49 protein-coding genes and 2 pseudogenes (2 of these 51 cut by a window edge) are annotated in these 56939 nt (G+C 73.1%); 27 read left to right on the top strand and 24 right to left on the bottom strand.

What is annotated here, in order from left to right:
• The 3 genes from treY to ACIRPX_RS22300 form a co-directional block, all read left to right on the top strand.
• A protein-coding gene (treY, locus tag ACIRPX_RS22310) for a malto-oligosyltrehalose synthase (RefSeq protein ID WP_404197222.1) crosses the window boundary here: on the top strand, nucleotides 1–1164 show its 3' end. It extends 1224 nt beyond the left edge of the window; 1164 of the gene's 2388 nt are visible here — the last part of the coding sequence; the start codon falls outside the window, past its left edge; it ends in the stop codon at nucleotides 1162–1164.
• On the top strand, nucleotides 1161–1358 hold the full coding sequence (locus ACIRPX_RS22305; protein WP_404197219.1) for a hypothetical protein: 198 nt from the start codon (nucleotides 1161–1163) through the stop codon (nucleotides 1356–1358). Before treY ends, ACIRPX_RS22305 begins: the two co-directional genes overlap by 4 nt.
• Nucleotides 1359–1459: 101 nt before the next feature.
• Nucleotides 1460–2710: a M14 family zinc carboxypeptidase gene (locus ACIRPX_RS22300; RefSeq protein WP_404197216.1), complete on the top strand. Its 1251-nt coding sequence runs from the start codon at nucleotides 1460–1462 to the stop codon at nucleotides 2708–2710.
• Nucleotides 2711–2753: 43 nt separating this feature from the next.
• On the opposite strand, the gene ACIRPX_RS22295 is transcribed toward ACIRPX_RS22300, so the two are convergent.
• From ACIRPX_RS22295 to ACIRPX_RS22285, 3 genes are all read right to left on the bottom strand, one after another.
• A complete protein-coding gene (locus ACIRPX_RS22295) occupies nucleotides 2754–3188 on the bottom strand; it encodes an SSI family serine proteinase inhibitor (RefSeq protein WP_404197214.1) in 435 nt (144 codons plus the stop codon).
• Entirely contained in the window at nucleotides 3185–4549 is a 1365-nt protein-coding gene (locus tag ACIRPX_RS22290) for a M14 family zinc carboxypeptidase (protein WP_404197211.1), read from the bottom strand. The genes ACIRPX_RS22295 and ACIRPX_RS22290 overlap by 4 nt, the downstream gene beginning before the upstream one ends.
• 160 nt (nucleotides 4550–4709) lie before the next feature.
• Nucleotides 4710–5261: an FHA domain-containing protein gene (locus ACIRPX_RS22285; protein ID WP_404197208.1), complete on the bottom strand. Its 552-nt coding sequence runs from the start codon at nucleotides 5259–5261 to the stop codon at nucleotides 4710–4712.
• 173 nt (nucleotides 5262–5434) lie between these two features.
• On the opposite strand from ACIRPX_RS22285, the gene treZ reads away from it, so the two are divergent.
• Nucleotides 5435–7180 carry a malto-oligosyltrehalose trehalohydrolase gene (treZ, locus tag ACIRPX_RS22280; RefSeq protein ID WP_404197206.1) on the top strand — a complete coding sequence of 582 codons (1746 nt, stop codon included), beginning with the start codon at nucleotides 5435–5437 and terminating at the stop codon, nucleotides 7178–7180.
• Nucleotides 7181–7214: 34 nt separating this feature from the next.
• On the opposite strand, the gene ACIRPX_RS22275 is transcribed toward treZ, so the two are convergent.
• The 10 genes and pseudogenes from ACIRPX_RS22275 to ACIRPX_RS22230 all read right to left on the bottom strand — a co-directional run bounded on the left by ACIRPX_RS22275 (nucleotide 7215) and on the right by ACIRPX_RS22230 (nucleotide 17367).
• Nucleotides 7215–8153, bottom strand: coding sequence for an aminoglycoside phosphotransferase family protein (locus ACIRPX_RS22275; RefSeq protein ID WP_404197204.1), 939 nt, complete (start codon nucleotides 8151–8153; stop codon nucleotides 7215–7217).
• 49 nt (nucleotides 8154–8202) lie between these two features.
• On the bottom strand, nucleotides 8203–9330 hold the full coding sequence (locus ACIRPX_RS22270; RefSeq protein WP_404197201.1) for an aminopeptidase P family protein: 1128 nt from the start codon (nucleotides 9328–9330) through the stop codon (nucleotides 8203–8205).
• 117 nt (nucleotides 9331–9447) lie between these two features.
• Nucleotides 9448–10066, bottom strand: a pseudogene (locus ACIRPX_RS22265) (LysE family translocator).
• A gap of 51 nt (nucleotides 10067–10117) precedes the next feature.
• On the bottom strand, nucleotides 10118–10708 hold the full coding sequence (locus tag ACIRPX_RS22260; RefSeq protein WP_404197199.1) for a PDZ domain-containing protein: 591 nt from the start codon (nucleotides 10706–10708) through the stop codon (nucleotides 10118–10120).
• A 74-nt stretch (nucleotides 10709–10782) separates the two neighbouring features.
• Nucleotides 10783–12936 (bottom strand): germacradienol/geosmin synthase Cyc2, encoded by a 2154-nt coding sequence (cyc2, locus tag ACIRPX_RS22255; protein ID WP_404197196.1) that lies wholly within the window; start codon nucleotides 12934–12936, stop codon nucleotides 10783–10785.
• Between the two features lie 134 nt (nucleotides 12937–13070).
• Nucleotides 13071–13823: an ABC transporter ATP-binding protein gene (locus tag ACIRPX_RS22250; protein ID WP_404197194.1), complete on the bottom strand. Its 753-nt coding sequence runs from the start codon at nucleotides 13821–13823 to the stop codon at nucleotides 13071–13073.
• Entirely contained in the window at nucleotides 13820–14659 is an 840-nt protein-coding gene (locus tag ACIRPX_RS22245; RefSeq protein ID WP_404197191.1) for an ABC transporter permease, read from the bottom strand. Before ACIRPX_RS22245 ends, ACIRPX_RS22250 begins: the two co-directional genes overlap by 4 nt.
• Complete coding sequence (locus tag ACIRPX_RS22240; RefSeq protein WP_404197188.1) at nucleotides 14656–15456, bottom strand: ABC transporter permease; 801 nt, start codon at nucleotides 15454–15456, stop codon at nucleotides 14656–14658. Before ACIRPX_RS22240 ends, ACIRPX_RS22245 begins: the two co-directional genes overlap by 4 nt.
• Before the next feature lie 16 nt (nucleotides 15457–15472).
• Nucleotides 15473–16447: an ABC transporter substrate-binding protein gene (locus tag ACIRPX_RS22235; protein WP_404197185.1), complete on the bottom strand. Its 975-nt coding sequence runs from the start codon at nucleotides 16445–16447 to the stop codon at nucleotides 15473–15475.
• A gap of 56 nt (nucleotides 16448–16503) precedes the next feature.
• Nucleotides 16504–17367 (bottom strand): TIGR03619 family F420-dependent LLM class oxidoreductase, encoded by an 864-nt coding sequence (locus ACIRPX_RS22230; protein WP_404197183.1) that lies wholly within the window; start codon nucleotides 17365–17367, stop codon nucleotides 16504–16506.
• A 126-nt stretch (nucleotides 17368–17493) separates the two neighbouring features.
• Between ACIRPX_RS22230 and ACIRPX_RS22225 the strand changes: the two genes are divergently transcribed.
• Nucleotides 17494–18756 carry a cytochrome P450 gene (locus ACIRPX_RS22225; RefSeq protein WP_404197180.1) on the top strand — a complete coding sequence of 421 codons (1263 nt, stop codon included), beginning with the start codon at nucleotides 17494–17496 and terminating at the stop codon, nucleotides 18754–18756.
• 26 nt (nucleotides 18757–18782) lie between these two features.
• Here the strand turns inward: ACIRPX_RS22225 and ACIRPX_RS22220 are convergent, their stop codons facing one another.
• Nucleotides 18783–19952, bottom strand: a complete 1170-nt coding sequence (locus ACIRPX_RS22220; RefSeq protein WP_404197177.1) for a damage-control phosphatase ARMT1 family protein — start codon at nucleotides 19950–19952, stop codon at nucleotides 18783–18785.
• 143 nt (nucleotides 19953–20095) lie between these two features.
• A complete protein-coding gene (locus ACIRPX_RS22215; protein ID WP_404197174.1) occupies nucleotides 20096–20743 on the bottom strand; it encodes a ScbR family autoregulator-binding transcription factor in 648 nt (215 codons plus the stop codon).
• Nucleotides 20744–21448: 705 nt separating this feature from the next.
• Here ACIRPX_RS22215 and ACIRPX_RS22210 point away from each other — a divergent pair.
• A complete protein-coding gene (locus ACIRPX_RS22210; protein ID WP_404197171.1) occupies nucleotides 21449–22393 on the top strand; it encodes a lytic polysaccharide monooxygenase in 945 nt (314 codons plus the stop codon).
• A gap of 18 nt (nucleotides 22394–22411) precedes the next feature.
• Here ACIRPX_RS22210 and ACIRPX_RS22205 read toward each other — a convergent pair whose 3' ends face one another.
• Nucleotides 22412–23065 carry a Tat pathway signal sequence domain protein gene (locus tag ACIRPX_RS22205; RefSeq protein ID WP_404197168.1) on the bottom strand — a complete coding sequence of 218 codons (654 nt, stop codon included), beginning with the start codon at nucleotides 23063–23065 and terminating at the stop codon, nucleotides 22412–22414.
• 668 nt (nucleotides 23066–23733) lie between these two features.
• On the opposite strand from ACIRPX_RS22205, the gene ACIRPX_RS22200 reads away from it, so the two are divergent.
• The 7 genes from ACIRPX_RS22200 (at nucleotide 23734) to ACIRPX_RS22170 (ending at nucleotide 30946) form a co-directional block, all read left to right on the top strand.
• Entirely contained in the window at nucleotides 23734–24405 is a 672-nt protein-coding gene (locus ACIRPX_RS22200) for a DUF6230 family protein (protein ID WP_404197165.1), read from the top strand.
• Nucleotides 24405–24893, top strand: a complete 489-nt coding sequence (locus ACIRPX_RS22195) for a DUF6114 domain-containing protein (RefSeq protein WP_404197162.1) — start codon at nucleotides 24405–24407, stop codon at nucleotides 24891–24893. Before ACIRPX_RS22200 ends, ACIRPX_RS22195 begins: the two co-directional genes overlap by 1 nt.
• Nucleotides 24894–25967: 1074 nt before the next feature.
• Complete coding sequence (locus ACIRPX_RS22190; RefSeq protein WP_404197160.1) at nucleotides 25968–26978, top strand: substrate-binding domain-containing protein; 1011 nt, start codon at nucleotides 25968–25970, stop codon at nucleotides 26976–26978.
• A gap of 177 nt (nucleotides 26979–27155) precedes the next feature.
• Nucleotides 27156–29543 (top strand): nitrate- and nitrite sensing domain-containing protein, encoded by a 2388-nt coding sequence (locus ACIRPX_RS22185; RefSeq protein ID WP_404197157.1) that lies wholly within the window; start codon nucleotides 27156–27158, stop codon nucleotides 29541–29543.
• A 15-nt stretch (nucleotides 29544–29558) separates the two neighbouring features.
• A complete protein-coding gene (locus ACIRPX_RS22180) occupies nucleotides 29559–29990 on the top strand; it encodes a roadblock/LC7 domain-containing protein (protein WP_404197154.1) in 432 nt (143 codons plus the stop codon).
• A 1-nt stretch (nucleotide 29991) separates the two neighbouring features.
• Complete coding sequence (locus ACIRPX_RS22175; RefSeq protein ID WP_404197151.1) at nucleotides 29992–30348, top strand: DUF742 domain-containing protein; 357 nt, start codon at nucleotides 29992–29994, stop codon at nucleotides 30346–30348.
• Complete coding sequence (locus tag ACIRPX_RS22170) at nucleotides 30335–30946, top strand: GTP-binding protein (RefSeq protein WP_404197148.1); 612 nt, start codon at nucleotides 30335–30337, stop codon at nucleotides 30944–30946. Before ACIRPX_RS22175 ends, ACIRPX_RS22170 begins: the two co-directional genes overlap by 14 nt.
• On the opposite strand, the gene ACIRPX_RS22165 is transcribed toward ACIRPX_RS22170, so the two are convergent.
• Together ACIRPX_RS22165 and ACIRPX_RS22160 are read right to left on the bottom strand one after the other, a co-directional pair.
• On the bottom strand, nucleotides 30927–32435 hold the full coding sequence (locus ACIRPX_RS22165) for a M81 family metallopeptidase (protein WP_404197145.1): 1509 nt from the start codon (nucleotides 32433–32435) through the stop codon (nucleotides 30927–30929). The genes ACIRPX_RS22170 and ACIRPX_RS22165 overlap by 20 nt on opposite strands.
• Before the next feature lie 16 nt (nucleotides 32436–32451).
• On the bottom strand, nucleotides 32452–33648 hold the full coding sequence (locus tag ACIRPX_RS22160) for an ROK family protein (RefSeq protein ID WP_404197142.1): 1197 nt from the start codon (nucleotides 33646–33648) through the stop codon (nucleotides 32452–32454).
• A 177-nt stretch (nucleotides 33649–33825) separates the two neighbouring features.
• Here ACIRPX_RS22160 and ACIRPX_RS22155 point away from each other — a divergent pair, with 177 nt between their 5' ends.
• The 6 genes from ACIRPX_RS22155 to ACIRPX_RS22130 all read left to right on the top strand — a co-directional run bounded on the left by ACIRPX_RS22155 (nucleotide 33826) and on the right by ACIRPX_RS22130 (nucleotide 41550).
• On the top strand, nucleotides 33826–35580 hold the full coding sequence (locus ACIRPX_RS22155) for a peptide ABC transporter substrate-binding protein (RefSeq protein ID WP_404197139.1): 1755 nt from the start codon (nucleotides 33826–33828) through the stop codon (nucleotides 35578–35580).
• Between the two features lie 3 nt (nucleotides 35581–35583).
• Nucleotides 35584–36543, top strand: coding sequence for an ABC transporter permease (locus ACIRPX_RS22150; RefSeq protein WP_404197136.1), 960 nt, complete (start codon nucleotides 35584–35586; stop codon nucleotides 36541–36543).
• Nucleotides 36540–37424, top strand: a complete 885-nt coding sequence (locus ACIRPX_RS22145) for an ABC transporter permease (protein WP_404197134.1) — start codon at nucleotides 36540–36542, stop codon at nucleotides 37422–37424. Before ACIRPX_RS22150 ends, ACIRPX_RS22145 begins: the two co-directional genes overlap by 4 nt.
• Nucleotides 37421–39070: a dipeptide ABC transporter ATP-binding protein gene (locus tag ACIRPX_RS22140; RefSeq protein WP_404197131.1), complete on the top strand. Its 1650-nt coding sequence runs from the start codon at nucleotides 37421–37423 to the stop codon at nucleotides 39068–39070. Before ACIRPX_RS22145 ends, ACIRPX_RS22140 begins: the two co-directional genes overlap by 4 nt.
• A complete protein-coding gene (locus ACIRPX_RS22135; protein WP_404197128.1) occupies nucleotides 39067–40014 on the top strand; it encodes an ROK family protein in 948 nt (315 codons plus the stop codon). Before ACIRPX_RS22140 ends, ACIRPX_RS22135 begins: the two co-directional genes overlap by 4 nt.
• A 132-nt stretch (nucleotides 40015–40146) precedes the next feature.
• Nucleotides 40147–41550: a glycoside hydrolase family 43 protein gene (locus tag ACIRPX_RS22130; protein WP_404197126.1), complete on the top strand. Its 1404-nt coding sequence runs from the start codon at nucleotides 40147–40149 to the stop codon at nucleotides 41548–41550.
• Between the two features lie 82 nt (nucleotides 41551–41632).
• On the opposite strand, the gene ACIRPX_RS22125 is transcribed toward ACIRPX_RS22130, so the two are convergent.
• Nucleotides 41633–42592, bottom strand: a complete 960-nt coding sequence (locus ACIRPX_RS22125; protein WP_404197123.1) for an ABC transporter substrate-binding protein — start codon at nucleotides 42590–42592, stop codon at nucleotides 41633–41635.
• Nucleotides 42593–42942: 350 nt separating this feature from the next.
• Between ACIRPX_RS22125 and ACIRPX_RS22120 the strand changes: the two genes are divergently transcribed.
• From ACIRPX_RS22120 to ACIRPX_RS22105, 4 genes are read left to right on the top strand one after another with little or no spacing between them, the layout of a single operon-like run.
• Nucleotides 42943–45789 (top strand): ATP-binding protein, encoded by a 2847-nt coding sequence (locus tag ACIRPX_RS22120; RefSeq protein ID WP_404197121.1) that lies wholly within the window; start codon nucleotides 42943–42945, stop codon nucleotides 45787–45789.
• Nucleotides 45786–46265 (top strand): roadblock/LC7 domain-containing protein, encoded by a 480-nt coding sequence (locus tag ACIRPX_RS22115; RefSeq protein ID WP_404197119.1) that lies wholly within the window; start codon nucleotides 45786–45788, stop codon nucleotides 46263–46265. Before ACIRPX_RS22120 ends, ACIRPX_RS22115 begins: the two co-directional genes overlap by 4 nt.
• Before the next feature lie 22 nt (nucleotides 46266–46287).
• Nucleotides 46288–46704, top strand: coding sequence for a DUF742 domain-containing protein (locus ACIRPX_RS22110; protein WP_404197116.1), 417 nt, complete (start codon nucleotides 46288–46290; stop codon nucleotides 46702–46704).
• Complete coding sequence (locus ACIRPX_RS22105) at nucleotides 46691–47293, top strand: GTP-binding protein (RefSeq protein ID WP_404197113.1); 603 nt, start codon at nucleotides 46691–46693, stop codon at nucleotides 47291–47293. The genes ACIRPX_RS22110 and ACIRPX_RS22105 overlap by 14 nt, the downstream gene beginning before the upstream one ends.
• A 72-nt stretch (nucleotides 47294–47365) precedes the next feature.
• On the opposite strand, the gene ACIRPX_RS22100 is transcribed toward ACIRPX_RS22105, so the two are convergent.
• From ACIRPX_RS22100 to ACIRPX_RS22090, 3 genes are read right to left on the bottom strand one after another with little or no spacing between them, the layout of a single operon-like run.
• The gene (locus ACIRPX_RS22100; RefSeq protein ID WP_404197110.1) at nucleotides 47366–48034 is read right to left on the bottom strand and encodes an ABC transporter permease; all 669 of its coding nucleotides are present in this window, start codon (nucleotides 48032–48034) and stop codon (nucleotides 47366–47368) included.
• The gene (locus ACIRPX_RS22095) at nucleotides 48031–48759 is read right to left on the bottom strand and encodes an ABC transporter permease (protein ID WP_404197107.1); all 729 of its coding nucleotides are present in this window, start codon (nucleotides 48757–48759) and stop codon (nucleotides 48031–48033) included. The genes ACIRPX_RS22100 and ACIRPX_RS22095 overlap by 4 nt, the downstream gene beginning before the upstream one ends.
• Entirely contained in the window at nucleotides 48756–49886 is a 1131-nt protein-coding gene (locus ACIRPX_RS22090; RefSeq protein ID WP_404197104.1) for an ABC transporter ATP-binding protein, read from the bottom strand. The genes ACIRPX_RS22095 and ACIRPX_RS22090 overlap by 4 nt, the downstream gene beginning before the upstream one ends.
• Before the next feature lie 339 nt (nucleotides 49887–50225).
• On the opposite strand from ACIRPX_RS22090, the gene ACIRPX_RS22085 reads away from it, so the two are divergent.
• Entirely contained in the window at nucleotides 50226–52268 is a 2043-nt protein-coding gene (locus ACIRPX_RS22085) for an ArnT family glycosyltransferase (RefSeq protein WP_404197102.1), read from the top strand.
• Between the two features lie 52 nt (nucleotides 52269–52320).
• Here the strand turns inward: ACIRPX_RS22085 and ACIRPX_RS22080 are convergent.
• Nucleotides 52321–52581 (bottom strand): annotated as a pseudogene (locus ACIRPX_RS22080) (FAD:protein FMN transferase); the annotation flags it as partial.
• A 48-nt stretch (nucleotides 52582–52629) separates the two neighbouring features.
• Between ACIRPX_RS22080 and ACIRPX_RS22075 the strand changes: the two are divergent.
• The 3 genes from ACIRPX_RS22075 to ACIRPX_RS22065 are packed head-to-tail and all read left to right on the top strand — an operon-like array spanning nucleotide 52630 to nucleotide 55858.
• Nucleotides 52630–53346 carry a response regulator transcription factor gene (locus ACIRPX_RS22075; protein ID WP_404197099.1) on the top strand — a complete coding sequence of 239 codons (717 nt, stop codon included), beginning with the start codon at nucleotides 52630–52632 and terminating at the stop codon, nucleotides 53344–53346.
• On the top strand, nucleotides 53343–54803 hold the full coding sequence (locus tag ACIRPX_RS22070) for a sensor histidine kinase (RefSeq protein ID WP_404197097.1): 1461 nt from the start codon (nucleotides 53343–53345) through the stop codon (nucleotides 54801–54803). Before ACIRPX_RS22075 ends, ACIRPX_RS22070 begins: the two co-directional genes overlap by 4 nt.
• Nucleotides 54804–54856: 53 nt before the next feature.
• Nucleotides 54857–55858 carry an NAD-dependent epimerase/dehydratase family protein gene (locus ACIRPX_RS22065; RefSeq protein WP_404197094.1) on the top strand — a complete coding sequence of 334 codons (1002 nt, stop codon included), beginning with the start codon at nucleotides 54857–54859 and terminating at the stop codon, nucleotides 55856–55858.
• Nucleotides 55859–55894: 36 nt separating this feature from the next.
• On the opposite strand, the gene ACIRPX_RS22060 is transcribed toward ACIRPX_RS22065, so the two are convergent.
• A protein-coding gene (locus ACIRPX_RS22060; protein ID WP_404197091.1) for a sensor histidine kinase crosses the window boundary here: on the bottom strand, nucleotides 55895–56939 show its 3' portion. The gene runs 68 nt beyond the window's last position; 1045 of the gene's 1113 nt are visible here — the last part of the coding sequence; its start codon lies off the right edge, out of view; its stop codon occupies nucleotides 55895–55897.

The following is a 56939-nucleotide window of genomic DNA, read 5'->3' as shown; positions in this document are numbered from 1 at the left end:
GCCCGGCTCGCCTTCGTCGTCCCGGAGGAGGGCGGCGCGGTCGACGTGGTGCGCGACCTGGTGCTGGGGCGGGCCGGTGACGGTCCCGGCCACGAGGAGTTCCGGACGCGGTTCGCGCAGACCGCGTCGGCGCTGCGCGCCAAGTCCGTGGAGGACACCGCGTTCTACCGCTACGTGCCGCTGCTGTCGGCGAACGAGGTGGGCGGGAATCCGGGGAGCCCGGCGGTCTCGCCCGAGGACTTCCACGGCTACTGCGCGCGCGTGCAGCGCGACTGGCCGGTGACGGGGACGGTCGTCTCGACCCACGACACCAAGCGCAGCGCCGACGTGCGGGCGGCCCTGGCGGTGCTCACCGAGTGCCCGCGGCGGTGGGCGGACGTCCTGGCCGAGGTGACGCGCGCGGGCGGGGGCGTGCCGGACGCGCAGCTCGCGTGGGCGGCCTGGCAGACGGTGTTCGGGCTCGGGACGGCGGCCGAGGAGCGGGTGCAGCAGGCCCTGCTGAAGCATGTGCGCGAGGCGGGGCTGCTGACGAGCTGGACGGAGCAGGAGCCCGCGTACGAGGAGGCGGTGGCCGCCTTCGTCGCGGCGGGGCCGTGCGGGCCCGCGGGCGAGCCCGTCATCGCCCTGCGGCGCGCGCTGGAGCCCCACGTCCGGGCGAACGTGCTGGGCACCGCCCTGGTCCAGCTGACGATGCCGGGCGTGCCGGACGTCTACCAGGGCACCGAGGGCGAGTCCCTGGCACTGGTGGACCCGGACAACCGGCGGCCCGTGAGCTTCCCGCCCCCGGACCCCGGCGACAAGAACGCGGTGACCTCGGCGGCGCTGCGGCTGCGCGCACGGCGGCCCGCCGCCTTCGGGGACGGGGCCACCCACACGCCGCTCGCCGCTCAGGGCCCGGCGGCGGCCCACTGTGTGGCGTTCGCGCGCTCGGGTGAGGTCGTCACGGCCGTGACGCGGCTGTCGCTGCGGCTGGCGGAGGCGGGCGGCTGGCAGGACACCCGGCTGCCGCTGCCGCCGGGGCGCTGGTCCGACGTGCTCGCTCCCGGGCGGGAGTTCACCGGGCACGCACGCGTGGAGGAGCTCTTCCGGCGGCTGCCGGTGGTGCTGCTGGAGCGGGTGGACGCGGAGCAGGCGCCCGGGCCCGGGCAGGCGGCACGCGCGTGACGGGTGGTCGCGGGGCGCCCCGCGCCGTCGCCGCGCGCCGCGGGGCCGCCGCGGCCACCGGCTCAGGGCCGCGCACGCTCCCGGGGCCCGGGCCGGACGGCCGGCGCGTCGTGCCGGGCGGCGACGCCCTGTTCGCGCCCGGGCTCGCGGCGTTCTTCCTGGTGCCCGGAGGTGGCGCGATCCACCGGCGGTGAATGCATCCGGGCGCCCCCTGGAGCCTCCCCCTCGGTGTCATTGACACGTCGCGGAGAGCGTGGGGTACTGCGGAAGGCGAAGCCGGGCGGAAGTGACGGGGGTGAGTCTCCTGCCTCAGCGGCGCTACCCCACCGTGACCCAACTCGTCGCGTGCGCAAGGTCGTTGGCCGTCCGCAGACCCAGCCTGTGCGCCCTGAGGGAGGTGGGGGCCTCCCGAGCGGGCAGGCCCCTGCACCTGCTGTCCGTGGGCCACGCCCGGCGGGCCGTGCTCGTCGTCTCCGGCGCCCACGCCAATGAGCCGACCGGCGCCTGCACGGTCCTCTCGCTCGCCGAACGGGTGCTGGCGGAGGAGGGGTTGCGCCGAGACACGTCCTGGCACTTCCTGCTCTGCGTGGACCCCGACGGAGCGAGCCTGCACGTCACCCCGGCGCCGCGCAGCCTCTACGACTACCACCTCGGGTTCTTCCGGCCGGCCGCCGAGGAGCAGCCCGAGTGGTCGCCGTCGGTGCTGCCGGCGCACCGCCTGCCGCCCGAGACGCGCGCGCTGACCCGGGTCATCGACGAGCTGCGCCCCTACCTGCAGGTCACCCTGCACGGAACCGATCTCGGCGGCAGCTGGGTGCAGCTGACCAAGGACATACCGGGCCTCGCCGAGCCGTTCGCCAAGTCCGCGGCGCAGCTGCACATCCCGGTGGAGACGGGCGCCTCGGACGCCGCGGGCTGGGCCGCGTCCGGGCCGGGGGTGCATGTGATGCCCGCCCCCGGTGCGGGCGCCGCGTACCCGAGCATGCCGGACGACGCGCGCCACAGCACCTGGTACGCCACGCACCGGTACGGCGGTCTCACGGCGGTGGTCGAGGTGCCGATGTGGGCGAGCGACCTGGTCGACGACCCGGCTCCGCATCCCGCGCCGGCCGCGGCGATACGGCGGGTGGCCCGCCGGCTGCTGCGGGACGCCGTCGAGGTGGACCGGGTGCTCGCGGAGGCACTGCCCCGTCTGGACGGCGCCGACGGGCCGCTGCTGCGGGCCGCCCGGTGGGTGCTGGACCTGGTTCCGGGCCTGGCCGCGGACTGGACGCACACGCCGCCCGCCGGCACCACGATGGCGTACGTCAGCAGTGTGGACGCGTTCGGCCGCCGGCTTCCGCTGCGCGCGGCGGCCATGCTGCTGCGGGTCCTGCGGGAGAACGGCGACCGGGCGGCACCGGGTCTGGAACGGCTCGTGGCGACCTGGAGCGCGGCCTTCGCGGAGCGCTTCCGGGCGCGCTGGGTGCCGCTGGAGCACCAGGTGGAGCACCAGGCCCGTACGGTCGTCACGGCGGCGCGGTACGCGCGCGGCCGCGCGGCGTGAGCACACCGCGCGGGCCCGCGCGACGGCCGCCGCGCCACCGGGGTCAGCCGTCGAGGGCGAAGACGGATCCGGTGCGCGCGCTCATGAAGCAGGCGCTGGAGAACGTCTGGGTGTAGTCGACCTTCCGGTTGCTCCACCGCCCGCGTGCGTGGACGGTCACCGGCGCGTAGACCATGGGGCAGTACGCGTCCTTCACCGGGATGCGGGAGATGTCGCCGCCGGCCGCCGCCAGCTCGCCGCACGCCTCGGCCGCGCGCGCGTGGCCCTCGGGCGGGTCGCACAGCAGCAGGGTGTCGCGGTCGCCGGCGGCGCGGGCGTCGCCCTTGGCCACCGTGAGGTAGAGCCAGTTGTCCGGCGGCAGGTGGTGGGAGACCGCCTGCGCCGGGGCCGCGCCCGCGAGCAGGAGCGCGGCCGCGAGCAGACCGCCCCGTACCGCTTTCGCCGTGGTGCCGGTCGCTAGTGTGGTGCTGGTCGTCATTCCCGGTGCATCGGCACGGTCGCCTGCGAACCCCAGCCCGGCTCACCCGAACGGGAGCACGCGGGCGCGTACCGCGCGGCGAGTTCGAACGCGGCGAGCACCACGCGCGACTGGTACTCCACCTGGCGCGCGACCGGGATCCAGCGCGCGCCGATGGCGTCGCGGTAGTCGGCGCACCACTCGTCGATGAGCCGGTCCAGGTCGCCCAGCACCCCGGCGGGGTCGCGGCCGGCGGCCGTCACCAGCTGGTGCAGCAGGCCCGCCGTGCGCAGCGCCAGGCGCCGCCCGGCGATGCGCAGGGCGGCCAGGTGGCCGCTGCTGAGCGGCGGCAGCGGGCGCGCGCCGGCGGCGACGTCGGGGTCCCACGTGTCGGCGAGGCCGGGGCAGACCAGTAAATAGTCGTCCACCGGGGCGAGCAGGGCGGCCGCGTCCGGCGTCCGCGCCAGGTGCGGCCGCAGCCGGGCCAGGAGCACCTCCAGAAGCCGTGTGTCGCGCCGCAGCGCGTGGCTGACGGTGCGCAGCACCGCGGCCCCGTCCGGGGGCGGTGAGCCGTCCTCCACGGCCGCCACGCCCCACATGGGCGCCTCGACGACCGCGGTCACCGTGCCGTGCCGGTAGGGGTGGAACCAGGTCGACTCGACGGCCGCCTCGGTGATGGCCGCGGCGAGGTCGCCGATGCGCGGCGGCGGGATGCGGTAGACGGCGGGGCCCAGGCTCGGCCAGTACAGCGTGTCGTAGGGGCCGAGTTCGCGCGGGATGCCGAGGCGGGCGGCGGCGCGGGCGACGCGCCCCGCGAGGCCCGGCAGGTCGTGGGTCAGCTCGACGAAGCCGCCGCCGACGTCGACGCCGTGCAGGGAGCACTGGAGGAAGGGCCGCAGTTCCTCGTGGAGGTCGAGCAGGGTGCGGGTCTCGGGCAGGGCGGCGCCGGCCGCGCCGTCGGGCAGCCACTCGGGCTGTTCGAGGAAGCCGGGCCTGAAGAAGTTCCGGAAGTACCGGCCGAGGCTGTAGGGGCCCTGCAGCCAGCCCTCGTTGCGGCGCAGGCCGTCGGGGTCCAGGGAGAGCAGCAGGTTCCAGGTGGCGTCGCAGCCCTCGGTGAACCGCGGGTCGGCCAGGGCGCGTTCGGCCAGCCGCAGCACGGTGCCGCCGCCGACGGGTTCGTTGGCGTGCGGGCCGGCGACGACGAGGGCCTGACGGCTGCCGTGACCGACGGAAAGCAGCCACATCGGGTTGCCCGCACGGGAGGTGCCGACGCGGCGCAGACGGGCGTCCGCGGGACGACGTGCGACGAGGGCTGCCGCCCGCGCGCCGAGTTCGTCGGCGGTCGGGTAGCGGAGGAGGGGCGGCAGGGCACACCTCCACAATGTGGCGCCGTCGTTTCACCTGATGTGCATGGCGTACGCACAGTCAGTCACGACTTGGGGGGTACGTCAACACCACGGAACGGAAACCGCCTTGGCCCATCGCAGCACGTCAACGTGATGTCATGCTCAGGCCAAAGCTCTTCCGGGCACTCGGTCGCATTCAGTCGCAGGCGAGCCGGAACGACATCCGTCCGAAGCCGACCTGATCACCTTCACGCACCACCGCGGCACCGATGACCCGTCGCCCGTTCACCGTCGTGCCGTTGGTCGAGCCGAGGTCGCGCAGCACCCACATGCCGCCCTGGCGGCGCAGTTCGGCGTGCACACGGGACACCGTTTCATGCGTGAGGCGCAGTCCGTTGGCCGGATCGCGACCGATGCGCAGCGGGTGGCCGTTGCCCGGGTGCGGCAGCAGCAGCTTGGGCAGGCGCTCGGCCTGCCACGCCCTGCGCAGCCGTACGGTGAAGCCGGAGACCGCCTCCACGCCGCCGAACACCAGGCGCGCGAGACGGTTCTCCCGGGGGAGGTCGGCGGTGAGCACGGCGAGTTCGTCGAAGCGGCGCGCGGCGAGCGCCAGCTCCATGCGGCGGATGAACGTGTCGTGCGACAGCCGCCCCATGGCGACGCCTTCGCGCAGCACCTTCAGCGCCTTGTCGCGCTCCGCGTCGGACAGCCGCGCGGGGTACGTGTGGAACTCGAAGGACGACGTCACGTTCGTGATTGTCGGTCAGTGAACTCCGGGTGTCCAGGAAACGGGAAAACGCCGGGCACGCCCGCGTGCCTGACGACACCCACCGCAAAACTCCGGATGCAAAAGCGGATTGATCTCGTTTGGAGCACCATGGACGGGCTACGTCACGGTGAGCAGACGAAGGGGAACCGTCCGTGCAGTTCGAGGTGTGGGCACCACAGGCCGAGCGCGTCACGCTCCGGTGCGACGACGACACGCGCGCGCTGGAGCGCGATCCCGGACGGGAGGGGTGGTGGCGGACGGAGGCCGAGGCACGCGACGGCTCGCGGTACGGCTACGCGCTGGACGACGGTCCCGTGCTGCCCGACCCGCGGTCGCGCCGGCAGCCGGACGGCCCCGACGGCCTGAGCGCCGTCGTCGACCACCAGCGCCACGTCTGGCGCGCCGAATGGGCCGGGCGCCCGCTGCCGGGCGCGGTCCTCTACGAGCTCCACGTCGGCACGTACACCCGCGAGGGCACCCTGGACGCGGCCGCCGAGCGGCTCGGCCATCTCGTCGAACTCGGCGTCACGCACGTCGAGTTGATGCCGCTGTGCCCCTTCCCGGGCCGGCACGGCTGGGGCTACGAGGGCGTCTCGCTGTGGGCGGTGCACGAGCCGTACGGCGGCCCCGAGGCGCTGAAACGGTTCGTCGACCGGGCGCACGAACTCGGCCTGGGCGTGGTCCTGGACGTCGTGCACAACCACCTCGGGCCCTCCGGCAACCACCTCCCCCGGTTCGGGCCGTACTTCACCGACACCCACCACACGCCGTGGGGTTCCGCCGTGAACCTCGACGCGCCGGGGTCGGACGAGGTGCGCGACTACCTGCGCGAGAGCGCCCTGTCGTGGCTGCGCGACTACCGGATCGACGGGCTGCGCCTGGACGCCGTGCACGCGCTGGCGGACACGCGCGCGTGCCACTTCCTGGAGGAGCTGTCGACGGCCGTGGACGCGCTCGCCGCCGAACTGGGCCGCCCGCTGTTCCTGATCGCCGAGTCCGACCTGAACGACCCGCGGCTGATCACCGCGCGCGAGGCGGGCGGCCTCGGTCTGCACGCGCAGTGGAACGACGACTTCCACCACGCCCTGCACACCGCGCTGACCGGCGAGTCCCAGGGCTACTACGGCGACTTCGCGCGCGCTCCCATGGCGGCGCTCGCCAAGACGCTCACCGGCGGCTACTTCCACGACGGCACGTACTCCAGCTTCCGCGGCCGGCGCCACGGACGCCCCCTGGACCGTACGCGCGTGGCCGCGCACCGGCTCCTCGGCTACGGCCAGACGCACGACCAGGTCGGCAACCGCGCGCTGGGCGACCGCCTGTCCGCCTCGCTCTCCCCCGGCCTGCTGGCCTGCGCGGCCACGCTGGTGCTGACCGCGCCCTTCACGCCGATGCTGTTCATGGGCGAGGAGTGGGCGGCCGGCACCCCCTGGCAGTTCTTCACCGACCACACCGATCCCGAGCTCGCCGAGGCCGTACGGCGCGGCAGACGGCGGGAGTTCGCCTCCCACGGCTGGGCGGAGGAGGACGTACCGGACCCGCAGGACCCAGCGACCCGCGACCGCTCCTGCCTCGACTGGGCGGAGCCCGCCCAGGAGCCCCACGCGCGCGTGCTGGACTGGTACCGGCGGCTCATCGCCCTCCGGCACGAGCAGGCCGACCTCACCGATCCCGACCTCGCCGACATCAAGGTGGCCCACGACGAGCGGCAGCGCTGGCTCGCCTTCCGCCGCGGGGACGTCCGCGTGGCCGTGAACCTCGCCAAGGAACCGGCGCAGATCCCCCTGGGCCCGCGCCACGCGCGCGTGCTCGCCGCGTGGGAGCCCGTCGGGGCGCCGGGCCCGGACGGGGTGCTGCACGTGCCCGGGGAGTCGGCCGTGGTGCTGCTGCAGGGCTGAGCGGCGCCGGGGCCGCCACAGGCCCTGGCCCGCCCTACCGGACGTCCCCCTCGCCGTCCCGGAACTCCGTCACCCGCTCCAGCAGGATCGCCTCCCAGGCCCGGCGGAGCCGGAGCCGCAGCAGCGGCAGGACGGCCGGGTCGCCGCCCTGGAGGGCTGCGGCGAGGCGGACCACCGCGTCGCAGCGGGCCAGCCAGAGGCCGCGCAGGCAGGGGCGGGCTCCGTAACCGGCGAGGGTCGCGGCGCGAACGGCGGCCGGCGAGCCGACGGCGGCGGCCAGTCCGGCGATGTCCTCGGCGGGGTCGCCGACGGCCGCGTCGGACCAGTCGAGGACGCCGCGCACCCGGCCGTCGGGGCTGACCACCAGGTGCTCGCCCGTGAGGTCGTGATGGACGAGCACCGCGGTGCCGGGCTGCGCGGCGAGCTGCACGGCGGCCGGGCCGGTGAACTGCTGCAGACGTGCCGGATCGAACTCGTCGGCCGCGGAGAGCCGCTCGGCGGCGCGCTCGGCGGCCCGGCGCAGGGCCTCCAGGGAGCGCGGCGCGAGGCGCGGGACGCCGAGCGTCTCGGCCTGCCGGGCGGGCACCTCGCGCAGCCCGCCGAGCAGCCCCGCGAGGTCGGCCTCGCCGACGGCGGACACGTCGTGCTCCTCGCCCGAGCCGCCGGGCACCTTCGTGTCCAGCGTGTAGGTCAGCCCGGCCGCCCACTCGCCGTGCGCCACGCTGGTGGGCACGGCGACCGGCAGGTGCGGGCGCAGCAGGTCGCGCAGGCGCAGTTCGCGGCGCTGGCGGACGGCGGCCTCGCGGTCGGGCGCGAGGCGCAGCACATGCCGGGCGCCGACCCACCAGGTGCCGTGCCCGGCCCCCTCGGCGACCGGCCGCACCTCCGGTCCGGCGCCGGCGGCGCCGTCCTTGAGCAGGGAACTGACCAGCCGGCGGACGGTGTCCGCGGTGGGTGTCGGTGCCTGGGTCATGGTCCGCGCCGTTGTCGCTCGGGGGTCTGCTGGGGCTCCTGCTGGTCGCTCAGTCCACTATGACCATCTCGCGGGTCGTGTCGTTCAGCCGCCGCCCGCCGTCCTCGGTGACGGTGACGATGTCCTCGATGCGCACACCGAACCGGCCGGGCAGATAGATGCCGGGTTCCACGGAGAAGCACATTCCGGGCACCAGGGGCTGCCGCTCCCCCTCGATCATGTACGGCGGCTCGTGCGTGGTGACGCCGATGCCGTGGCCGGTGCGGTGGATGAAGTACTCGCCGTACCCGGCGCCGGCGATCACCTCGCGGGCGGCCCGGTCGACGTCCTGGCAGGCGGCGCCCGGCCGCACCGCCCGGAACCCCGCCTCCTGGGCCTCGCGCACCAGGTCGTGCACCCGGCGCTCCTCGTCGGTGGGCTCGCCGACGTGGACCGTGCGGGAGGTGTCGGAGCCGTAGCCGTCCTTGAGGCCGCCGAAGTCCAGGACGACCATGTCGCCGTCCTCGATGACGCGGTCGCCGACCTCGTGGTGCGGATCGGCGCCGTTCGGGCCGGAGGCGACGATGGTGAAGTCGACCTGCGAGTGGCCGTACGTCCGCAGCAGGTCGGCGAGGTCCGCGCCGACGGCGGACTCCGCACGGCCGCCGAAGGGGACCTTCCGGATCTCCTCGAAGGCCGCGTCCGCCGCCGCGCCGGCGGCCGCCATCAGCTCCAGCTCCGCCGCGTCCTTGACGGCGCGCAGCATCGGCAGCGCCTCGGTGAGGGCGTCGTAGGTGGTGCCGGGCAGCGTCCGCTGCAGGCCCAGCAGGTGCATCGCCCAGGTGTTGTCGCTGACGCCGAAGCGGCCGCTGCCGGACAGGAGCGCGGCGGTCGCGGCGTAGGGGTCCTTGCCGTCGGTCCAGTCGCGCAGGTTCAGGGCGGGCGCGCCGGGCGCCCGGGCGGCGTCCGGCGCCTCCAGCGTGGGGACGACCAGGACGGGGGCCCGGCCCTGGGCGATGACGAGCAGGGTGAGCCGTTCGGTGATCGCGGTGGGGGCGTAGCCGGTCAGCCACACCAGGTCCGGTCCGGGCGCCACCAGGAGCCCGTCGAGACCGGCGTCGGCGGCGGCCCGCGCGGCGCGGTCCATACGGGCCCGGTAGTCGTCGGCGGTGAAGGGCGGGCGCGTGCTGCCGGTCATCCGGGCCTCCCTGGACGGTTGAAGGGACCACATGGGACTACGGGCAGCATCCTGCCCGGACAGCGGGGGCCGCGCGACCGGTCTGCGGGTCTTTCGCGCCCCGTGGCGTCCACGGCGTCAGCTCTCCAGGGCGAGCCGGACGCCGAGGAGCAGCAGCACCCCGCCGGAGATCTGCTCCAGGCGCCGGCGCACCCCGGCGCGTGACAGGACGGCCCGCATCCGGCCCACGAACCAGACGTACAGACCGTGGTGGCCGACCTCGTGGACCGCCCAGAGGGCGGCGAGCCCGGCCGTCGCGGGCAGGTGCGGCCGCGGGCACGAACTGCGGCAGGAAGGACACGGCGAAGACCGCCGCCTTGGGGTTGGCGAGGTTCATCAGCAGCCCCGCCCGGTAGGCCGCCCCGCCGCTCGTGCCGGCGCCCTCCCAGGCGTCGTCCGCGGGCGCGCCCTTCGCGCGCCGCGCCTGCCGCAGCGCCCGCACCCCGAAGCCGACCAGGACGGCCGCGCCCGCGACGCGCAGCACGTCGTAGGCCGCCTCGGAGGCGGCGAGCAGCCCGGTCAGGCCGAAGGCGGCGACGATTCCCCAGAGGAAGATGCCCGTCTCGTTGCCCAGCACGGTCAGGAAGCCGTCGCGTCTGCCGCGCAGCGACTGCTTGATGATGAGCACCGTGCTGGGGCCCGGCGCGGCGGCGACGAGGGTGCAGGCGCCGAGGAAGGCGAGGAGGGTGCGCGGCATGAGGGTCGTCGTGGCCGGTGCGGCCGGGCGGGGCCAGTGCTTTTCCGGTGGTCACACGACGAATCCGGGAACGGCCGTCAGCTGCTGGTAGGCGCCGCCGCGGTGCCGGATCGTCAGGACGACCCCGGAGCCGGGGCGGGCGTGCGCCACCGCGCGGGCGAGGTCCGCGGCCGAGGCGACACGGGTCCCGCCGAACGCGAGGAGCACGTCGCCGCGGACCAGTCCCGCCGTGTAGCCCGGACCGGGGACGTGGACGCCGACGATCAGGGCTCCCGTCCGGTCGGCGTCGACCGCCTCCAGGCCGAGGGTCGCGGTGGCGGGCGCCGGGGGCGCGGACGAGGCGGCGGGGGCGGGTGCGGCCGGGGGCGCGGAACCGGGGCGGTGCGCGGCGGGCGGCCGCTGCGGGGCCCGGTGCCGCAGATCGGCGAGCTTGCTCATCCCCATCACCGTCGCGCCGAGCGTCCCGATGCCGACCCCGGACAGCACCAGGACCGCCGCGACGAGCAGCCCGGACACCAGGGTCCGCAGCCGCCGGGCCCGCTTCCGCGCGGCGTGCGGGTGCCGAACGGGCGCGGCGGGCCGGGTGCCGCGGCCGGGGTCCTGGCCGGGCATCGGCTTGGGCCGCAACGCAGTCTGTTCCATGGATCGCCTCCTGCTGAAGCTCTACCCGTGGGCCCCGGCGCGCGACGAGTCACGAAAGAGTGAGACTGACTCCGTCAGAGGACGGGCACGGCGGGCGGCCGGTCCGGGAGGAAGCCGTGGGCGCGCCGGGCCAGGTAGCCGGACTGGTAACGGTCCACCTTCCGATGCCAGTTCAGGATGCCCGCGAGCCAGTTCTGCAGGTCTCCCACATAGCCCTCCATCGCCTCGCGTGCCTGCGGCGAGAGAGCGAAGTCGTCGTACACGACGGGCAGTTCGTGGGCGACGACGTGCTCGAACTGCTCCATGCGCCGGGTCATCAGGTCGTGGACGACTCCGAGCGCGGTCGGGTAGTCGACGCCGAAGAAGTTCTGCACCACGAGGATCGCGTTGTGGATCTCGCCCTCGTACTCGATCTCCTTCTGGTAGGAGAAGACGTCGTTGAGCAGGCAGGCGTAGTCGACGGCGGCGTTCTCCAGGGAGCGGACGGGGCCGCTGCGGTAGACCTCCGGCGGGACGGCGGGGCCCCGGCCCCTGCGGCACAGGCTCAGGGTGAGGTCGGAGCCGAAGGTGGCGCGGCGCATCTCCAGGTAGTCGACCGGGTCGGGGATGCGGCCCTGCATCTGGTTGGACAGCTCCCAGACCCAGCTCTCGGTCATCGCGTTCACCGAGTCCCTGAGGGAGCGCCGGTCCTCGGCGGACATCCCCGGCGTGGTCCGCCTCCACAGGTCGCTCAGGCCGCGCTCCATCGCATTGAGCGGGGTGGCGGGCGGCTCACCGTCGAGGGGCATGCACTCCGAGAGCCGGCGGGTGGTCAGCCGGGCGGCGGCCAGGTCGCGGCGGTGGCCGTACACGAGCGGGTAGTAGTCGTCGGCGTACGTCCCCCAGGCCAGCCAGCGGGAGCTCAGGTCGAGGGCCTCCGGCGTCGCGTCCGGGTCGATGCCCGCGGAGCACAGCGGCAGGTCGTAGGCGGCGAGCCGGTCCTCGTCCCAGACGCCCTCCTGGAGCATGCCCATGGCGTGCATCCAGGCGGTGAGCCGGGGGCGGGCCGCCTCCAGGTGCGGGCTCACCTCGACCGGGAAGGGCATGTGGAAGGCGGGCAGCACGGACGGTCCGACCTTCTGGTACGGCACGTGCGTGTAGGCGCGCAGGCGCTCGGCGCCGGCCGCGGCGAGCAGGGCGCCGACGTCGGCGGCGGCGCCCGCGCCGGTCGCGCCGTGCCACGGATTCCCGGACCGTGCGCGGGCGTTCATGTAGCGGCTGGAGCGCATGTGCCATTCGTGGCCGCCGGACTGCCAGTCCTGCAGGCCCCGCGTGTACGCGGCGACCGCCGCCACCTCGGGCGCGGTGAGGCCCAGGTCCACCGCCAGCGCGGGCACTTCGGTCAGCGCGGTGTGCTCGAACTGGTGGAGGCGGGAGGTGAGGATGTCGTTGACGGTGTCGGCGGCCTGCTGGGTGGTGCAGCCGAAGAAGGTCTCCAGGACGAGCACGCCGTTGCTGTTCTCGCCCTCGTCCTCGACCTCGCGCTGGTAGGAGAACAGGTCGTTGCGCAGGTGGACGGCGTCGGCGAACGTCTCCATCAGCACCCTCAGGGGGCGCGCGGTGGCCGCCGCGGCGGGGACCTCCGCCGTCGCGTACTCCACGAGTCCCGCGGACCAGGGGGCGCCGCCCACCTTGCGGCGCATCTCGATGTACTCGACGGGGTTGGCGACACGTCCCTCGTTGATGTTGGACAGCTCCCACAGGGACTCGTTCAGGAGGTGCTCGGTGGCGACGGCGAAGCGGCGGCGCCAGTCGGCGGACATGGCCGGCACGGTGCGCGTCCACAGGTCGGCGAGGCCGGCCTCGACCGGGTTGCGCGGCTCGGGCATCGGGGTGGCGAGGTCCATCGGCATGAACAGCGGGAGCCGGTCCAGATGGGCCTTGCCGCCCGCGCGGTCCTGGGTGCGCTTGAAGATCTCCAGGAAGTGGTCGTCGAAGAAGAAGACCCACACGTACCAGTCGGTGATCAGCGACAGGGCCGGGCCGTCGCACTCGGGGTGGGTGTAGGCGCAGAGCAGTCCGTAGTCGTGGGCGTCGAGGTCGGCCTGCTCCCAGATCCCGGACCCCTCCAGCATGCCCGTCTCGCGTGCCCACTCGGTCGAATGGGCGCGTGCCTCGTCGACGTGCGGGTTCAGCCGGGCGGGGTGCGCCATGTAGAAGTGCGGGAGTTCGAAGGGCTGGTGCGTCATGGCCGGGCCCTACCCGGGGCTTCTCGGCGCCATCCGCCGGCCCGGACATGATCACACCATCGCGTGAATCGGGCGGGAGCCGGGCGGGATTCCGGGCAGGGCGCGCCGAAGCGGTGGCGGGTCCGCCGGCCGTCTCAGCTCCCCCGCACCGCCCGCCCCACCTCCGAGCGCAGCGCGACGAACCGGGGCAGCCCCCGGGTGCCGATCTGCTCGCGCCTGCCGGGGAGTTCGACCGGCAGGTCGAGGACGACGCGGGAGGCGGGCCCCGGGGACAGGACGACGACGCGGTCGCCGACGTAGACGCTCTCGTCGATGTCGTGGGTGACGAGGAGGATGGTCGCGCCGTCGGTGCGGTGCACCTCCAGGAGCAGGTCCTCCAGGTCCTCGCGGGTCTGGGCGTCCAGCGAGCCGAAGGGTTCGTCCATGAGCAGCAGCGCGGGGCGGCAGACCAGGGCGCGGGCGATGGCGACGCGTTGCTGCATGCCGCCGGAGAGCTGCCAGGGGTGGCGGCGGCCGGCCGCCTCCAGGCCGACGCGTTCCAGGATGCGTTCGGCCTCCGCGCGCCGCTCGGCCCGGCGCAGGCCGCGGCGGCGCAGCGGCAGGGCGACGTTGTCGCGGACGGTGAGCCAGGGGTAGAGGGAGCGGCCGTAGTCCTGGAAGACGACGGCCAGGTGGTCGGGTACGCCGGTGACGGGGGTGCCGTCGAAGGTGACGGAGCCCGTGTACGCGGGCTGCAGGCCCGCGACGGTGCGCAGCAGGGTGGACTTGCCGCAGCCCGACGGGCCCACGACGCACAGGAGTTGGCCTTCGGGGACGGTGAGGGTGATGTCGTGCAGAACGGCCTGGTCGCCGTAGCGCTGGCCGAGGGCGTCGAGGCGGAGCTTCATGGCGTGGTCCTTCCCCGGCCGACGAGCCGCCTCTCCACCGCGAGCAGCGCGGTGTTCAGGACGTAGCCGAGGACGCCGAGCAGCAGCAGCGCCGCCCAGACGGTGAGCAGGTCGGAGCGGGACTGGGCGTCGGTGAGGGTGAAGCCGATGCCGTCGGCGGCGCCCGGCAGCAGTTCGGAGAAGACCATGAGGATGAGGGAGAGGGAGAGGCTCAGGCGCAGGCCCGCGAAGATGCGGGGCAGCGCGGAGGGCAGCAGCAGGAAGCGCAGCCGTTCGACCGGGTTCAGGCGCAGCACGGCGGCGACGTCGAGCCGGAGCGGATCGGTGTTGCGCGCCCCTTCCGCCGTGTTGATCAGGACCGGCCAGACGGCGCTGAAGGCGATCGCCACGATCTGCATCGGCGTTCCGAGGGCGAGGACGACGACGAAGACGGGCACCAGCGCGGGCGGCGGCACGGCCCGCGCGAACTGCAGCACGGGATTGCACAGCGCGTACGCCCGCCGCGACCGCCCGACCGCGAGGCCCAGCGCGATCCCGGTGACGGCGGCGATCGAGAATCCGGCCGCCATCCTTCCGAGGCTGGGCAGGATGTCGGCCACGGCGGCGTCGGTGAGGAACCCCCGGCCGACGGGGCCCGAGAACCACAGCGCGTGTGCCCGGGCGGCGATGCGGCCCGGGGGCGGGAAGTAGACGCTGGCGTGCGCCTGCGCGGCTCCCTGCCAGAGCGCGACCGCCACGACGAGCACCACGACACGCAGCAGGACGTGACCGCCGGCGCGCCGGGCCGACGGCGCGCCCCGCGCGGCCCCGCGCACCGGTGCGGCGGCCCTCTTCACGGCCGCACCCCGCGGGCGTCCGCACGCCGCTCCGGCGTCCAGGGGAACAGCCGGCGCTCGCCCCACACCAGGACCGCGTTGATGACGAGGCCGAGGGCGCCCGCCCAGACCACTCCGGCCAGCACGTCGCGGGTGCCGTCGGTGGCCAGGCCCGCCTGGGCGATGAAGATGCCGAGGCCCCGGCCGAAGCCGGAGAGCAGTTCGGTGGCGACGGCGAGGATGAGCGCGACGGCCGCCGAGATGCGGATGCCGGCGGCGATGAAAGGTGCCGTGCCCGGCAGTTCGACCCGCAGCAGCACCGAGAGCCGGCCGAAGCCGAAGGCGCGCAGGGTGTCCTTGGCGAGCGGGTCGGTCTCGCCGAGGCCGTAGACGGTGTTGAACAGGACGGGCCAGACGCACGCGTACGTGATCAGGGCGACCTCGGTCGCGGTGCCCGTGCCGAGCAGCAGGGAGACCAGCGGGATGAGCGCGACCGAGGGCAGCGGCCGCAGGAACTCCACGAGCACACGTACGGCGGAGTCGACCAGCGGCACGCTGCCCAGCAGCAGGCCGAGCGGGACGGCGATCGCGACGGAGAGCCCGAGACCCAGCGCCCACGCCTTCAAGGTGGCGCCGACGCCGTCCAGGAAGGCGCTGTCTCCCCCCAGCTCCACGGCTCGGGCCAGGACTTCGGAGGCGGGCGGCAGATAGCTGCGGCGCACGAGGCCCGCGCGGCCGACCGCCTCGCAGGCGCCGAAGGCCAGCAGCACGCCGAGCAGCCCCAGCAGCAGTTCCTGACGTCGCCCGAGCCGCCTCACCTGACGTTCAGCCGCTTCATCGGACGAGCAGCGTCGCCGGGTCGAGGTTCTTCGTCAGCAGCCCCTGTTCCTTCATGAGTCCGGTCAGCCGCCGCAGCTGCGCCGCGTCGGTGCTGGCCGGGTACACCGGCAGCCGGATCTTCCGTGCCTGATCGGCGGTCACCTTGGTGTACTTGGGCAGTTCCTCGCGTACGGCGTCCGGGTCCCGGGTCGCGATCCTCGACGCGGCCTCGATGGCGCGCCGGAAGGCCGCCGCCTCCTTGGCGTGCCCGGCGGCGAACTTCTTCGTGGTGACGTATCCGCTGATGGGCAGCGACCGGACGGGCGCGGAGCCGCCGTCGAGCAGCACCGTCGCCTTCAGGTCGCCCTGGATCGCGCTGTCGAAGGGCTCCACCGCGTGCACGGCGTCGACCTGGTGGCGCTCCAGGGCCGGGCCCATCTGCGGGAAGGCGATCTGCCGGTAGACGGGCCGGCCGACGCCCTTGGCGTCGAGGATCGCGTTCAGGGTCAGCGACTGGACGTTGTTGAGGATGTTGACGGCGACCTTCTTGCCCGCGAGGTCGGCGACGCTCTTGACGGCGGAGTCCTTCGGCACCAGCACGTCCATCATGTGCGGCGCCACCCGTACGCCCTCGGCGAGGATGCGGACGTCGAGGGTGCCCTTCTCGTCGGCCTGGAGGAAGGTCACGTAGTTCGCGCTGGCGATCACGTCGACCTGACCGTTGGCCAGCGCGGGCAGTGCCTGGATGCTCTGCTGGACCGGCTGGATGCTGACGTCCAGGCCCTCCTTCCTGAACAGCCCGCGGTCCCGGGCGAGGTAGAGCGCCGCCGAGTCGGTCAGCGGCAGCGCGGCGACTCTCAGCCGCGTGCCGGGGGCACCGGTGGACGCCGCGTGGTCCTTGCCGTCACCGCAGGCCGCCAGGAGCAGGGTCAGGGCGGCCAGAACGACCGCCGGTCCTCCGAAGCCCGGCTCTGATCGACGTAAGCCCATGCGGGCATGACTACCAAAGATTTGTCATGATCACTACAGCACGATCGGTGCAACCGTCAATCTTTGGAGAAAAACGAAAGGGCTTCCGCGGCCGTCCACGCGAGCGCGTCCGGCAGCGCGTCCGAGGCGACCGGCAGCCACAGGGAGCAGGAGGAGAGCCCGGCGTCGGCCAGGGCGGCCAGCTCCTCCCGTACGCTCCCGGCGCTCGCCTCCACCCCTCCCAGCGGGCGCCCCGGCAGCCGTACGGCCGGTGCGAAACCCGGTGGCACGAGGAAGAGCCCGGCCGTCAGTTGCAGGGTCCGCGGGTCGCGTCCGGCCCGCTCGCCGAGGGCGGCGAGCCGCTCCCGCACCGCCCGGAGCCCGGCGGCGTCGACCCCCGAGCCGTGCCAGGCGTCCGCGTACCGCAGGGCCCTGCGCAGCGCCGCGTCGCTCTGCCCGCCGACCCATACGGCCGGTCCGCCCTCGGTGCGCGGCAGCACTCCCAGCCGCGCCGCACCCTCGCCCCGCCACAACTGCCGTACGGCGGCCAGCTGTTCGTCCGCCCGCCGGCCCCGCTCTGCGAAGGGCACGCCGACGGCCGCGTACTCCCGCGTGTCCCAGCCGGTGCCGACGCCCAGGGTGAAACGGCCGCCGGAGAGACGGTCGAGGGTGGCGGTCTGGTGGGCGAGGACGACCGGGTTGTGGAGCGGCAGCACGAGCACGCTGGTCACCAGCCCGATGCGCCCGGTCGCACCGGCCACGGCGGACAGCGTGACCAGCGGGTCGGGGGTCACCCCCAGATCGCCCGCGACCGCGTGGCCGCTCGCGAAGACGTGGTCGAAGCCCAGCTCCTCGGCCCTGCGCGCGGTCTCCAGGACCCCGTCGATCTCGGTCTCCCGTGCGGGCCACAGACGGTGCGGTGCCACTCCGATGCGCAACATGTCGTTTGTTCCCCCAGAACCCGTCGTCCGGCGACGCCGACACAGGGGTCAACACCGCCACCGCGGCGGGCATGCCCGCCGCGCGCTGTCTTGCCGCCGCCGTGTCCGCCACGCCACGGTGGTCGCATGAACGTGCGCGAGGCACCACCGGTCCCGGACGTCTTCGACCCGCGGCAGTACGCCGCCGGGGTGCCGCATGCCGCCTACCGCGTCCTGCGCGAGCACCACCCCGTGGCCTGGCAGGACGAGTACGAGGTGCTGGGCTGGCCGGCCGGGCCGGGCTTCTGGGCGGTGACCCGGCACGCGGACGTCGTCCGTGTCCTGAAGGACGCGGCGACGTACTCCTCGTGTCTCGGCGCGACCCAGATCCGCGACCCGGACCCGGCCGACCTGCCCTTCATCCGGCGCATGATGCTCAATCAGGACCCGCCGGAGCACGGGAGACTGAGGCGGCTGGTCAGCCGGGCCTTCACCCCGGGGCGCATCGACCGGTTCGCGGCCGTCGCGCGGGAGCGGGCCGGGTCGCTGTTCGCGCGGGCGGTGCGGGACGCCCGCGGGAGGGACGGCACCGTCGACCTCGTGGGCGCCGTGACCGACGACTACGCCCTGCTCAACCTCGCCGACCTGCTCGGCGTGCCGGACAGCGACCGCGGGCTGCTGCTGCACTGGACGCAGCGCGTCATCGGCTACCAGGACCCGGACGAGGCCGAGGCGCCCGTGCTCGACGCGGCCGGCAAGCCGGTCAACCCCCGCTCCCCCGCGATGCTCCGGGACATGTTCGACTACGCCCAGCAGCTCGCCGCGCACAAACGCCGCCACCCCGCCGACGACGTACTGACGACTCTCGCGCACGAGCCCGAACTCGCCGACGCCGAACTGGAGATGTTCTTCTTCCTGCTCACCGTCGCGGGCAACGACACCGTCCGCAGCGCCGGTCCCGGCGGGCTGCTCGCCCTGGCCGAGCACCCGGAGTCCTGCGCGCTGTTGCGCGCGGGCAAGGCGCAACTCCCCGCGGCCGTCGACGAGTTGCTGCGCTGGCATCCGCCCGTGCTCACCTTCCGCCGCACGGCCGTCCGGGACACGGAGCTGGCCGGCCACCGCATCGGCGCCGGTGACAAGGTGGTCGTCTTCCACGCCGCCGCCAACCGCGACGCACGCGCCTTCGCCGCACCGGACCGCCTCGACCTCTCCCGCGCCCCGAACCCGCACGTCTCCTTCGGCGACGGCCCGCACGTGTGCCTGGGCGCGCACTTCGCCCGCCTGCAGCTGCGGGTGCTCTACGAGGAGGCGCTGCGCGCGCTGCCGGTGCTGCGCCCGGCGGGTCCGCCGAGACGGCTGACGTCCAACTTCATCAACGGCATCAAGTCGCTTCCGGCACAGGTCGCTTGAGCATCCGGTGGCTGCGGAGGCGAGCCTCAGGCGCGGACCTGGACGAGCGCGTGCGTGCCGCCGGTGCGCCACCGCTGCCCTTCCGCCGCCACCAGCGCGGCCTCCGTTGCGGGGTCCAGGCCGGTGATCACGTCCGACTTCAGAGTGCGCAGCGCGGCGACCGGGCCGGGGAAGTGGGCGGTGACCTCCTGGAACGGCGTGGTCGGCGGCCACCGCCGATCGCCCACCAGGCGCCGGTAGTTGAGATCGCCCTTCACGATCGTGACGGTGGCCGCGGCGAACTCCGCACGGAGGTCGCCGGGCAGGTCCGCGTACGGCAGCGGGCCGCCGGAGAAGGGGTGGGCCCGCAGGACGAGGCGGCCGTCGGTCATCGCCGCCCACAGGATGCGGCCGTACTCGGCCGCGGCGCCCTGCGCACCGGCCAGCTTGCGCAGCGCGTCGAGCACGTCGGCCGTCGTCGCGTCGGAGACGTAGTAGGGATACGGCTTGATGTGCAGCACGGCGCGCGCGATGCGCCCGCCCTCCAGCAGATGCGCGATGAGCAGCAGGTCGGGGATGAGCTCACGGCCCGCGTTGTCCGCGATCAGGCACAGGGTGCCCGCCGCGGACGGCGGCAGCAGCGCCCACAGGTCCGCGCTGTCGTCCGCGACCAGGCCCCGGGCGGCGTCCGCGCCGCCGGTGTCTCCGGCGGAAAGGCGGAAGCCGAGGTCGGCGCGGTTGCCCCAGAGCGAGCCGTGCAGCAGCGCCCGGTCCTGGTCGCCCGCGGACAGCGCGTCCAGGGCGGCCAGCTCCGCGTCCGTCTCCGGCGAGTCCAGCTCGGCCAGCTTGAACGGGCGGAACGGATCGATGCCCTGCCAGGGCCCCGTCCCGAAGTAGCCCACCGCCTGGAGGAGTTGACGGTAGAAGTAGCTCTCCGACCAGAGCCAGGGCAGGTCGAACCAGGAACGGCCGACGTACCGCGCCGCGCCCCACTCCTGCCAGCGCTCCCCGTCGTGCGCACCGGCGGGCAGCGGTTCGACGACGCCCTTGGTGCAACTCGCGAGGAGCGCGTCGAGCGCGCGCTGCTGTGCGGGGCCGTACGGGAAGGCCTCCCGCACCTGCCGGATGATCGCGGGATGCCGCTCGGCGAGCACGCCGTGCGGGAACGAACCGGGCTCGTCGCCGAGGATCACGGGCGGGGGCGGGATGTCGGACATGTGCCTCACCCTAGGGGCTGTCGCGAACGTCCCGCCTGCCCGGCGGGCGGACGACGCAGCTTCCGCGCTGCGCCCTTGCGCCGCGGCGCTGGGTCCTGCGTGCCGGACCGGCCCGGCACGGGGAGGCGCTGCGGTCACCCGTGTCAGCCGACCCTGATCTCCCGCTCCAGCCGCGCGGCGAGGTTCAGGTAGCGGGCCCGGCGGGTCACCGGGACCAGGCCGCGGATCACGACGTACCACATCTCGGCCAGCCTGCGGGGCTGGCGGGCGACGGGTTCGAGCGAGCCGCCCACGACCCGGGTGCCGACGTAGAAGCTGACGAGGGAGTGGGCGACGGCGTCGACGTCGACGTCCGTGTGGAGGTCGGACTCCTTGGCTGCGCCGAGGAGTTTGCGGCCGGCCACGTCCCGGAATTCGGTGAACGGATGCTTGAGCGGCGGCCGCACCTCGACTCCCCCGGTGGTGAGCCGGAGTCCGGCGCGCGGTATCGGGCCCTCGACGGCGAGGCGGGCGATGCCGAAGGTGATGCGCATCAGGGTCTCGAGCGAGGAGTAGCCCTGGGCGTCCAGATCCCCCTCCACCTCACGCAGGGCCTTTGACTGCAACTCCATGATCGCGTGGGCCAGGTCCTCCTTGGCCGCGAAGTGGAAGTACAGGGCACCCTTGGTGACTTGGGCGTGCTCGACGATGTCGCTGAGGCTGGTCGACTCGTAGCCGTGACGGTCGAACAGGTCTGCTGCGGCCGTGATGATCGTCGCGCGGGTCTGCTCGGCTCGTAACTGCCTCGCCATCGACTGAACACTCCTGGGACTGGAAAGAACGGGGCATGCTGTTTTTTGTTACTCCCCGTGCACGATATCTCACCCGTTTGCGCCGGTCCACAGCGCCCCCGAAGAGCCCCGGCCCACCCCGGGCGCACCGGATTTCACGGCTCGCACCGCCCCTCTCCACCGCCTCCTCGCGCACAGGTCCGACCAGCTCGTCCCGTCGGCGAGTGGCGGCACGAAAGGGGGGCGACGCATCCCGGCGGGCGGGTCGGGCCGGGGCGGACCGGCGGGCCGGCCACGACGGAGACAGGCAGGGAACGTGACCCCTTGAGCATGCGAAGAAAACAGGATGGCCGGTATCTATTCCTGGCCGCTCCCGGGGCTGATGCGCGAGAGGCTCCGGGGACACGTGTAACTGGAGGGAGCGCGGCCCGCCGGCGCGGAACAACGGCGCGGCTGCGGCGGATCGGACGGGCCGGCGGGGGTCGGTGGCCGTCAGGGGCGGTTGAGGCATGCTCCTCCCTCGACCCCCGAGAACGACAACAGAGCAGGCGGACGGATCCATGCCGGCGACGCCAGAGTATGAGGCGACCGGTTGGTTTGCAATGAGGCATGGGCGCTCTCCCGAGGCGTACGGCGCAGGTGGGCCCGCCTGGTGAACGCGCCGGGTGCGCGCCCCGTACTCCCCGGGAGCACCCCTGTTCCGCGTCGGCCGAGGAGACGTTCCGGATGTCCCGGATGACCGCACACCGCGCCGCCCTGACGGCCGCCCTGGTGACCCCGTTCCTGCTGCCGCTGTGGGCCGCGGGTCCGGCGCGGGCGCACGGCGCGCCCACGGACCCGGTCAGCCGGGTCTACGCCTGCTCCCCCGACGGCGGCTCCGCCGCGCGGTCCGCCGCCTGCAGGGCCGCCGTCGCCGCGAACGGCGGCCCTTTCACCCTGTGGGACAACCTGCGGGTGCCGGACGTCAACGGCCAGGACCGCCGGGTCATCCCCGACGGAAAGCTGTGCAGCGGGGGCCTGCCCGCCTACCGGGGACTCGACCTGGCCCGCTCCGACTGGCCGTCGACGACGCTGACGCCGGGCGCGACGCTGACGATGAAGTACACCTCGACGATTGCGCACACCGGCACGTTCAAGCTCTTCCTCACCAAGCAGGGGTACGACCCGACCAAGCCGCTGACCTGGTCCGCGCTGCCGGCACAGCCCTTCGCGGCGGTGAAGGACCCGGCCCTGACGAACGGCGCGTACCGCATCCCCGCCAGGCTGCCCTCGGACCGGACCGGGCACCACGTCCTCTTCACCATCTGGCAGAACAGCAGCACGACCGACACGTACTACTCCTGCTCGGACGTGGTGTTCCGGGCCGCGTCCGGGAGCGGCGGCACGACGGCCGCCCCGAGCGCGACGCACGCGGCGGGCGGCGGTTCGGGCACCGGCAAGAAGGCGCCGGGCGGCAGCCCGGCGGCCACGTCCGCCACCTCCCCGGCCCCGTCGCGCACCACCGGGCCGGCGGCCCCGCGGGAGAGCACCGGCGCCCCGGACAGCACTCCGGTGGCCTCGACCTCCACGGCACGGTCCGGGCCGTCCGCGCCCATGCTGGCGGGCGGCGCCGCTGCGGTGCTGGTGCTCACCGGCGGCGCCGCCCTGGCGCTGCGTCTGCGTCGACGCTGAACTCGTCGTGCTGGAGGGTCAGTTGACGTAGACCGAGGCGCCGTTGTCGGTCACCGGGGCGTACTTGGCGGTGAAGAAGCCGCTGCTGAAGCAGAGCGACGAGCCGGACGTCCTGGTGAACTGCTGGTTGGTGAAGGCGATGCTGCTGTCGTCGTTGCTCGCCGTGCCCGTCAGGCTCGCGGCCTGGTAGACGCAGGTGATGCTGCCCAGCAGCGTCTTGAGCTTGACCGTCGTCTGGATGGCGGAGCCGCTCGCGGGAGTCACCGTCAGGGTGCCGTCGGAGGACACCGTGGTGGTGTACGGCAGGTTGTCGACGGTGATGCTGGTGACGCCCGTGACGCCCAGCACGTTGCTGGTGCAGCTGCTGCTGTCGAAGCTCTGCCCGCTGACCGACTCGGTGGCCGTGCCCGGCGCGGCGGGGTTGTCGGTGACGCTCGCGGTGAACGTCGAGGAGGAGCAGGTCACGCCGCTCGTGCCGGTCGAGCTGGAGTAGAGGGTGGCGTTGGTGCCGGCGGCCAGCGGTGCGGTGAGGACGTCGCCGACGGCGACGGCGGTGCCGCCGGCCGAGCCGGTGGTCAGGACGGGGGTGTCGGCCGCCGAGGCGGGGACGGCCGCGGGGATCGAGAGGGCGGCGACGGCTCCGACGAGGGTGACGAGCGTACGAGTGCGCATGCGGGGGTCTTCCTTCCGAGATGTGGGGGCCGGCTCCTCTGCGACGCGCAGCCGGCTTCTCCGGGATGGGGGGGGGTTGGGAAGTGGCGTGGGAGGACGCGGGAGTGCGTCCGCCCTTGCCGGTCCGTGACGCCTTCTCCGTACGCGACGGACCGGCAACGGCGACCGGCCGGCCGACGGCCGAGGACCCGTGGGGAGGGCCGCCTGCCGCGACCGGGCGGGGCGGACGGACCGCACGGACCATGGGGGAAGTGCCCGTGCGGGCCGTCGGGAGACCGTGGGGGTGTGCGGGTTCCGGGAACGCGGGCGAAGCCGCGTGACGGGGATCCGGCGCCACGGATCCTGGGGGAAGCCAGGGGCAGTTGTAGACCTGAGTGTCAGTCAACGTCAAGACATGGCAAGGGAGTTGACGATCGTTCAAGCCACGTGCAGGCGGCCCGCCGCCCCGTGGAGACACAGGTGAGGCACAACCACCACCCTTTTTCCACAACTCTCTTGACCCTTAAATGTAACCACGGGTAACTTCCTCGTCGGCTACTGCGGAGTACGTGAAAGCCCTTGCGTCCGCCGGGAGTTGTGAGGAGTCGTGCCCCCGCAGTCCGCTGTCCGCGCCAGGACAACGTGCCGCTGATGCCCAACCCGCACTGACTATGCACATGGGAGCAGAAATGGCCTCGTCCTCGGACGTCACCTCGTCCGCCGAGCACACGCCCGACAACCCGGAAAGCGGTTCCGCGCCCGACCCCGCCAGACGCGGACGGGTCCGGCTGCGCCGGGCCGCCGTGATGGCGGTCCCCGCCGTCGCGGTCGCCGCCGGCCTGGCGATCATGACCGCCGAGGGAGCGCTGGGGGTGTCGTTCTCGATCTCCGGCATGCCCTTCACCGTCACCGCCAAGTCGCTGGACGGCACCGGGTTCGAGCAGTTCGGCGCGCTCGACAGCATGATCGACGACAGCCCGAACCAGGGGGACACCGGCGGTCAGGTGCTGGTCGTCACCTCCGCCATCAAGAACGCGACGCTGGACAGCCTGTGCCAGAGCGTCGACCTGGGCGGCACCAATCTGCTCATCACGGCGGGCAGCGGCTCGTCCAAGGTGCAGGCGACCGATCTGACCACCGACTCGACGCAGCTGTCCGGCGACGCCGCCTTCGACAACATCGAGATCGGCAACGACGCGAGCACGCTCACCAAGGCGGGCGTCAAGGGCCCCAAGGGCGTCTTCAGCCAGCAGGCGGACACGGTGCACATCGCCAACCTGCGTCAGACCAACTACGCGACGACCGCGGGCGTGTTCAAGCTCCCCGGTCTGAAGCTGAAGTTCAGCGACTCGGGCTGCTGATGCCACGCCGTCCGGAACAAGGAGTGCGGTCCGCCTTCCGTCGGTGGCGGGCCCGCCGTCCGTTCTGGGGCGGGCTGCTGCTCGCCCTAGGCGGTGCGGAGATCCTGCTCACCGAGAAGGCCTCGCTGAAGGTCGTCATGCACATCGGCATGCAGGGCCTGGCCGGGTACCTGCTGCCCGTGGTCATGCTCCTGTGTGGGCTGCTGACGCTCTTCAGCCCCTCCCAGCGTGTCTTCTACTCGATCATCGGTGTGCTGACCTCCCTGGGCACCTGGATCACCTCCAACCTGGGCGGCTTCTTCGTCGGGCTGCTCCTGGGAGCCGTGGGCAGCTGTCTCGTCTTCGGCTGGCTCCCGGACCAGGAACCACGCCGAAGCCGTCGTCGGCGCAGGCAGGACGCGCGGGCGGCGGAGGAGGCATCCGCGGCGGAGGGCGCCGGAGCGGCCGCGGCGGAAGCGGACGACGCGGCGGAGGCCGTACGGCGGTGAGCGCGCGGCCCCGCCTCCGGTCGCCCAAGCGGTGTGCCCCGCACGCAGGTTGACGAGGCAAGGGGGCGGGGCCGGGTCACGCCATTCGCGGAACCCGCGGGTGCAGGCCCCGTACATCACGAGAGCCGTCCACGCGAAGTTCCCGAGGGGCGGGTCCCGTGCGCGCGGGCCCCGTGGACGCGCGATCAGTGGACGCGAGACGTGCACCCTGCGGACACGGAAACCGCAGACGCAGGGCCCCGGACACAGAACCGGCGGACAGGGAACCCACGGGCGCGGAAGCCGCAGACGCAAGGCGCACGGACGCGGAACCGGCGGACACGGGACCCACGGCCCGAAACCTGCGGGTGCGAAACCCGCAGACGCAAGGCCCCCGGACGCCCAACCGGCAGACACGAAATCCCCGGCACGGAACCCGCAGACACAAGGCCCTCAGGCACAGAACCGGCGGACACGAAACCCGCGGCACGAAACCCACGGGCGCGGAAGCCGCAGACGCAAGGCCCGCGAACGCACAACCGGCGGACACGGGACCCGCGGGCGCAGAACCCTTGGCCGCCAGACCCGTGGCGCGAAACCCGGGCGCGCGGCCCGTCGCCTCCGAAGCCGTGATCGCGGAACCCGGGGCCGCAAGACCCCAGCCCCCGCAGCCATGGCCACGGAACCCGGAGCCACGAGACCCCAGCCCCCGCAGCCGTGATCGCGGAACCCGGGGTCGCGAGACCCCAGCCCCCGCAGCCGTGATCGCGGAACCCGGGGTCGCGAGACCCCAGCCCCCGCAGCCGTGATCGCGGAACCCGGAGCCGCGAGACCGCGGGCTTCGGACCCGGGGGTGCGGGACCCGGTGTGTGGGGTGCTGATGCGCGTAGACCCGCCGCAGGTGCCCGGGACGCATCATCACGATGCGGCAGCGACAACTCACTCCATGTTGCTGATCACTTGACTACCGGCGGTCACACGCGATTGGCTCCGGCCAGCGAGAGTCACCCCCACGGCGTACGACGTCGGACGTCGGCGGCGGGCCCGCTCTCGCCGTTCCACTTGCTCGGCCGCACAGCGAGGTGCCGCACCCTCATGAACACTCCTCCACCCCCCTCCGCCCCCCACAGATCCGCCCGTGGGATCGCCGCGGCGGCGGCCGTCTGCCTGCTCCTGGCGGGCTGCTCCGGCTCCGGCCCCACGTCCGGCGCCGCGCGCGGCGCCGCCGGCGGGGCCGACGCCTCCCGGCTCAAGGTCGCCCTGGTCACGCACGCCTCGGAGGGCGACACCTTCTGGAATCTGGTGAAGAAGGGCGCCGAGGACGCCGCCGCGAAGGACGGCGTCGACCTGACGTACGCCAACGACCCGGACGCGGCGGGGCAGGCCGCGCTGATGCGGGACGCGGTCCGCCAGAAGGTCGACGGCATCGCGGTGACCCTGGCCAAGCCGCAGGCGATGAAGAGCCCGGTCGCCGCGGCCAGGGCGGCGGACATCCCCGTCGTCGGCCTCAACTCCGGCATCGACTCCTGGCAGTCCGAGGGAGTCATGGAGTTCTTCGGGCAGGACGAGAGCCTCGCCGGCCGGGCCGTCGGGGACAAGCTGGACGAGCTCGGGGCCCAGCACACGCTGTGCGTGATCCACGAGCGCGGCAACGTCGCGCTGGAGGCCCGCTGCGCCGGCGTGAAGAAGACCTTCCACGGCCAGACCGACATCGTCTACGTCGAGGGCACCGACACGACGGCGACCGCCGCCGCGATCACCGCCCGGCTGCGGCAGGACCCGACGATCGACGAAGTGGTCACGCTGGGAGCCCCGTTCGCGCTCAACGCCGTGAAGTCGGTGCGGGAGGCGGGCAGCAAGGCGCATGTGGCCACCTTCGACCTCAACCAGGACCTGGTGAAGGCCGTGAAGAGCGGCGACGTGCAGTTCGCGGTGGACCAGCAGCCGTATCTGCAGGGCTATCTCGCGGTGGACTCGCTGTGGCTGTACAAGACCAACGGCAATGTCAGCGGCGGCGGGGTCTCCCCCGTACTCACCGGCCCGGCGTTCGTCACCAAGGCCGACGTGGCCTCGGTCGCCGCCTTCGCGGCGCACGGGACGCGTTGATCGGCCGGCCCGCCGGACCTCGCCCGACGACACTTCGGACGTCAATGTCTCGAAAGATTCGGAGACCTGTGGCACCTGCGGTCAGTTGTACGGATAGCATCCTGTGCACCCCTTCTCTCCCCGATCACGGCCACCCCCGTGTTGTCCCCTCCGCTCCGCCGAACGCCTAGGACGACGATGTCTCCACGGACAGGTGCAGGTGCCGGGCGCCGTCTCGGCTCCATACGTCTCTCCCTGATCCTGCTGGCCCTGGTGCCCACCGTCACCCTGGCCGCCATGTGGGGTCTGACGACCACCCAGATGTTCAGCGAGGGGCTGCGGCTGCGGGGTCAGACGGAGCTGAGCCGGTCGACCGGCGCCATGGGCACCGACGCCACGCTGGCCCTCCAGCGGGAGCGCAGCCTGTCGGCGGCCTGGCTGGCCGACCCGCACGGTTCCCGGGCCGCGCTGGACGAGCAGCGCCGGGCGACGGACAAGGCGGTCGCCAAGCTGGTCGGCCAGACCGACGCGATCAACAAGGCGCCCGCGCGCATCTCGGACCGGCTCTACTCCGTCCTCGGCTCGGTCAGCAGCCTGGAGTACTACCGCGGCCAGCTCGACGACCCCAGCGACATCACCTCCGCGCAGGCGCTGGACCAGTACGGCTCGATCATCGACGACCAGATCCACGCCTTCCAGGAGCTCTCCCAGGTCGACGACGGCGACCTCACCTCGCAGGCCGGCCCGCTGGTCGCCCTGGAGCACGCGGCCGAGCTGGTCTCCCAGGAGGACGCGCGGCTCACCGTGGCCTGGCCGTCGGGGCAGCTGAGCCGCACGGAGTGGTCGGAGTTCGCGGAGCTGGTGGACACCCGCCGCTGGCTGGTCCGGGACCAGATCGTCCCCTCGCTGCGCGGCAGCGCGAAGACCCGGACCGAACGCATCCTGCAGAGCCGCGAGTGGAAGACGATGCAGGACATCGAGGACCGGGTGCTCGCCTCCCGGCCGGCCGGCGGTGCCGGGAAGGTCGCGCTGCCGGCCGCGCAGAAGGAGTGGGCGGCCGCGTTCCAGAAGGTCGCCGACCAGTACGCGCGGCTGATCGGCGGCCAGACCTCCGGGCTGCTCGACCGCAGCGCCGACAAGGCCGACAGCCTGCTGCTGACCGCGGCCTCGCTCAGCGCGGGCGGACTGATCGCCCTGCTGCTGTGCGTGGGCATGTCCTGGCGGATCACCCGCTCGCTGTCCCGGCGGCTGCGCGGCCTGCGGGAGGCGACGCTGAGCCTGGCCGAGGAGCGGCTGCCGGACGTGGTGGCCCGCCTCGACCGGGGCGAGAAGGTCGACGCCGACCTCGCGACCCCGCCGCTGGACTACGGCCGCGACGAACTCGGCCAGGTGGCACGGGCGTTCAACAAGGCGCAACGCACCGCGGTGCACACCGCCGTCGAACTCGCCGACATCCGGCGCGGCTTCCAGAAGGTCATCCTCGGCATCGCCCGGCAGAGCCAGAACCTGGTCAACCTCCAGCTCACCAAGCTCGACGCGCTGGAGCGCAGCCACTCCGACCCGGACGTCCTCAAGGGCCTGTACGAACTGGACTCCACGGCGAGCCAGTTGCGCCGCTACGAGGAGAACCTGGTCATCATCAGCGGCGAGCAGCCCCGGCGCAGCTGGCTGGAGCCGGTCGCCCTGATCGACATCCTGCGCGGTGCCGTCGGCGAGGTGGCCGAGTACCAGCGGGTGGAGGTGCACACCGACGAGGACGTGTACCTCGCGCCGCCCGCGGTGGCCGACGTGATCCATCTGCTGGCCGAGCTCATCGACAACGCGACCGTCTACTCGCCCGCGCCGGCCCCGGTCGGCGTGCGGGCCGCGATGGTCGCCAAGGGCCTGGCCGTGGAGGTGGAGGACCGGGGCCTTGGCATGCCGGAGGAGGACTACGACTCCTTCAACGCCCAGCTCGCGGTGGAGCCGCAGTTCGACGTGGTGGCGCTGGCCGACGACCTCCGCCTCGGCATGTTCGTGATCGCCCGGCTCGCCACCCGGCACGGCATCACGGTCACGCTGCGACCGTCGCCGTACGGCGGTACGACGGCGATCGTGCTGCTGCCGCACGAGATCGTCGTACGGGAGGCACCGGACGCTCCCGCCGACGCCCCGGCGGCGGCCGCCCGCAAGAAGCAGGAGAAGCGGGACGGGGAGGAGAGGGAGGGGAAGGAGGGGAAGGAGGAGGAGCCCGCCGGCACGGCCGCCGAAGAGGAGGCACGCCCCGCGGCGGCACCCACCGGTCCCGTCCCCGCCGGCCGGCGCGACGGCGTCGCCCCGCTCCCCCGCCGCGTCCCCCAGACCAGCCTGGCGGCCGAGCTGCGCGAGGACACCCCGGCCGGCGAACGGAACGGCCACACGGACGAGTTCACCGCGGAGCAGGCCGCCGCCTCGCTCACCGGATTCCAGCGCGGCACGCTCCGGGCCCGTGACGACGACACCGAGACGCAGTACGACCAGGAGGACGCGCCCGGAGCTCGGGACCCGGACGCGCCGCTCCCCGCCGCAGGCACGCCCGTCCCCTCGACTCCGCCCGCCGACCGCTGACGAAGGACCACCGCCATGACACGCCCCATCCCAGCCACCCATACCCAGCTCGACCAGCTGCTGACCGGACTCGTGGAGCGGGTCGCCGAGGTGAACCACGCCGTCGTCCTGTCCGAGGACGGTCTGGTCGTCAGCAAGTCCACCGGGTTCCTGCGCGACGACGCCGAGCGGCTGGCGGCCACCGCGTCCGGGCTGATGAGTCTGAGCAAGGGCGTCAGCATGGACTTCCGTGGCGGCCCGGTGCGCCAGGCGCTCATCGAGATGGCGCACAGCTATCTGATACTCACCTCGGCCGGCCCGGGCGCCCACCTCGTCGTCCTCACCAGCCAGGGCGCGGACGTCGGCGTGGTGGCGTACCAGATGAACATGCTGGTGAAGAAGATCGGCGAGCACCTCAGCGCGGCACCACGGTCGGGCCCGGGGCCGGCCGCCGAATCCGGCGCGTGAGGTGGGCGATGGCGACACGGCGGGCCGGCTGGTCCGGCCGTTCGCGCTGACGGGTGGGCGCACCAGACCCAGCCGCGCCGACTTCACGCTCATCACCACGGTGACCGCGGTGGACCCGCCGCCGACCTGGGCCACCCGGCCGCAGCCGGAGCACCAGCGCATCCTGCGCCGCTGCGCCGAGCCGGTCGCCGTCGCGGAGCTCGCCGCGCTGCTCGACCTGCCGGTGAGCGTGATCGTGATCATGCTCTGCGACCTGCTGGAGGCGGGCCGCATCACGGTCCGCCCCCCGCACCCCGTCACCCGCAATCCGGACCTGGACCTGCTGCAGAAAGTGAGGGACGGCCTTGGCCGGCTCTGACACCGTCGCCCCGGCGGCGCCCGACACGGTGAAGATCCTGATCGCCGGGGGCTTCGGCGTCGGCAAGACCACCATGGTCGGCTCGGTCAGCGAGATCGCCCCGCTGCGCACGGAGGAACGGCTGACCGACGCGGGCGCGGACGTCGACGACCTCGCCGGCATCGAGGAGAAGAACGCCACCACCGTGGCCCTGGACTTCGGCCGCATCACCATCGGCCAGGACCTCGTGCTCTACCTCTTCGGCACCCCCGGTCAGCAGCGGTTCTGGTTCATGTGGAACGACCTCGCCCTCGGCGCCCTCGGCGCCGTCGTCCTCGTCGACGTCCGCCGTCCCGAGACCAGCTTCGCCGCCATCGACTTCTTCGAACGCCGCAAGATCCCCTTCGTCGTCGGCGTGAACGGCTTCTACGGCGACCACCCCTACCCGCCCGGGGAGATACGCGACGCGCTCGCCCTTCCGGAACATGTGCAGGTGCTGCTGTGCGACGCCCGGGAGCGGGACTCCTCCCGGGACGTGCTGATCGCGCTGATCGACCAGTTGATCGCGTCGGCGGCCGGGGCGAACGGCTCGGGACGGCTCACCGGTCCGGGCCGCTGAGGGGCTCGGTCGGCGGCGGCACGATCCGGGCGGTGAGATCGGGGTCGGCCATGTCCGCGTCGAAGGGGAACAGGGGCCGGCGGAGGCGGTGGTGGCCGAGCCGGGTGAGGTCCTGGTCGACGCCGCCGGGGGTCAGGGCCATCTTCCAGCCGGCGGCCATGGCGAAGAGCTCGGGTTCGAGATAGCCGATCTTGACGATCACGAGGTCGGCGGTGCGGGGGTGGAGGTCCAGGTCGGTGAAGTCGTGTTCGTGGTGGTACGGCTTGCGCAGGCGGGTCAGGATCACGTACACGCCGCCGACCCGCAGCACCACCTCGGTCCCGGCGTCCCGGTCGCCGTGGCGGACCGCGTGCACCACTCCGGTCAGGGTGAGCGGTCCGGCGTGCCGGTCGTCGGTCTCGGCGCCCGCCGTGACGGTGACCGTCGCACCGACGCCGGCCTTCTCGGCCGCGGCGACCGCGGACGGTCCCGGCAGCGAGGCGTAGAGCACCGTCGGGCCCGAAGGGTCCTTGAACTCCGGCCGGGCCAGGAGGTGCTGGAGTCCCCAGGTGACGTCGCCCGCGCCGCCGGCGGTCGGGTTGTCGCCGGTGTCGCTGATGAAATACGGCCGGGCGGCCGACGCCAGCGCCTCGTCCAGGCAGTCGTCGAGCGTGCCGGTCGGGGCGACGAAGGCGAAGTCGTGGCGGGCCTGCCAGAAGCCGCGGGCCAGCCGCTCGGCGCCCGCCGCCACCGCGGTCCGGTCCGGGCCGGTGACCACGACGGCGGCCCGGTTGCGCGGTTCGTCGGCCCAGGCGTAGCCGACCCAGATCGCCGCGTCCGTCACGCCCTCGGCCGCCGCCACGTCCGCGACCGCGCCGTACACGCTCTTCGCGGGCTCGATCCGGGTCGAGGTCTGCTCACCCGCCAGCAGCACCGGGACCGGTACCCAGGCCTTGACCGGACGGGGCGCGCCGCTCGTCACCAGGTTCACGAGGTTGCGGGCCGCGCGCTCCTTGGTCTCCATGGCGTCCTCGTGCGGGGCCATGCGGTAGCAGGTGATCAGGTCGCTGTGGTGGACCAGTGCGCGGGAGACGTTGCCGTGCAGGTCCATCGAGGTCGACACGGGCACGTGCGGGCCGATCACCGCGCGGATGCGGGTCAGCAGGTCCACCTCGGCGTCGTCCAGGCCCTCGACGGTCATCGCGCCGTGGATGTCGTACCAGAGTCCGTCGACGGGGCCCGACCGGCGGATCCGCTCGATGAGTTCGGCGGAGAGTTCGGCGTACGCCGCGGCCGTGACCGTGCCGCCAGGCAGTGCCTTGCCGACCAGGGCGCCGCGCCAGTCGGCGGCGGCGCGCAGGGCGGTGCCGGGCGCCAGGAACGGGTAGCGGGTCAGGACCTCGTCCCCGCGCCGCGGATGGAAGGCGGGGGCCTCGGTGCGGGCCGGGGAGAACGTCGAGGACTCGATGCCCAGACCGGCGACGGCGATCACGGGGCGCTCTTGCGGCATGGCTTCTCCGGGAGGGTCAGGGGTGAGGGGTGCCGGTCACGGTGTGCAGCGCGTGCGCCAGTGCCCGCTGGAGCGCGAACTGCCCGGCGCCGACCAGGCCCGCGTCGGCGCCGAGGCTGGCCCGTTCGATCACCAGATGCTCGGTCACCAGCGGATGGCAGCCCTCGTACAACTGGCTGCGTACGGCGGCGACGAACGGCTCCAGGGTGGAGAGGATGCCGCCGAGGTACACGGCGTCGGGGTTGAAGAAGTTGACGTTCGCGGCGAGTACCTGGCCGAGGTAGCGGCCGGCCTGCCGGACGGCGCGGGTGGCCTCGGGGTCGGCGTCGGAGGCGAGGCGCACGACGTCCTCGGTGGACGTCACCGCCAGGCCGCGCTCGCGCAGGATGCGGACCAGGGCGGCGCCCGAGGCCACCGTCTCCAGGCAGCCCGTGTTCCCGCAGGAGCAGGGGATGTCGTGGGCGGCCTCGACCCGCACGTGGGTGATCTCGCCGGCGGCTCCGGTGCCGCCCCGGTAGAGGCGGCCGTCGGCGATGACGCCCGCGCCGATCGCCGTGCCGGTCTTCACCATGATCGACTGGCGGCGCCCGGAGGGCTGGACGGTGTGCTCGCCGACGGCCATGCAGTTGGCGTCGTTCTCGATGGCCGCGGGTACGCCGAAGTGGTCCTCCAGCCAGGCGCGGACGGGGAAGCGGTTCCAGCCCGGCATCCGGGAGGGGAGCGTGACCACGCCGGAGGTGACGTCGACCGGGCCGGGCAGCGAGAGGCCGACGCCGCGCAGCAGCGACCGGCCGTGCTGGGCGGCGAGGTCCGCCAGCGTCCCGGCCAGCCCGGGCAGGGCGGCGTCGGGGCCGTCCGCCGTCGGGAACGGGACGGTGGAGACGTCGGTGAGCCCGCCGCCCGGCAGCACCACGCCGACGTGCGCGTGCCGCCCGCCGAGTTCCGCCGCGACCGCGAACCCCTCGCTGCCGCCCAGCCGCAGCACCTTGCGCGGCCGGCCGCCGGCGGAGGACACCGTGCCCTCCTCGGCGACCAGGCCGAGCTCCAGCAGCTGGCTCACCGTGAAGGAGATGGTCGAGGGCGCGGCCCCGAGCAGCCCGGCGATCTGGGTGCGGGTGGTGGCCTGTCCGGAGGCGAGGAGTTCGAGGACGCGCTCGGCCAGCGAGGAGACACCGGCGCTGGGCTTCCGCCTCGGCGGACTTTTTTCAGTCATGGACGAAACAACTTCCGTCTTCGGCGGTCGGAGCGACGAGCGTAGGCCAACTCACACCCCTCCGCGCTTTTTTCAGAACAGCAGAAACAGACTTTTTACAGCGGCGCGTCTGTTTCTTCGGACATCGGGGTCGTTGACTGTCCTCACTCCGCTCGACCCCCTTCCCCGAGGAGAGCCATGTCCCCTGCCCGCACGAGACTCCTGGCCGGTGTCACCCTCTCCGCGGGCGCGCTGCTGCTCGCGGGCTGCTCCGGGTCGACCGGTTCGTCCCCCGCGTCCAAGGACTCCATCAACTACGCGCTGCCCGCCAACTTCACGCCGAACTGGATCCTGCCGATCGGCACGGCGGCACATCTGAACACCAACAACAACTCGATCACGGCCGCGCTGTGGGAACCGCTGATCGCCTACGACGGCTCGACCGGCAAGATCGGCTGGAACAAGGCCGGTTCGATCGCGACGGCCGCCGACTTCGCCGCCGACAACAAGAGCGTGAAGATCACCCTGGGCGACCGCCACTGGAGCGACGGCAAGCCGATCACCTCGCAGGACGTGCGGTTCTGGTTCGACCTCATCAAGGCGAACAAGAAGCAGTGGGCGGGCTACACGCCCGGCCAGGCACCCGACAACTGGACCTCCTTCAAGGCCGGCGACGACCACCACTTCACGATCACCTTCGACAAGGCGTACAACCCGCAGTGGATGCTGGCCAACGAGCTGCAGAGCATCACACCGCTGCCCGAGCACGCCTGGGACAAGGGCGGCGGCGCGACCAAGACCTGGACCTACCTCAACAACGCGGCGAAGAACATCGGGAGTTACGCCTCCGACCCGCTGTGGAAGACCATCAGCGGCCCGTACTCGGTGAAGTCCTTCTCGACGGCCGGCAAGGTCGTCCTCGCCGCCAACAAGAAGTACGACGGCGGTGAGAAGCCGGGGATCCCCACGGTGAACCTGCTGCCCTTCACCACGGCGGAGGCCGAGAAGAACGCGCTGCGCTCCGGGAGCGTCGACTACGGCTACATCGAGGCGACCGACCTCGACCAGGAGGAGAGCTTCACCTCACGCGGCTACACGGTGAAGCCGTGGTCGGGCTGGGCGATCACCTACATGCCGTACAACTTCAACAACCCCTCCATGGGAGCGGTGTTCAAGCAGCTCTACGCCCGCCAGGCGATCCAGCGCTCGATCGACCAGACCAGCATCGCGAAGGTCGTCTTCAACGGCACGGCGGTCCCCGGCTACGGCCCCATCCCGACGGCGCAGACCTCCGCCTTCGTCTCGCGGACGCAGAAGGACAACCCGTACCCGTTCTCGACGAGTGCGGCCAAGTCCCTGCTCACCGCACATGGTTGGACCGAGCAGGGCGGGGTGATGACGTGCACGGGCCCGGGCGGTGGAGCGGGCCAGTGCGGTGACGGGGTCGCCAAGGGGACGAAGTTCCAGCTGCAGGTGCTGTCGCAGTCCGGCTCGGCCGTCACGGACAACATGATGAGCGCGATCCAGTCCTCGCTGGCCAAGACCGGCATCAAGTTCTCCATCAGGACCGCGCCGGTCAACTCGGTCCTCGCGCAGACCCCGCAGTGCACGGCGGGCCAGTCGGTCTGCACGTGGCAGCTGTCCTTCTTCGGCACGGCCGGCAGCTGGTACTTCCCCGCCTTCCCCACCGGCGACTCCCTCTTCCAGTCCCAGGGCGGCTCGAACTTCGGCAACTACTCCGACGCCGGGGTCGACCAGCTCATCAGCACGTCCACGACGTCGAGTTCGAACCAGGCGATCAAGGACTACAGCACGGCCCTCGCCAAGGACCTGCCGGTGATCTGGCTGCCGGAGCCCGACTACCAGATCTCCGTGCTGAAGAACGGGCTGGGCGGCTTCGCGCAGGACTCGCTCGCCAACTTCCACCCCGCGCAGTGGAAGTGGACGAGCTGAGGCATGGAGACGCTGCTCTATCTGGCCCGGCGGCTGCTCCAGGCCCTCGTGGTGATCCTCATCGTCACGATCGTGGTCTTCTGCCTGCTGCACGCGCTGCCCGGGGGTCCCGCCCGCGGGATCCTCGGACCGCAGGCGACGGCACAGCAGATCGCCTCGTTCAACCACGAGCAGGGCCTGGACCGGCCGCTGCCGGTCCAGTACGCCTACTACCTGCGCACGCTGCTCCACGGTGACCTGGGCACGTCCTACACCCTCAACGAGGGGGTCTCCCAGCTCATCGGGCAGCGGCTGCCGAAGACGCTGGTGCTGACGGTGCTCTCGGCGCTCGCCGGCCTGCTCCTCGCGATCCCGCTCGGCATGTGGCAGGCCGTGCGGCGCAACAGGCCCGCCGACTACGTGATCACCACGCTGAGCTTCGTGGCGTACTCGACGCCGGTGTACTTCCTGGGGCTGATCCTGGTGCTGGTGTTCACCCAGACCCTGCACTGGTTCCCCTCCCAGGCGCCCCAGGGGGACACCCTGGGGCAGGTGTTCGCGGACCCGGTGGCACTCGTCCTGCCGGTCGTCACGGGCGCCGCGTCCATGGTCGCCGTCTTCAGCCGCTACATGCGGGCGGCGACCCTGGAGAACCTCTCCGAGGACTACGTCCGCACCGCGCGGGCCGGCGGCTCGCGGCAGGGGGCGATCCTCTTCCGGCACGTGTTCCGCAACTCGCTGACTCCCGTGGTCGCGATGCTCGGCTACTACGTGCCCGTCCTGTTCGGCGGCGCGCTCGTCGTCGAGCAGCTCTTCAACTATCCGGGCATGGGGCTGCTGTTCTGGAGCGCCGCGCAGTCCTCCGACTACCCGGTCCTGCTGGGCTGCGTCCTCGTCATCTCCGTCGCGACGGTCACGGGAACGCTGCTGGCCGACGTCGTCCAGCGGGTGGTCGATCCGCGAGTGAAGGAGCGCCGCGCATGAGTGCCGTGCTGCAGACCACGGGCCCGGCCGTGGAACCCGTCGCCAACCACCGTCTGTCGCTGCGCCGGTTCGGGCGGAACAGGCTCGCCGTCGCCGGGCTCGTGGTGGTCGTGCTCTTCCTGCTCTTCTGCTTCGCCGGGCCGCTGCTGTACTCGACCGACCAGGTCCACACGGATCTGCACCAGGTCAACCTCGCTCCGGGCGGGTCCCACTGGCTGGGGACGGACGCCGTGGGGCACGACGAGCTCGGGCGGCTCATGTTCGGCGGGCGCGTCTCGCTGGTGGTCGGACTCGCGGCCGGGCTGCTCGCCACGGTCATCGGCACGCTCTGGGGCGCGGCCGCGGGCTACGCGGGCGGCTGGGCGGACGCGGTGATGATGCGGATCGTGGACGCCGGCATCGCCATTCCCGCGCTGTTCATCCTGCTGGTCGTCTCCGCGATCACGACGCCGGACACCCTCGGGCTGATCGTCGTGCTCGGCCTGGTGTCCTGGCTGGTGCCGTCCCGCCTGGTGCGGGCGGAGACGCTCACGCTCAAGAGCCGCGACTACGTGCTGACGCTGCGCGCGACCGGCGGCACGCACGGCCGGGCCGTCACCCGGCACATCCTGCCGAACTCGGTGTCGACGATCGTCGTCGCGGCGACGTTCCAGGTCGCGGACGCGATCCTGCTCGTCGCGTACGTCTCGTATCTGGGCCTGGGCGTGCAGCCGCCGAAGACCGACTGGGGCGGCATGCTGTCGGCCGGCCTGACGGCGGCGTACTCGGGCCGCTGGTGGCTGATCGTCCCACCGGGTCTGGCGATCATCCTCGTCGTGTGCGCGTTCAACGCGATCGGCGACGGGCTGCGGGACGCGTTCGACGTGAGGGGGCGGGGATGAACGCCGCGAAGGCGGAGCGTGTGCTCGAGGTGGAGGGGCTCGGGGTCACGTTCGGCACCGACACCGGCGATGTGCCCGCGGTGCGCAGTGTCTCGCTGCACGTACGGCCCGGCGAGACCCTCGCCCTGGTCGGCGAGTCCGGCTCCGGCAAGTCCACGGTCGCCCTGGCCGCGCTCGGCCTGCTGCCCGGCAACGCGCGGGTGTCGGGCCGGGCGAGGATCGGCGGCACGGAGGTCGTCGGCGCCGGCGAGGCGGAACTGGCCCGGCTGCGCGGCCGTACGGCCTCGATGGTGTTCCAGGAACCGGCGACCGCCCTCGACCCGCTCACCCGGGTGGGCGCGCAGATCGCCGAGGTCATCCGCAACCACCGGCCGCTCTCGCGCGCCGCGGCCGCCGGGGAGGCGGTCGAACTGCTGCGCCGGGTCGGCATTCCCGAGCCGGAGCGGCGGGCCCTGGCGTTCCCGTTCCAGCTGTCGGGCGGGCAGCGGCAGCGGGTCGTCATCGCGATGGCCCTCGCCAACGCGCCGGACCTGCTGATCGCGGACGAGCCCACGACGGCCCTGGACGTCACGGTGCAGGCCGAAATCCTGGATCTGCTGCGGGAGTCGGCGGTCGGCTCGGGTACGGGCGTGCTGCTCGTGACGCACAACATGGGCGTGGTCGCCGACTTCGCCGACCGGGTCGCCGTGATGCTGCGCGGCGAGATCGTGGAGACCGGACCGGTGGAGCAGGTGCTGCTGCGGCCGCGGCACGACTACACACGGCAGCTGCTGGCGGCGGTCCCGCGGCTGGCGCTCAGCGGGGAGGACGCTCCCGCGCGGGAGGGCGCGGCGGTGGTCGAACTCCGGGACGTCCGCGTGCGGTTCGGGCGCGGGCCACGCGCCGTGCGGGCGCTCGACGGCGTGACGCTCGACGTCCGGCCCGGCGAGACCGTCGGCCTCGTGGGCGAGTCCGGCTCCGGCAAGTCGACCGCGGCCCGGGTCGCCCTCGGCCTGATCGCGCCGGACTCCGGATCGGTGTCGCTCTTCGGTACCGACCTGGGCCGTGCGCGGGGCCGCGGACGGCGGGCCCTGCTGTCCGGGGTGGGCGTCGTGTTCCAGGACCCGGTGGCCTCCCTGGACCCGCGGATGAGTGTGGCCGAGTGCGTCGCCGAGCCGCTGCGGATGCACCGCCGGGGCATGTCGGCGGCGGACCGGCGGGCCCGGGTCGGACAGGTGCTCGAACTGGTGCGGCTGCCGAAGGAATCGGCCGCCAGGGGACCGCGCGAGCTGTCCGGGGGCCAGCGCCAGCGCGTCAGCCTGGCCCGGTCCCTGGTCCTCGAACCCCGCCTCCTGGTCGCGGACGAGCCGACGAGCGCGCTCGACGTGAGCGTGCAGCGGACGGTGCTCGAGGTGATCGCCGAGCTCCAGCGCGAACTCGGCTTCGCCTGCCTGTTCGTCTCCCACGACCTGGCGGTCGTCCAGGAGTTCGCCCAGCGGGTCGTCGTCATGCGGGCCGGGCGGGTCGAGGAGCAGGGGCCCACCATGTCCACGCTGCTGCGGCCGGAGACCGACTACACACGCCGGCTCATCGCGGCCGTACCCGTACCCGATCCGGTGGTGCAAAGACGGCGGCGGGCGCGGCAGCGGACGGAGGCCACCGCGTGACGCGAGCTCCCGAGGTGATCGCGGGCGTCGACATCGGCGGCACGACCACCCAGGTGATCCTGTGCGCGCCGGACTTCGGCGTCCTCGACCGCCTGGAGGTGGCGACCCCGGCGGCCGAGGGCGGCTCGGCCATGGTCGGTGCCGCCCTGGACTGCGTACGACGGCTGCTCGCCCGCAGGCCCGCGCGGCTGCTCGCCGTCGGGATCGGGGCGGCCGGCGTGGTGGACGCGCGGGCCGGCCGGATCCTGGTGGCGAGCGACTCCTTCCGCGACTGGGCCGGGTTCGAGGTGACCGCGGTGGCCGAGCGGGCGCTGGGCGTACCGGTGTTCCTCGACAACGACGTCAACGCGTTCCTGCGCGGCGAGGCGGCGGCCGGCGCCGTGGCGGGCGTACCGCACGTGCTCGGCATGACGCTGGGCACCGGGGTCGGCGGAGCGCTGTGGCTGAACGGCGCTCTGCACGACGGCCCGCACGGCGCCGCGGGCGAGATCGGGCACGTGCCCGGCTTCGGCGGGCTGCCGTGCACCTGCGGCGGCCGCGGCCATCTGGAGACCCTCGCGTCCGGCCGGTCGATCGCCGCCCGGTACGGCGAGCGCACCGGCCGGTCGGCCGGCGCCCGCGAGGTGGCCGAGGCGGCGGCCGCGGGCGACGCGGACGCGCGCGCCGTGTACGAGGCCGCGGGAGCGGGCGTGGCGCGGGCGATCCTGATCACGGCGGGCCTGCTGGATGTGACCACCTTCGTGATCGGCGGCGGCGTCAGCCGCTCCTGGCCGCTCGTGGAGCCGTCCATCCGGCGGGCGCTGGCCGCCGAGCCCCCGGTCAGCGGCCGCCCGCTCAGGGTGCTGCCGGCGGGTCTCGGCGGCGACGCGGTGGCGATCGGGGCGGTCGCGCGGGCCCGGGCGGAGCTGGGGGCGGGCGAGATCCGGCCAACCACGGCCGTGTGATTGACGCCCACGGGCCACATCCCTACCTTCTGATCGGCTTACCGAACCGTGTTCGACATACCGACAGTCGAGCGCCGGTGACCGGCCGCCGGTCACCGGCCCCTCGCTCCCCGTCTGCCCCCTGGAGACCTCATGGACGCGCTCCCCCGCTCGCTGCCCCGGTCCTCCCGCCGCCGCTTCCTCGGCATGGCGGCGGGTGTTCCGCTCGCCGCCACCGGCGCACTCGCCCTCGGCGCGGGAACCGCGCGAGCGGCCGCCCACCCGGCCTTCGTGATGTGCTACTTCACGGAGTCGCCGGACATGCTGGCCGCCGACTACGGCCTGCACCTGGCCGTCAGCCCCGACGGCCTGGAGTGGACCCCGCTGAACCAGAACAACCCCGTCGCCACCCCCACCGCCGGCTCCGGCGGGCTGCGCGACCCCTTCGTCCTGCGCAAGCAGGACGGCACGTTCGTGGTGCTCGCCACCGACCTCAAGGGCACCGACTGGACGTACGTCAGCCAGTACATCCACGTCTGGGACTCCACCGACCTGCGCAGTTTCACCGGCTACCGGCGGATGAAGCTGCACGACATGGACACGCACAGCTGGGCGCCGGAGGCCTTCTGGGACGCGGGCCGAGACCGGTACGGCGTGATCTACTCGGCGGTCGACGGCAGCGGCCACAACGTGATCATGGTGAACTACACGAGCGACTTCGTGACGGCGAGCGGCCCGCAGGTCTTCTTCGACCCCGGGTACGACGTGATCGACGGCGACCTCGCGCTCGGCGTGAACGGGGTCAACTACCTCTACTTCAAGAAGAACTCGACGCTCGCGGGCGCGCGCTCCGCCTCACTGGACCCGGGCAGCTTCACCGAGTTCGGCACCGCCGTCGCGCACGGCGGCACCGAGGCCCCCACGCTGGTGGAGTCGCCGGCGTCGGACGGCGCCTGGTACCTGTGGGGCGACACCTGGAGCCCGAACGGGGTCTTCTACGCCTGGCGGACCGGCAGCCTGGCGGCCGGCACCTGGACGGCGCTCGACCAGAAGACCTACACCCAGCCGCTCAACTCCAAGCACTGCGGCATCCAGCCGATCACCGCGGCCGAGCACGCCGGCCTGCTCGCCACCTGGGGCACCCCCGCGTGGAACCGGCTGAAGTCCTACAACTACCCGGCCCGCTACGTACGGCACTCCGACTTCGTGGGCCGGATCGACGCGTACGCCTTCGACCCGTACCCGGACGGCATGTGGAAGCTGGTGCCGGGGCTCGCGGACGGCGCGGGGGTGTCCTTCCAGTCGGTCAACTACCCCACCCGGTATCTGCGGCACTACGACTACGTGCTGCGGCTCGACGCGGACGACGGCACGTCCACGTTCGCCGGGGACGCGACCTTCTACCGGACCGCGGGCCTGGCGGACGCCTCCTGGGCGTCGTTCCGGTCGTACAACAACCCGACCCGGTACATCCGCCACGCCGACTTCGTCCTGCGCGTCGATCCGGTCGCGACGGCGACGGACCGGCAGGACGCGACCTTCCGCGTCGGGTACTGACGGCACCGGGCGCCGGAACCGCGGGGTCACCCCTCACGAAGGAGGGGCGCCCCCGCGGTTCCGTCCGCGAAGGGCCGGAGGCTCAGCCGATGCCGGCCGACTTCAGCCACGTCTTGGCGACGTCCAGCGGGTCCTTGCCCTGCTGCACCTGGGTGTCCAGGTCCAGCAGGCTCTTGGTGTCGAGCTTGGCGGAGACGGCGTTGAGCGCGGAGACGCCGTCCGAGGACAGACCGCTCTTGTAGACCAGCGGCTGCACGTTCTCGAACCCGAAGAGGTTCTTCGGGTCCTGCAGGACGACGTGCTTCTCCTTGGTGATGGTCGGGTCGGTGGTGAAGAGGTCCGCCGCCTGCACGGTGTTCTTCTTCAGCGCCGCCTGGGTCAGCGGGCCGCCCGCGTCGAGGGCCTTGAAGCCCTTGAACTCCAGGCCGTACACCGACTTCAGGCCCACCAGACCCTGCTGCCGGGTCTGGAACTCCGGCGAGGCGCCGATGACCAGGTCCTTCGCGATGTCCTTGAGATCCGCGATGCTGGAGTCGGACGTCAGCTTGTACTTGTCGGCGGTGGCCTTGTTGAGCGTGACCGAGTCCTTGTCCTGCGCGGACGCGGGGTCGAGCAGCGTCAGCTTGGAGTCCAGCTTGGCCTCGATCGCGGCCGTCGTGGCCTCGACCGTCTTGGGCGTCGCCTTGGGGTCGAGGTAGGCCAGCAGCGCGCCGTTGTACTCGGGCAGCACCGTGATGGAGCCGTTCTTCAGCAGCCCGTAGGTCGTCTCACGGCTGCCGATGTTCGGCTTGTAGGTGACCTTGACACCCTTGGCCTTCAGGGCCTCGCCGTAGATGTCGGCGAGGAGGATGCTCTCGGCGAAGTTGTTCGATCCGACGACGACCGTCTTGCCGTCGGACTTCCCGCCCTGGAGCGGGTCGGAGGACTTGTTGCCGTCGGAGGAGGAGCCACATCCCGCCAGCAGGGCCGTGGTCGCGGCAAGCGCGACGGCCGCCGCGGGGTAGCTCTTGAGGGACCTGCTGCGTGGGGCGTTGGAAGTCACGATTCCCGTTCCGGACTCGGGGGATTGATGAGAAACAAACTCTGCAACTGATCCAATCCAGCCTGTTCTTACTCAGTCAAGACCAGCCGGGTCACCAATTGGCCTCAATGCGTGATCAGTTGTGAATGCAGTGTGAACGGACCGGCAGGGAAGCGGAGGCTCTTTGTAACGGATTCTTGACGTAGGGCTACGCCCTTGATCGTTCAAAGAGACGGTAGTCTCACGGAAGTTGGCGTCCGTCACAGCGGCAACGGGGGTCGCTGGGGTGCCGTCCTGCATCTTTTCCCAACGATCAGAATCAGTCACCATCGGCGTGGTCGCGCGCGATGAGACCCCATGAAGGAGGCCCGGTGTCCACGACAGAGGTGGACGCGCCGACCCGGCCGGCTCCGACGCCCCACAGGGGTGGCATACGAGGCTTCGCCGACCGCTGGCCCTTCCGGCGCAAGCTCAACCTCCTGGTCGGCATCCCGCTGGCCGTCGTGGCGGCCCTGCTCGCCTACCTGATCGCCGACCAGGTGGGCCAGGCACGGGACGCGGCGTCCGCGGCGGACCTCGTACGCAACAGCGAGCAGGTGTCCTCGCTGGTCAACAAGGTCGAGGCCGAGCACCAGCTGGCGATCCTGCTCTCCGTGCGCTACGAGGCCGGAGGGCGCGGCGCGAAGGCCACGCTCTCCGACTACCGCAAGGCGCAGCGGGCGGTCGACGCCCAGGTCACGAAGGTGCGCGACACCTTCGGCGGCACGCTGCCGGCCGGCGAGACGCAGGCGCTGAAGGAGGTCGAGGGCCTCACCAGCCTGCGCGGCACCGTCGAGCAGAGCTATCTGCCCGCGAGCAACATCGACCCCGCCTACGACAACGCTGCCAGGACCGTGATCGCCGGTCTGGGCCTGGACCGCAACGCCGAGCTCGCGGCCACCTTCACCGGCAACCTGCTGGACTCGCTGCTGCGCGCCGACGCCGCGCACGGCACGTTCGAGACCGGGGTTTTCTCCGCGACGACCGGTGACACCAACGCGCAGATCGAGTTCACCACGGCCGTCGGGGCCTACCAGATCTACACCACCCAGACCGACCGCTTCGCCCGGTTCGCCACCGAGCAGCAGGCCGACCAGCTCTCCGGCATCGAGCACACCGCCGCCCACCAGAAGATCGCGGAGGCCTACGCCGAGCTCCAGGTCGCCCCGAGCACCCTCCAGGCGGACACGCCGGCCGAGATCCGCGCCGCGTTCCAGAAGGCGCTCGGCGACTACTCCGCCTATCCGCAGCAGGCGGAGAGCCGCCTGAAGATCACCTCGTCGCTCATCGACCAGATCGCCGACGGCGCGGACAGCACCTCCCACAACGCCTGGTGGCGCGCGGGCCTGCTGCTGGCCGCCGCCCTGCTCGGCTTCGTCCTCTGGCTCGCCTTCTCGGTGCTGGTACGCCGCTCGGTGGTCCGGCCGGTCATGGCCCTCACCGGCGCCGCGCGGGAGGTCGCCGACGTGGCCGGGCGCGAGCTGGCCCGGGTGGCCGACGACGACACCGGGGACGACAGCCCGCCGAAGCTGCGCGAGATGCCGGTCACCGCCCGCGACGAGATCGGCGAGCTGGCCGAGGTGTTCAACCGGGTGCAGACCACCGCGATCGGCCTGCTGGAGCGGCAGGTGCTCAGCCGCCGCAACGTCGCCGAGATGTTCGGCAACGTCGGCCGCCGCGTCAGCAACCTCAGCACCCGCCAGCTCGCCCTGATCGACGCGGTGGAACGCGGCGAGACCGACCCCGCGCTGCTCGAACGCCTCTACTCCATCGACCACATCGCGGTCCGGCTGCGCCGCAACGCCGACAGCCTGATGCTGCTCGCCGGCATCCGCGAGACGGTCCTCGACTCCGGCCCCACCGCGCTCACCAACGTCGTGCGCGCCGGGCTCGGCCAGATCGAGGGCTTCCAGCGGGTGCGGCTGCACGCGCACACCGAGGTCATGGTGGAGCCCGACATCATCGGCGACCTGACCCTGATGGTGGCCGAGCTGCTGGAGAACGCCGTGTCGTTCTCGCCCGCGGGCAGCCCGGTCGAGGTCTACGTCCGCGACGCCTACGGCGTGGACGCCGCGCGCTCCGGGGGCGCCACCATCGTGATCTCCGACCACGGTCTCGGCATGAGCGCCGAGCGCCTGGCCGAGGAGAACGCCCGTCTGATCCGCCGCGAGCGGCTGGACCTGGTGCCGACGAAGGTGCTCGGCCTGTTCGTGGTGGGCACCCTGGCCCGCCGCTGGGACGTCTCGGTCGAACTGTCCCGGACGCCGGGCGGCGGCCTGACGGCGGAGGTGACGGTGCCCTCGTCGCTGCTGCTGGCCATGAGCCCGGTCACGGCGGGGGCCACCGGCGGCACGGCCGGTGAGCAGCGCCTCGCGGCCGGGGGCGGTGTACCGGAACAGGCGGCCGGGGCGGCGGACTCCGCGTGGCCGGCGACGGCCGGCATGAGCACCGGCACCTGGGGGGCGGCCCCCGCCGGCGCCGAGGCCTCCGGCGGTCCGGTGGACGAGCGGGGCGGCACGGCGCCGGGCTTCACGGCCTCACCGGGTACGGCCGGCCGCCCGGCCGAGCGGGCCGGTTACGGCCGGCCGGGAGCGGGCGACGAGCGTGGCGTCACGGCGGCCGGCCAGGCCGGCGCCGGGTGGGCGGGGTCCGAACCGCCGGACGGTGCGCCGTCCGGGCCCCGGCCCGCGGCCGCCGTGGGTGACGAGGCCGGTGCCGACGGCGGGCGGCCGCGGCCGCTCCCCCGCCGCGTGCCCCGCCGGGAGGCGGCCGTGGACCCGGGCGCCGGGTCCCCGAGCCGTACGGAGGCCGGATCCGGCGTGACCCACACTCGGTCCGATGATTCAACGCCCGCACGGCCTGGCGGGCTCGCCGAACCGGTATCGTCGTCCGGGTCACGGCCGGGTGCGACAGCGCCGTCCGCCCAGGCCGGCGACGGTTCCCCCCGCCCGCTGCGCCGCCGCGTCCGGGGTGCCACCCTCCGCTCGACCACCGACACCGCCGCCCAGCTGGCGGCACGGCGGGCCCCGCGGCCCGCCGACGCGGACGCCGTGCGGGCCTCGCTCGAGGAGTTCGAGGCTGCCGTGGAGCGGGCGCACCGCGACAGCGACGCCGACGACCGGCCGGCGACCACAGACCCGCACGACCGGAACCACCTCCCGGAAGGAGCCGAGCAGTGAGCACGTCGACAGGTGACACTCCCGACGCGGGAGCCACCACGCCGGCCGAACTGCAGGCCGCCGCAGCCGACTTCACCTGGTTGCTCAACCGTTTTGCCACGGAGACCGCCGGTGTCGTGGACGCCATCGCGGTGTCCTCCGACGGACTGCTGATCGCCGTGTCCGAACTGCGCGAGCACGCCGACTCCGAGCGGCTGGCCGCGATCGTCTCCGGCATCACCAGCCTGGCCGCCGGCGCGTCCGGCAACTACGGCCTCGGCGGCCTCAACAAGGTCATCATCGACCTGGAGGGCGGCCATGTCCTGGTCTCCGCGATCGGCAGCGGCGCCGTGCTCGGCGTCGTCACCGACAAGGAGGCCAAGCTGGGCAACATCGCCTACGAGATGACCCTGTTCGCCAACCGGGCCGGCAGCGCGCTCAGCCCGCAACTGGTGCTCGCGCTGAAGAACAGCGTCGGCTCCCCGACAGCCCTCTGACCGAGGGACGGACGACGACCTCATGGCGGACGGCTCCCCACCACCGGGTCCGGACCCGGTCGGCCCCGCTTCGGCCGTACGGCCCTTCCTGGTCACCGCCGGCCGGGTCGCACCCACCGCGGCCGGCCGGCCGGTACCGGTGGAGACCCAGGTGGTGGCGACCGCCGAGGGTCTCGCCGTGCTCGACGAGCTCTCCTTCGAGCAGTACGACATCATCGCCGCCTGCCGGCAGCCGCAGTCCATCGCGGAGCTCGCGGCCCGGCTGCGGCTGCACCTGAACGTGGTCCGGGTGCTCGCGGAGGACCTGCGGGCCGCCGGGCTGCTGGCGGTGCACGTCCCCGACTCCGGCGTCACGCACGACGCCACCGTCCTGCGCAGGGTGATCGACGCCCTGCGTGCCATCCCCGACTCCCGAGGGGTAATCCGTGACGCGGACTGAACCGGCCGCCCCCGTGGCGGCCGCCGAGGTGACTGCCGTCAGACCACCGCTGCCGGTCAAGCTGGTGATCGCGGGCGGCTTCGGCGTGGGCAAGACCACCGCCGTCGGCTCCATCTCGGAGATCGAGCCGCTGACGACCGAGGCCGCCATCACGGAGGTCGCGGCCGGCGTCGACGACCTCAGCCACACCCCGCGCAAGACCACGACCACCGTGGCGATGGACTTCGGCTGCATCACCATCGACCCCACGCTCAAGCTGTACCTGTTCGGCACGCCCGGCCAGGAGCGGTTCGGGTTCATGTGGGACGACATCGTGGAGGGCGCCGTCGGCGGCCTGGTCATCGTGGACACACGCCGCCTCGACGACTGCTACGCGGCCGTCGACTACTTCGAGCACCGCCGGATCCCGTTCGCCGTCGCCGTCAACGCCTTCGACGGGAGGATCGAGCACAGCCTGGACGAGGTGCGCTGGGCGCTCGACGTCGCCGAGCCCGTCCCGGTGCTGGTGTTCGACGCCCGCGAGCGCGGCTCGGTGCGCGACGCCCTGCTCGTCGTACTGGAACAGGCTCTGGCCCGTACCAAGGCGTGAGGCACCGCCTCGTGAACGCGAGCGGGCCCGGGGCGGATGGAGGATCCGTCCCGGGCCCGCGGTCCTTCGGGGTCAGGCGCCGCGGCGCACGCCGGGTGACACCGTGAGCCGCGCGACCAGCCAGAAGAAGCCCAGCGTCACCAGCGCCAGCACGGCCACCAGGGTCGCGCCGCCCACCACCTTCTCGTAGTTGCGCTGGTAGAGGCCGTCGACGATGTAGCGGCCGAGGCCGCCGAGCGAGACGTACGCGGCGATGGTGGCCGTCGAGACGATCTGGATGGCCGCCGAGCGCAGCCCGCTGAGGATCAGCGGGAGCGCGACCGGGAGTTCGACCTGGAACAGGATGCGTGACTCGGCCATGCCCATGCCCCGTGCGGCGTCCACCGGGGACGGGTCGACGGAGCGCACCGCCTCGTAGGTGGTCACCAGGATCGGCGGGACCGCGAGCACCACCAGCGGGATCATCACCGGGGTCTGGCCGAGCCCGAGCAGCACGAACATCAGTACCAGCAGGCCGAAGCTGGGCAGCGCGCGGCCGGCGGTGGCGACGAAGGCGACGCTGTTGCCGCCGCGTCCGGTGTGCCCGGTGAGCAGGCCGACCGGCAGGCCGATGGCGGCGGCGATGGCGAGCGCGATCAGCGAGTACTGGACGTGCTCGCGCATCCGGGTCGGGATGCCGTCGTAGCCGTGCCAGTGGGCGCTGTCGCTGAAGAAGGAGTTGACGAAGTGGAGGACGTTCATCGGACGGAGTCCTCCAGTGCGGCGGCGGCCGGCTCGGGCCGGGATTCGGGCTCGGGCTCGTCGACGGGACGGGGCTTGCGGGTGCCGCGCGGCATCCAGGGCGTCACCAGGACCCGCACGAGCACCAGGAAGGCGTCCGCGAGGATGGCGAGGACGGCCGTGCCGATCACCGACAGCCAGACCAGACGCGGCTGGTGGTAGATCATGCCGTCGTTGAGCAGGTTGCCGAGTCCGCCCTGGTTGCCGATCAGCATGCCGACGCTGACCAGGGAGATGCTGGAGACCGTCGCCACCCGCAGCCCGGCGATGATCGCGGGCGCGGCGATGGGCAACTGCACCTGGAAGTAACGGCGCACGGGACCGAGGCCCATCGCGGTGGCCGCGTCGAGCGTCTCCTGCGGCACCGAGCGCACGCCGTCCACGATCGCCGGGACGAACACCACCAGGCTGTAGATGCCCAGCGGGATCATCACGGTCAGCTCGGACTGGCCGGTGTAGTCGATGAGGACGACGAAGAAGGCCAGCGACGGGATCGCGTACAGGACCGTCGTCACCCACAGCACGGGCGGGTACAGCCAGCGCATCAGCACGCACAGCTGGGAGATCGGCAGGGCCAGCAGCAGTCCGCCCACGACCGGCACCAGGGCCAGGCGCAGATGCATGCCGACCAGACCCCAGTACGTGTTCTGCAGGTCGCTCGGTATGTCGAACAGGCCGCCGCTCATCCCGCGACCTTCGCGTCGCTGCGGCCGGCGGCGTGGGCGGTGCGGATCGCCTCGCCGATGGTCTGCTGCGAGACGACGCCGGTGACCCGGCCGTCGGCGCCGACCGCGACGGCCCACCCGGTGGGCGAGAGCACGGCACCGTCGAGCGCGGCGCGCAGCGACTCCTTGCCGTGCACGAAGGGCCGCCCGTACGGCAGCAGCCGCGCGGGGTCGACGGCGCCCGCGGTCAGCGCGCCCGGCTCGCTCCAGCCGAGCGGCTTGCCGTCCACGTCGGTGACGAGCAGGTAGGGCACCCGGTCGGTGCCGCGCTCGGCGATCTGCTCGGCGGTGGAGTCGACCGCGACGATCGGGCCGGTGAGCAGGTCGAGCTCGGCGGTGGAGAAGAAGGAGAGCCGCCGGATGCCGCGGTCCGCGCCGAGGAAGTCCTCGACGAAGCCGTCCGCGGGGTTCGACAGCAGTTCGGCGGGCGGCGCGAACTGGGCCAGATGGCCTCCGGTGCGCATCACCGCGACCATGGTGCCGATCTTGACGGCCTCGTCGATGTCGTGGGTGACGAAGACGATGGTCTTGCCCAACTCGTCCTGGATCCGCAGCAGTTCGTCCTGCAGGCCCTTGCGCACCACCGGGTCGACGGCCGAGAACGGCTCGTCCATCAGCAGCACCGGCGGATCGGCCGCCAGCGCCCGCGCGACACCGACGCGCTGCTGCTGACCGCCGGAGAGCTGGTACGGGTAGCGCTTGGCGAGCGCCCCGTCGAGCCCGACCCGCTCCATCAGCTCGCGCGCCCGGCCGCGCGCCTGCTCCTTGCCCCAGCCGAGCAGCCGGGGCACCGTGGCGATGTTGTCCACGATCGTGCGGTGCTGGAACAGCCCCGCGTTCTGGATGACGTAACCCATCGACCGGCGCAGCGTGTTGACCGGCTGCTGCGTGATGTCCTTGCCGTCGAGCAGGATCCTGCCCTCGCTCGGCTCGATCATCCGGTTGATCATCCGCAGGGTCGTCGTCTTCCCGCAGCCGGACGGACCGACGAAGACGGTGATCGACCGGTCGGGGATCTCCAGTGAGAGGTTGTCGACCGCGACCGTCCCGTCGGGATACCGCTTGGTGACTGAATCTATTCGTATCAAAGCGCCGAATGCCCTTCGGGTCTGGCTGAGGCCGTCCGCACGGTGGCCTCGGTCGCGCGGGCCGTTGAGGGGAGAGTCTAGACCGACTGCGCCGCGGCGGTTCGTCGGGAGCTTGGCGAAATCCCGCCCGGTGCGCGCACCGCGCCCGCGCGCCCGGCAGGGGCCCGGCCTGGGTGTTCTTCCGCGGTCCCCTGTGCCCCGCCCATGAGGGCGCTGATTCTCACGGCGCGCTCAGGGCCTGCTCAGCGGTCGCACAGCGGCGGCGCGGATGGTCATGGCCATGGACGAAGGCCCGCCCGACCGGGCGGACACCGCCGTGGACCCCTTGGAGTACGCGTCATGACGACCCTCGCCCCGCCTCCCGCACCCGCCCAGGAAGGCCGGCACCGGGTGGCGCCGCCGCCCGTCTCCCGGATCGGAAGGCTCTTCGCCGGCGCGCCCGGCGACCCGCGCTGGGCCCGCCCCGCACTGTGGGCGATCCTCGTCCTGGCCACGGCCCTGTACACCTGGAACCTCTCCTCCCTCACCGGGAACACCTTCTACGACGCGGCCGTCTGGTCCGGCACCAGGAGCTGGAAGGCGTTCTTCTTCGGCGCTCTCGACTCGGGCAGCTTCATCACGGTCGACAAGCCGCCGTTCGCGCTGTGGGTGATGGGCCTGTCGGCCCGGATCCTCGGCTACGGCACCTGGCAGTTGACGCTGCCGATGGTCGCGGCCGGCACCGGTTCGGTGGCGCTGCTGTACCGGCTCGTCAAGCGGGACTTCGGCGTCGCGGCGGGCACGGTCGCCGCGCTCGTGCTGACCCTCACCCCCATCACGGTGGCGATCAACCGCGACACCAACCCCGACCCGGTCCTCGTGCTCCTGATGCTGCTGGGCGCGGCCGCGCTGCTGAAGGCCGTGCGCACCGGGCGGCTGCTGCCGCTGGTGTGGTCCGGCGTCGCGATCGGCTTCGCGTTCAACACGAAGATGATGCAGGCGTACGTCGTGCTGCCCGCGTTCTTCCTGGTGCATCTCTGGGCCGCCAAGGGCTCGTTAGGCCGCCGTCTGCGCAATCTGGCGGCCGGCACGGTGGCGTTGGCCCTCTCCAGCGCCTGGTGGATGGTGGTCGTCGACCTGATCCCGGCCTCGTCCCGCCCCTACATCGGCGGCTCGACCGACAACACGGTGTGGGACCTCGTCATCGGCTACAACGGCTTCGGCCGGATCTTCGGGGCGAGTTCGTCGGTGGGCTCGCAGGGCAACGGCGCGAGCTTCGGCGGCGATTCGGGCCTGTACCGGATGTTCAACAGCATCATGGGCGGGCAGATCTCCTGGCTGATCCCGTTCGCGGCGATCGCGCTGATCGGCGCCCTGGTGCTGCGCGGCCGGGCGCCGCGCACGGACGCCCGGCGCGCCGCGCTGCTGCTGTGGGGCGGCTGGTTCGTCCTGCACTTCCTGACCTTCTCCCTCGCCGAGGGCACGTTCCACCCGTACTACGTCACCGCGATGGCGCCCGGGATCGCGGCCCTGACGGGCGCGGGAGGGGTCATGCTGTACCGCGCCTTCAGGGACCGCCCGGCGGCGAAGTGGGGCTGGGTGCTCCCCCTGGCCGTCGCGGTGAGCGCGGTCTGGGCGGTCGTGCTGCTCCAGCGGGTGTCCGGCTCGGGGACGCTCTACACGGTCACCGAGGTCGTGGCCGGGGTCGCGGGTGCGGCGGCCGTACTCGGGCTCCTGCTCGGGCGGTTCATGAAGCGGCGGCGCCTGACGGCACTCGCCTCGCTCACGGCCGTCGTCGCGCTGCTCACGGGTCCGGCCGCGTACTCGGTCTCGGCGGCCACCACCACGGGCAACGGCACAAATCCGACGGCCGGGCCCGGCACCGGTGACGGTATGGGCGGTGGGCCGGGCGGAGGCCGGGGCGGCAGCGGACCCGGCGGCGCCGACTCCGCTTCCGGCCAGGGCCGTTCGACGGGCGAGACCGGCACCGGTTCCGGAACTCCCGGCGCCGAGAGCGGCGGGCGGTCCCCTTCCGGCCGAACCGCCGCAGGCACGGGCGGCGGCGATCAGGTCGGCTCCGCGATGATCACGTACCTGAAGAAGCACCAGGACGGCGCCACCTGGCTCGTGGCGGTCGCCACCGACCAGACCGCGTCCTCGATCATTCTGGAGTCCGGCCGGCCGGTCATCTCCATGGGCGGCTGGTCCGGCAGCGACGCCGCCATGACCCTCGCGAAGCTCAAGAGCCTGGTGCAGTCCGGGAAGCTGCACTACATCGTCGTGAGCAGCAGCGGCGGCGGCCAGGGCACCGACTCCGGGATCGCCACCTGGGTCAGGAAGCACGGCACGGCGGTCAGCGCCTACAGCGGCCTCTACCGCCTGGACGCCTCGGACGCGAGCTGACCCGCCGCCCGCCCTCACCCCTCCCCGAAGCGGCCGGGGACTCCCGGATCGCCGGGACGCCCTCGGTGCGCAGTACCCGCTCGTCGGCGGCCACCGCGAACACCCCGCAGCCCGCGAGCGAGGCCGCCCATGCGACCCCCTCCGTGCCCATCGCGAACGCCGCGGTGGCCACGGAGTCCGCCTCCGTCAGGGCGGCGGCCACGACCGTCATGCTGAGCAGGCCCGTCGCCGGGCGGCCGGTGCGGCCGTCGAGGATGTGGTCGCCGCGTTCGTAGCGGGCGGAGGCGGCGGCGACCGCGCCGTCGGTCAGCTCGTGCCGATGTCCCGGCGGTGAGGTCCGCGCCGTGGCCTCCTCGGCCGCGTGACGCACTATGTGCGGGTGGAAAAAATACGCCTCCTCGTCGTCGACGACGACCCGCCCATCGCCGACCTCGTCGCGACCGTCGCGCGCTACGAGGGCTGGGACGCGGTCACCGCGAACCGCGGCGAGGACGCGCTCAGGCTGGCCGGCGAGTTCCATCCGGACATCGTGGTGCTCGACCTGATGCTGCCGGACCTGGACGGCTTCGGCGTGCTGGACCGGCTGCGGCGCTCCGGCACGACGGTGCCGGTGGTGTTCCTGACCGCGCGGGACGGGGTGGCCGACCGGGTGGCGGGGCTGACCCGGGGCGGCGACGACTACCTGGTCAAGCCGTTCGCGGTGGAGGAGCTGATGGCGCGGCTGCGCACGGTGCTGCGGCGCAGCGCCGGGCCCGCCTTCCAGCGGTCGGTGCTGCGGGTGGCGGACCTGTCGATGGACGAGGACACCCGCGAGGTGCGCCGCGGCGAGAGGCTGCTGACCCTCACCCCCACCGAGTACGAGGTGCTGCGGTTCCTGATGCGCAGGTCGCCGACCGTGATGACCAAGGCGCAGATCCTCGACCACGTGTGGGAGTACGGCTTCGGGGGCCGCTCGAATGTCGTGGAGCTGGTCGTCAGCCGGCTGCGCCGCAAGCTCGACACCGCCGACACCACGGCCGAGCCGCTGATCCAGACGGTGCGGGGCTTCGGCTACGTCGTCCGGCGGGCCGCCGAGTGATCCGCCGGCTGCGCCGCGCGTACCGGCGGCTGCGCCTCGGCACCCGGCTGGCGCTGGGCCTCGGGGCGCTCGCCCTGGTGGTGTTCGCGGTCGTCGGCACGGCCCTGACCACGTCCATGCGGGACTACCTGTCCCACCAGCTCGACACCCAGCTCGGCCTCGCCCAGGTCGCCCAGTCCAAGAGCATCGCGCAGAACGGCACGCTCCAGGGCAAGAAGTACTACCGCTGGTACTACGCGGTGTACGACGTGAAGGACGGCACCGCCGTGCTGCGCACCCCGGAGGAGGCCGCTGACCTGCCCGGGGACATCGCCCCGCTCACCTCCCTGGCCCGGGCGCAGTCCGCCGCGGACACCGAGGTGCTGCGCACCGCACATCTGGCGGGCGAGGGCGAGTACCGGCTGCGCGCCTGCGAGGTGGAGCCGGGTGTGGTCCTGGTCAGCGCGGCGCCGACGGACGCCATCGGCGACACGGTGCGGCGGCTGGTCGGGGTCCAGGTGGTCGCCTTCGGGCTCGCGCTGCTGGCGCTGGTGGTGTTCGGCCGGCGGATGCTGCGCCGGGGCCTGAACCCGCTGAGCGACATGGCGCACACCGCCCACGGCATCGCCTCGCACGACCTGACGGAGTCGGCGGCGCGGCTGCCGCTGCGCGCCGACGAGCGGGGCGGCGGCCCCGAGGTCGAGGAGCTGCGCACGGCCTTCAACACGATGCTGGAGCACATCGACGACTCGCTCGCCGTGCGCGCCGAGGCCGAGCAGCGCCTGCGCCGCTTCGTCGCCGACGCCTCGCACGAGCTGCGGACGCCGCTGATGTCGGTCCGCGGCTACGCGGACCTCTTCCAGTACGCCGCCGCCAACGCCCCCGAGGAGCGCGCCAGGCACCTGGCCCGGCTGCGTGCCGAGGCCGCCCGCATGGGGGTGCTCCTGGACGACCTGCTGCTGCTCGCCCGTCTGGACGCGGCGGAGCCGGCCACGCCGCTCAGGCTGCGGGAGGCGGACCTGGTGGACCTGGCCGGGGAGGCGGCCGCCGCCTTCCGGGCGAGCCGGCCGGAGCACCCCCTGACCTTCGCCCCGCGTCCGGCCGCGCTGACGCTGCGCATGGACCCGCACCGCATCCGGCAGGTCCTGGACAACCTGCTCGCCAACGCGGCCGTGCACACCCCGGCCGGTACACGGGTGACCGTGGAGGTCGCGCGCGAGGGGGACGCGGCGGTGGTGCGGATCGCGGACGAGGGACCCGGCATCCCGGCCGCCGACCGGGACCGCGTCTTCGACCGCTTCTACCGGGTCGACAAGGCCCGCAGCCGTGACCGCGGCGGCAGCGGCCTCGGCCTGCCGGTCGCGGACGCGCTGGCCGGCGCCCACGGCGGCACGATCGGGCTGAGCAGTGCCCCGGGCGCGACGGTGTTCACCCTCTCGCTGCCGCTGCAGGGCGCCACGGGTCTTACGGACCCGTGACGTGCCGGGCGGAGCTCACCCGCCACAGCGGTTCCCGGCCCTAGCGTGGCCGTATGCGCGTACTGGTCACCGGCGGTGCCGGATTCATCGGGTCCCATGTCGTGACGGCACTCCGGGACCGCGGGCACGAGCCCGTCGTCCTCGACCTGCGGACCGACCCGGCGTCGGACGTCCGCAGTCCCGTCGTCGTCCGTCAGGCTCTGGCGGGCGTGGACGCCGTGTGCCACCAGGCGGCGATGGTGGGCCTGGGCACGGGCTTCGCGGACGCCGCCGAGTACGTCTCGCGCAACGACCTGGGCACCGCCGTCCTGCTCACCGCCATGGCGGAGGCGGGCGTACGGCGGCTGGTGCTGGCCGGGTCGATGGTGGTCTACGGCGAGGGGCGCTACACCTGCGCCCGGCACGGAGTGGTACGGCCCGGCCCGCGTACCGTCGCCGGCCTGGACGCGGGGCGCTTCGAGCCGCCGTGCCCGGTGTGCGGGGCGCCGCTGGAGCCCGGCCTGGTCGCGGAGGACGCCCCGGCCGATCCGCGGAACGTGTACGCGACGACCAAGCTCGCCCAGGAGCACCTGGCGGCGGCGTGGGCGCGGGCGACCGGCGGCTGCGCGGTGTCGCTGCGCTACCACAACGTGTACGGGCCGGGCATGCCCCGCGACACCCCCTACGCCGGGGTCGCCTCGTTCTTCCGCTCGGCGCTGGCCCGGGGCGAGGCCCCGCGTGTGTTCGAGGACGGCTGCCAGCGGCGGGACTTCGTCCATGTGCGGGACGTGGCGGCGGCCAACGCGGTCACGCTGGAGGCGGGGTCCCGCGAGGGCGCGCTGACCGTGTACAACACCGGCAGCGGCGAGGTGCACACCGTCGGCGAGATGGCCCGCGCGCTGTCCGCGGCGTGCGGCGGCCCGGAGCCGGTCGTCACCGGGGAGTACCGCCTGGGCGACGTACGGCACATCACGGCCGACTCGGCGCGCCTGCGGGACGAGGAGGGATGGAAGCCCGAGGTCGGCTTCGAGGAGGGCATGCGGGAGTTCGCGCGTGCGGGACTGCGCGAGGCGTAGCCGGCCCTCGTCCGGACCGGTGGTGCTGCCCGCCTTTCACGGAGCGGCGGCGGGCAGCACCACCTCGAAGCAGCAGCCGCCGGGGATGTTGCGGACGGTGGCGCGGCCCTGGTGCGCCTCCACGATGCCCCGCACGATCGCCAGGCCGAGTCCCGCGCCGGCGGGGGGAGTCCGGGCGTGCGTGCCGCGCCAGCCGGTGTCGAAGACACGGGGCAGGTCCTCGTCGGGAATGCCGCCGCAGCTGTCCGTGACGGACAGCACGACGCCGTCGGGCGAGCGCTCGGCGGCCACCGCGACCGTGCCGTCGGCCGGGGTCCGCCGGATCGCGTTGACCAGCAGGTTGCCGAGCACACGGCTCATCTCCTTGCCGTCCACCTCGACCGGCACGGGCTCGACCTGGCCGCCGACCAGCCGTACACCGTGCTCGCGCGCCAGTGGGTCGGCGCCCGCGAGCGCGTCGCCGACGAGGTCGTAGAGGGACATCCTGCTCGGGCTGAGCGCGAGGGCTCCGGCGTGTATGCGGGAGAGTTCGAAGAGGTCGCCGACCATGCCGTTGAGGCGTTCGACCTCGGTGCGGATCTGCTTGAGGTAGCGGCCCGGGTCGGTGGCGACGCCGTCCTCCAGGGCCTCGGACATGGCGCGCAGTCCGGCGAGCGGGGTGCGCAGGTCGTGGGAGATCCAGGCGACGAGTTCGCGGCGGGAGGTCTCCAGGGCGCGCTCGCGTTCCCGGGACTCGGCGAGTTTGGCGCTGGTGGCCTCCAGCTCGCGGCTCAGGGCGGAGAGTTCGGCGGTGGCGGGGCCGTCGGGCGAGGTGAAGCCGCCGCCCTCGCCGAAGGAGCGGGCGGCGAGGGTGAGGTCGCGGCTGCGCGCGGCGACCCAGCGGCCCAGCAGCAGCGCGGTGGCCAGGGAGACGACCGCGGCCATCGCGACGACGGTCGTGACGACCTTCAGGTCGTGCTTGGACAGGAACATGGCCTGCGCGACCGCGAGGGTGCCCGCGAACATGGCGCCGACGGCGACGGCGGCGACCACGCCGAGGTGCAGGGCGAGCGAGCGGCGCCGGATGAGCAGCAGCACACAG

It is taken from the genome of Streptomyces sp. NPDC101225, from assembly GCF_044767585.1.
In the GTDB taxonomy this organism is placed as follows: Bacteria; Actinomycetota; Actinomycetes; order Streptomycetales; family Streptomycetaceae; genus Streptomyces.
This window is presented reverse-complemented; position numbering and strand designations above follow the sequence as displayed.

Coding starts and splice junctions, on each gene's coding strand:
- ACIRPX_RS22295 (WP_404197214.1), bottom strand. CDS start 3,188: ATGACGACCAGCACCACACTAGCGACCGGCACCACGGCGAAAGCGGTA.
- ACIRPX_RS22275 (WP_404197204.1), bottom strand. CDS start 8,153: ATGACCCAGGCACCGACACCCACCGCGGACACCGTCCGCCGGCTGGTC.
- ACIRPX_RS22270 (WP_404197201.1), bottom strand. CDS start 9,330: ATGACCGGCAGCACGCGCCCGCCCTTCACCGCCGACGACTACCGGGCC.
- ACIRPX_RS22260 (WP_404197199.1), bottom strand. CDS start 10,708: ATGGAACAGACTGCGTTGCGGCCCAAGCCGATGCCCGGCCAGGACCCC.
- cyc2 (WP_404197196.1), bottom strand. CDS start 12,936: ATGACGCACCAGCCCTTCGAACTCCCGCACTTCTACATGGCGCACCCC.
- ACIRPX_RS22250 (WP_404197194.1), bottom strand. CDS start 13,823: ATGAAGCTCCGCCTCGACGCCCTCGGCCAGCGCTACGGCGACCAGGCC.
- ACIRPX_RS22235 (WP_404197185.1), bottom strand. CDS start 16,447: ATGGGCTTACGTCGATCAGAGCCGGGCTTCGGAGGACCGGCGGTCGTT.
- ACIRPX_RS22230 (WP_404197183.1), bottom strand. CDS start 17,367: ATGTTGCGCATCGGAGTGGCACCGCACCGTCTGTGGCCCGCACGGGAG.
- ACIRPX_RS22225 (WP_404197180.1), top strand. CDS start 17,494: ATGAACGTGCGCGAGGCACCACCGGTCCCGGACGTCTTCGACCCGCGG.
- ACIRPX_RS22220 (WP_404197177.1), bottom strand. CDS start 19,952: ATGTCCGACATCCCGCCCCCGCCCGTGATCCTCGGCGACGAGCCCGGT.
- ACIRPX_RS22215 (WP_404197174.1), bottom strand. CDS start 20,743: ATGGCGAGGCAGTTACGAGCCGAGCAGACCCGCGCGACGATCATCACG.
- ACIRPX_RS22210 (WP_404197171.1), top strand. CDS start 21,449: ATGTCCCGGATGACCGCACACCGCGCCGCCCTGACGGCCGCCCTGGTG.
- ACIRPX_RS22205 (WP_404197168.1), bottom strand. CDS start 23,065: ATGCGCACTCGTACGCTCGTCACCCTCGTCGGAGCCGTCGCCGCCCTC.
- ACIRPX_RS22200 (WP_404197165.1), top strand. CDS start 23,734: ATGGCCTCGTCCTCGGACGTCACCTCGTCCGCCGAGCACACGCCCGAC.
- ACIRPX_RS22195 (WP_404197162.1), top strand. CDS start 24,405: ATGCCACGCCGTCCGGAACAAGGAGTGCGGTCCGCCTTCCGTCGGTGG.
- ACIRPX_RS22190 (WP_404197160.1), top strand. CDS start 25,968: ATGAACACTCCTCCACCCCCCTCCGCCCCCCACAGATCCGCCCGTGGG.
- ACIRPX_RS22185 (WP_404197157.1), top strand. CDS start 27,156: ATGTCTCCACGGACAGGTGCAGGTGCCGGGCGCCGTCTCGGCTCCATA.
- ACIRPX_RS22180 (WP_404197154.1), top strand. CDS start 29,559: ATGACACGCCCCATCCCAGCCACCCATACCCAGCTCGACCAGCTGCTG.
- ACIRPX_RS22165 (WP_404197145.1), bottom strand. CDS start 32,435: ATGCCGCAAGAGCGCCCCGTGATCGCCGTCGCCGGTCTGGGCATCGAG.
- ACIRPX_RS22160 (WP_404197142.1), bottom strand. CDS start 33,648: ATGACTGAAAAAAGTCCGCCGAGGCGGAAGCCCAGCGCCGGTGTCTCC.
- ACIRPX_RS22155 (WP_404197139.1), top strand. CDS start 33,826: ATGTCCCCTGCCCGCACGAGACTCCTGGCCGGTGTCACCCTCTCCGCG.
- ACIRPX_RS22150 (WP_404197136.1), top strand. CDS start 35,584: ATGGAGACGCTGCTCTATCTGGCCCGGCGGCTGCTCCAGGCCCTCGTG.
- ACIRPX_RS22145 (WP_404197134.1), top strand. CDS start 36,540: ATGAGTGCCGTGCTGCAGACCACGGGCCCGGCCGTGGAACCCGTCGCC.
- ACIRPX_RS22140 (WP_404197131.1), top strand. CDS start 37,421: ATGAACGCCGCGAAGGCGGAGCGTGTGCTCGAGGTGGAGGGGCTCGGG.
- ACIRPX_RS22130 (WP_404197126.1), top strand. CDS start 40,147: ATGGACGCGCTCCCCCGCTCGCTGCCCCGGTCCTCCCGCCGCCGCTTC.
- ACIRPX_RS22110 (WP_404197116.1), top strand. CDS start 46,288: ATGGCGGACGGCTCCCCACCACCGGGTCCGGACCCGGTCGGCCCCGCT.
- ACIRPX_RS22100 (WP_404197110.1), bottom strand. CDS start 48,034: ATGAACGTCCTCCACTTCGTCAACTCCTTCTTCAGCGACAGCGCCCAC.
- ACIRPX_RS22095 (WP_404197107.1), bottom strand. CDS start 48,759: ATGAGCGGCGGCCTGTTCGACATACCGAGCGACCTGCAGAACACGTAC.
- ACIRPX_RS22085 (WP_404197102.1), top strand. CDS start 50,226: ATGACGACCCTCGCCCCGCCTCCCGCACCCGCCCAGGAAGGCCGGCAC.
- ACIRPX_RS22065 (WP_404197094.1), top strand. CDS start 54,857: ATGCGCGTACTGGTCACCGGCGGTGCCGGATTCATCGGGTCCCATGTC.